A 53,588-nucleotide genomic window follows, 5' to 3' on the forward strand; every position below is an offset into this window, starting at 1 on the left:
CGGCCCTCGTGCATGATCTGGTTGCGGACCGCTTCGGCTTCTTCCTCGTCGAGTCCGGCCGTGGTGAGAACCTGCTTGATCGCGACGTCCCGGTCGAGCAGCCGGTCGTGCGCCAACCAGACCGCGCCCATGCCGCCGCCGCCCACCTTCGATTGGAGGCGGTAACGGCCCGCGACGAGGTATTGAGGGCCGACAGTGGGACGAGCGCGTTCGGTCACGGTGCGAGGGTAGCGGAAAATGGGGCTAGCTGGCCTCATTCGGCTTCGCGCATGGGAAAGACAGAGGGCACGGCCGTAAGCGGCGCCCGCCGGTCGGACCCTCGGTTCGAATGCCTCTCCCACACCATACCGATGAACCGAGGCCGGGCTGGGGTAGCCGGGATCACGCCGGGTTCGCCCCCCATCGGTCGCATCGAGAATCACGTCACCCGGCATCGTCGTCGGCTGGGGACGAGCTGCGGCACGGCGTCGGCTCCGCGTGCTGGTGCCCAGTCGAGCGGACCGGGGCCGTTTCCGTTCGATGCCGGTGTCGCGCGCCCGTTGCCACGACACGAACCTGCCGAGCCCTTGACGAAACCTGGGGGTCGGTTTCTACTGAGTCCGTATCGAACGTATATTCGATATCGATCGATAGCTGGATCGGTGCTGCCGCTCGAATCGCGAGGGCCGCTCCGCATGCTTCGCCTCGGGTCCATCGTGGGAAGTAGGTGGTTGTGATGGGTTCGGATGCGATATCGCAGGGAGGGGTGAATCGGGGCGCGCTGCCGCGCGGTGGTGGGCGGGAGGGCGCCCCCTCGTTAGCCGATCTGCGCAGACGCATGGCCGCGGTGCCGGGGCGCGGGGAAGCGGCGGCGCAGCGGGCTCCGCTCGGCGCCGGATCGAGCGGAGCGGCATTGCCGGTGCCCGCAGCGCTCGCTCCGCTGTTGCCCGATGGTGGCTTGGCCAAGGGTTCTGTCGTGGCGTACACGGGGGCGAGTTCGCTGCTGGCCGGTTTGCTCGCCGCCGTGACGGCGGATGGAGGGCATGCCGCTGTCGTGGGTATGCCCCGGCTCGGTCTGCTCGCCGCGGTGGAGATGGGGGCGCAGTTGCGGCGGCTGGCCGTGATCGCCGATCCCGGCCCGGACCCGGTGGAGGTTGCCGCGGTATTGCTCGACGGGCTCGATCTGGTCGTGCTCGGGCTCGGCGGCGGCGCCGTCGCGCCCGCCCGCAGCCGGGTGCTCGCCGCCCGCGCCCGCAGCAAAGGCGCCACCCTCGTGGTCGCCGACGGCCGCTGGCCCGGCGCGTCCCTCCGGCTCGACGCCCGCATCGCGGGTTATGCCGGTCTCGGCCGCGGGCGCGGACGCTTGCGCTCGCTCGGCTTGACGGTCGAGGTGCGGGGCAAGTCGGGACCGCCGCGGCGCGGACGGCTGGATCTGTGCCCGAAGGCGGGGCGCGTGGAATGGGTGCTGCGCGAGAAGGCGGCCCGGACCGTCGAAGCCATCGAGACAGCGGAAGCGGTCTCGTGAACGCGGCGGAGGATCTCGAACGCCGGCCCGATGCTTCGAGCGCCTTCGCCGAGCTCGTGCGTCATCGAGGACTCGCCGGTCGTCGTGGACCGCGAGCGGCAGGGGACGAATGCAGCGCGGCGCCGTGATCCGGCCTGGGTCGAAGCGGGTGCTCGCTGTGTGGTGCCCGGACTGGCCCGCGGTCGCCGCGGCGGCGACAGCGGGACTGTCCGCCACGCGGCCGGTGGCGGTGTTGTTCGCCAACCGGGTGGTGGCGTGTTCGGCGATCGCGCGAGCCGAAGGCGTGCGCCGCGGCTTGAAGCGCAGAGAGGCGCAAGCACGATGCCCCGACCTGTTCCTCACCCAGCAGGATCAGGATCGGGACGCGCGACTGTTCGAACCGGTGGTCGCGGCCGTGGCCGCGGCGATGCCCGGCGTGGAAGTGCTGCGCCCCGGGTTGCTCGTGCTCGGCGCGCGCGGTGCGGCGCGGTTCTTCGGATCCGAGGAGACGGCGGCCGAGCGCCTGGTCGACGCCGTGGCCGTGGCCGGGGCGGAAGCGCAGATCGGGATCGCCGACGAGCTGTCCACGGCGGTGATCGCCGCCCGGCGCGCCGAGATCGTGCCCACGGGGGCGGGAGCGCGTTTTCTCGCACCGCTGCCGGTGGGAGAACTCGCGGTCGAGCCGAGCCTGGCCGCCCCGGAACGCGCCGACCTCGTCGATCTGTTGCACCGCTTGGGTTTGCGCCGCATCGGTGACTTCGCCGCGCTTTCCGCCGCGGAGGTCGCCTCCCGGTTCGGGACCGACGCCGTGCTCGCGCATCGCTGCGCCAGGGCCGAGCCGGAGCGTCCGCCGTCCGCGCGGCAGCCACCGCCGGAGCTGGTGGTGGAGTACCGCTGTGATCCGCCGATCGAGCGGGTCGACGCGGCCGCATTCGCGGGTCGCCTGCTCGCCACCCGGCTGCACGCCGCGCTCGCGGCTGCCGGGCTGGCCTGCACCAGGCTTTCGGTGCACGCGGAAACCGCGGCGGGAGAGCATCTCTCCCGGATCTGGCGATGCGCCGAGCCGCTCACTCCGGAGGGCACGGCGGATCGGGTGCGCTGGCAGCTCGACGGCTGGCTCACCCGGCGGGACGGTGCGCGGCCCACCGCGCCGATCACGGTGCTGCGGCTGGAACCCGTCGAGGTGGTCACGGCGGGCGCGCTCCAACTCGGGTTGTGGGGCGGGGCCGGGGAGGAGGACGAGCGCGCCCGCCGCGCGCTGATCCGGGTGCAGGGGCTGCTGGGCGGGGAAGCGGTGCGGATCGGCGTGCTCAGCGGCGGACGCGGCCCCGCCGAACGAATCACCATGGTCGCGCTCGGCGACGAACTCGTCCCCGCGGCCGACCCCGCGCAGCCCTGGCCGGGCCGGCTGCCCGAGCCCGCCCCCGCCGTGATCCTGCTGAACCGTCCGCTGGTGCGGTTGGAAGCCGCCGACGGCACGCTCGTCGAAGTCACCGACCGCGCCATGTTCGACGCCGACCCCGTCCTGCTGCGCTGGGGAAGCAAACAGTGGCGGCTGACCGCCTGGGCGGGACCGTGGCCGGTGGACGAACGCTGGTGGGCGCCCGATTCGGACGACGCGGAATTCACCGCTCGCGCACAGGTCCAACTCGACGCCGCCCCCGACGCCGGTCGAGTGCTGCTGCTGGTCTACCACGACCGAACCTGGCGCGCCGAGGGGCTTTACGACTGACGGCGCAGTGGGTGGACGGCAGCGAGTTCACGCCGGACGCGACCACACCGTCGCCATGGTGAACGGATGTCCGCGCAGGGCGGCCCATTTCGGCTTCCGGGCCACGAACGCGTCATCCACCAGTGCCTCGGCGACCTCGGTGAGGACCCATCCGGCGGCCAAGCCTGCCGACAGGTGCTCGCTGATCAAGTGCAAGTGGGTGCTGATCGCCACCGGTTCGCCGGAAGGATCGGTGTAGTGCGTCGGCATGCCGGACACCATGATGAATTGGGGGTGGTAGCTGACCAGTACACACCGCGCGCCCGGTGCGGCCAGCCGCCACGCCTCCGCGTAGAACGGCGCCAACTCCGGTAGGTGTTCGTCGATCAGCGACGCGATCACCAGGTCGTAGGCGCCTTCCGGCAGACCGGTGGACCGCACGTCGGCGAGGGTCAGCGTGGTGTGGACGTCGCGTTCGGCGGCCAGCGTCAGCATCCCCTGGCTCACGTCCACCCCGTCGATGTGCGTTATCCCGTGGCCCCGCAACCACGTTCCGGTGCGCCCGGTGCCGCAGCCGAGGTCGGCCGCGCGCCGCACCCGGCCGAGGTCGAGGTGCAATCGTCCGAGCAAAGCGAGATCCATCTCGTCCAGAACCGTCTGCTCGTAGGTGGGCGCCCACCCGTCGTACCCGGTGGCGACGTCGACGGTGCGGTAGTCACGGCGGTCGAAATCGGCGAAGGAGGGCATGCGGCCGAGTATCGTTGCGGGCTCGCACCCACGCCAGGCATTTACCGAGCTGCGAAACACCGTTGTCACCTTGGGTGCCGTGACATCGGTGCTCGGAAGCACTTCCCCCACCATGTTTTTGCCGGGGAGTGATCCGCGCTACACCGTGCAGGCGAGCGCATGACGGCCAGTATCCTCGTTGGTCGTGGATTCGACGCTGGACCAGGTGGCATTCGGAGATGTGCGGATCGCCTTTCGGGATTCGGGAGTGGGCGCGGTCAGCGACATCCCCGTGATGCTGGTGCACGGCATGGGCGGCGACGGGCATACGTGGGACCGGTTCGCGCGTGTCCTGGTGCAATCCGGACGCCGAGTGCTCATCCCGGATCTCCGCGGACACGGCCGTAGCTCACACGCCGATTCCTATCGCTTCGACGACTTCGGTGAAGATCTGCTGCGCCTCTGCGACCATCTGGAGTTGCCCGCGGTGGATCTGGTCGGGCATTCGCTCGGCGGCTACGCGGTCTCGCGCGTCGCGCAGGACCGGCCGGAGCTGGTGCGCAGGCTGGTCATCGAGGAGTGTCCGCTCCCGCTGCAATCCGGCGCCGAGGAATTGCGCCTGACCCGTCGCTTCCCCAGAATGCCCGAACTGTGGCACGCCACCTCGAGTCTGGTCCGGCACCCGCGCGCGGTGATCGCGTTCGACCGCTCCATGACGAAGACCGCGTTGGAGCAGTTCCGCAAGCCGAACCCGGAGTGGTGGGACCGGCTCTCCGACATCACCGCGCCGACCCTGGTGTTGTGCGGCGGGCCGGGCGGCATGGTGGATCCGGATAAGCTCACCGCCCTGCGAGCCGCCCTGCGGAACTGCACGGTGACCACGTTCGCTTGCGGGCACAGCATCCATCGCGACCGCTACTGGGAGTTCGCCGCCGCCGTCCGGCCCTTCCTGGCGGGCTGAGCAGGGGCCGCGCGGTCGACGTTCAGCTGCCGGGCACCGCCACCCAGGACGGGAGCGTCCGGACAGCCGAGTTCACCAATGCGTCCCGGGCACCCACCGGGCAGCGCGCCGCAGTGCTGTCCCCGTGACGCGGCGGGCGGTCGACCGAGGCCGGGGCCGGGTGAGCGTGGCGGCGGGTTCGGCCGGCTCGTCGCCGGACGCGGTCTGCTCGCCCTTGGCCGCGGGGGAGTCGGGCAGGGCGCGGTAATAGCGGTGCAGAATGCGGTCGCGGATCTTCGGAGTGAGCAGCGCGCCGTATTCGGCGATGGTGCCCAGCGGCACATCGATACGTTTGGGCCGTTCGGTCAGCGCGCGCACGACGGTAGCGGCGGCCCACTCGGGAGACTCGGCGGGGCCCTGATCGCCGCTCGGGGCGATCATCGGCGTGCGCACCAGCGGCATGTGGATGGTGGTGAACGTGACGCCGTCGGCCATGGTCTCGACGGCCGCGACCTCGGTGAACTTGTCCAGCGCCGCCTTGCTGGCCAGATACGCGGAGAATCGCGGCGTGGCCACCTGCACGCCGGCGCTGCTGATGTTGACGATGTGCCCGAACTTGCGTTCCCGCATCTGCGGCAGCAGGGCCAGGGTCAGCCGCAGCGCGCCGAAGTAGTTGACGGCCATGGTGCGTTCGAAGTCGTGCAGCCGGTCGGTGGAGCGGTGGATGGCGCGGCGGATCGAGCGGCCCGCATTGTTCACCAGCATGTCCACGTGGCCGTGCTCGTCCAGGACGGTCTCGATCACGTGGTCCACCGAATCGGAATCGGTGACGTCGCAGGAATACCCGTAGGCCGAGCCGCCCGCTGACCTGATCTCCTCGACCACGGAGGCGAGTTCGTCACCGCGGCGGGCGAGCAGGAACACAATGGCGCCCTTGCTCGCGATCGCCATCGCCGCTGCCCGGCCGATGCCGGAGGACGCTCCGGTGATGAGGACGTGTCGCCCGGTGAGGTCGCGGTCGCGGCGCCGGGCGGGGTCGGCGGATGCGTCGGTCATCGCTGCTCCTTCGCAGGTCTGGTAGGCAAGAACTTACTCCGAGGTAAGTTGGGTGCCAAGTGCTCCTCGTCACAGTCGGGGCCTGCTCACCTGTTGTGCCAGTGCGATCACTGAGACCGGGCGGATCGCTTCGTCGTCCTCGGCTGGCCCCGCTGTCGAGGAACGTGATCGTCGGCCTGTGAAGTGCGAGCTGTGTTCCGCAAGCCGGGGTGATCCGGGGACGGTTATGCGGATGGTCGCTCGGGAAGCGCCAGGCCCAGGATGCTGGTCAGGTCGCGTAGGCATTCCTCGTAGACGGGTTCGAGATCGGAGTACGCGAAGTCCAGCTGGTGCAGGACCTCCATGCACAGCAGCCCGTACAACCGGATCCAGCAGGACAGGAACACGTGCGCGGCCTCAGGTGGCAGCTTTTCCTCGATAGCGGCCGAATAGGCGATGAGCTGCTCGTGTAAGGACGGGGGCAGTTCGGCCGGATCGGGCACCGGGAAAGGGTGCGTCTGCCACAGTTCGATCGTCAGATCCAGTAGCACCCGCTCGAACCGTTGCCCCGCTCGGTGGCGTTCGGAATCCGGTTGCCGGTTCGGCGGTGCGATCGGGGCGGCGAAGATCCAGCCGAACTCGGCCGGGTGAGTGATCGCCCAAGCGCGCATGGCGCGGCAGACCGCCAGAATGCGCTCGCCGATCGGTGCGTCGGCGTGAGCGTCCCGGACCTGTTCCATCGTGGCGGCCAGCTCATCGAAGAGGTCCGCGGTCACCGCCCCGACCAGCGCGTCATGGCTGGAGTAGTAGTGATAGAGAGACGGCCCGCTCATCCCGACCTGTCTGGCGACCGCGTTGATGGTCACGGCCGCCGACCCCTGCTCGACCAGGAGTTTGCGCACCGCGTCGTGGATTTCTTCCAAGGTGGCCTTGCGCATCCGCTCGCGCCTGCCGCCGGTTCGTGTCGACATCCTCGCCCTTCTTTCGATCCAGCACGCCTGTTGACAGCTTAGACACTCTTTGATTGTCTAATGGCTCTAAAAGATTTAGAATCTCTAGGAGTTGGCGTGGATCGTTGGTGGTGGGTGTTCCCGGCCGTGGTGCTGGTCACGACGGCGGTGTGGTGGCGGCAGTCCAGGTCCGCTCGTCTGTGCGATGGCGGTGGGGCGGCCCGCGATCGGAAGGGGCGGCGATGAAGGCGCTCGTGGTGGGCGGCGGTATCGGCGGGCTGGCCGCGGCCGTGGCGTTGCACCGGCGTGGCTGGCAGGTCGAGGTATTCGAGCGCGCGCAGGAGTTCACCGAAATCGGTGCGGGGCTGTCGATCCAGCCCAACGGGGTGCGTGCCCTCGACGCGCTCGGCCTCGGTGATCGGCTGCGCACCGGCCGACGGGCCGGCCCACCGCTGGGCATCCGCAGTGCGAACGGGGCTTGGCTGATCCGCAACGACGTCGATGACCTCGAACGGCGCTTCGGCTCGTGGGCGATCCTCCACCGCGCCGCACTGGTGGACATCCTGCGCGCGGCCGTGCCCGCGCACGTGCTGCGGCCGGGAACGACCGTGCGGCAGGTGCTGCCCGACGGCACGGTCCACCACGACCACGGCACCGCCACCGCGGATCTCGTGATCGGCGCCGACGGTGTGCACAGCGTGACCCGGCGGTCGGTCTGGCCGCAGGCGCCCGGACCGCGCTACGTCGGATACACCACCTGGCGCCTGCTCACCGCACCTCATCCGGTCGAGGGAAGTGTCGAAACATGGGGCAGAGGCGAACGATTCGGGTACGTGCCGATGCCGGACGGCCGCGTCTACTGCTATGTGATGGCCAACGCTCCGGCTGGATCGCGCGCGGGCCTGGATCGGCTCCGCGCACTGTTGGCGGGCTGGCACGACCCCATTCCGGCTCTGCTCGACGCCGCGCCCACGGATGCCGTTCTGCAGCACGACACCCATGAACTGCCGAAGCTGCGCACGTACGTCCGCGGGCGGGTCGCGATTCTCGGTGATGCCGCGCACGCCATGGCTCCCAACCTGGGGCAGGGTGCGTGCCAGGCACTCGAGGACGCGGTCACGCTCGCCGGGGCCGTGGACACCCTCGGCGTGGACGCGGGGCTGGCGGAATACGACCGCCTCCGCAGGCCGCGCACTCAGAGGATCACCCGGCTCTCCCGCCGGGTCGGCGCTCCGGCGCACTGGACATCACCAGCGCTGGCAACGCTGCGCGACACCGCTCTACCGCTGCTGCCCAGCGCGCTCTTGGGTCGCTCGATCACCCCCGCTTACACCTGGACGATCTGAGTCTGCGCGAGAAACGCGGCACCCCCGTTACCTGAGAGACGAAAGGCCCGCTCGATGCCCCTTCCCCGAATGGGTGATCGCCGCCGTCGCGGTGATCACGATGGTCAGCGCGGTACTCGCGGACCTGGTCATCCCCGATCTGGCCGCACAGCACGCCTTCAATCCCGGCTGGCCGCCGCACGCGAAGTTCCACGACGCCCAGTACATGGTGATGACGGTGCTCCTCGGCGTGATCGGCCTGACGCTCACCCTGCGGCCGGGCCTGGATCCGCGCGGCCGGCTGCTGTGCGCCGCCGCGGTTGTGGCTACACCGTGGCTCGGCATGATCGGCGCGCTCTTGTTCCCCGATACCGCGACCCACGATCCCGAGTTCGCCGACCGCACCCTTTTCGTCCTCGGCCTGCACGGACAGGTCTTCATGGCGCTCATCCTGCTCACAGCCCTGCTCGCCGCGAGCATGGCGCCGTCGCGGCGCCCGAGCACCACCTGAAATCGCCGCCCGCAACGACGCCGCTGGTTCCGGAGAACCCCACGCGCGCGGGAATTTTCCCGGGGCGAAACGTATCGAACAACGGTCGAAACGTTCGAACATATGTGCGATACTCAGCGGCATGTCGGACGATCGGATGGCGGAGGTGTTTGCCGCGGTGCGGCTCGGTGGCGTCGACCCCGCGGCGGGGCGACGGGCGTTGGAAAAGCTCTGGGACGAACTCGGCGAACGCGCGGATGCCCTGCACCGCTGCGTGATCGCCCATCATCTCGCCGACCTCCAGGAGGAGGCCGCCGAGGCGCTGCGCTGGGATCAGCGCGCGCTGGCCGCGGTGTTCGGGCCCGGCGTGCCGCTGGACGAAGGTCTGCGCGGCTTCCTGCCGGCGCTCTATCTGAACCTGGCCGACAGTCATCGCCGGGTCGGCGAGTTCGAAGTGGCCGGAATGCAGTTGGCCATCGCGCGCGGACATCTCGACGTCCTGGCCTCTGATGCCTACGGCGCGCTCATCCGAGCTCGCCTGCGCGGCGTCGAGGACGCCTTGGCCGCCGGTTCCGTCGAACCTCTCCCGGCGCGCTGACCTGCCTGTACATCGCCATTCTTCGAATGTATGTTCGAGGTGAGGAGGTGGGTTGTGGGCTGGGGCAACGGTCCGCCCAGCTGGGCGGAGATGGAGCGGGTGCTGTCCGGGCGGACGAGTCCCGACGCGATGTATCCGGGCGACGGCGGCGACAGCCCGGCGTGGTCGCGCAAGCGCGGGGAGTACCGTCCCGAGCCGGTGCGCCGCGCCGAGGAATCGCCGGTTCCGTACGCGGAGTTGCACGCGCATTCGGCCTACAGCTTCCTGGACGGGGCGAGCCATCCGGAGGAGCTGGTGGAGGAGGCGGTGCGGCTCGGCTTGGCGGCGATCGCGCTCACCGACCACGACGGCTTCTACGGCACCGTCCGTTTCGCGGAGGCGGCCAAGGAATGGGGGATGCCCACGGTCTTCGGAGCCGAACTGTCGCTCGGCACGGCAGACGAACCGCGCCTTTCCGGCACCGAACGCGGGCACGCCGCCGCCCGCGACTCCGCACCGCGCACCGGCGCGCCGGACCCGGCCGGGCCGCACCTACTGGTGCTGGCCCGCGGCCAAGAGGGTTATCGCAGGCTCTCCCGCGAGATCGCCGCCGCGCACATGGCCGCGGGAGAGAAAGGCATCCTGCGCTACGACCTCGATACGCTCACCGCGGCGGCCGAGGGGCACTGGCACATCCTGACCGGATGCCGGAAGGGACACCTACGCCGAGCGCTCGAACTCGACTTGCGCACCGGCAGCACCCGGCTCGAGCGCGCGGAAGCCGCGCTGCGCGAGCTGACCGACCGCTTCGGCGCCGACCGGGTGAGCGTGGAACTCACCCACCACGGCATCCCGGAGGACGACGAGCGCAACGCCCACCTCATCGCTTTGGCCGATCGCCTCGGGCTGCCCGTGCTCGCCACCACCGGAGCGCATTTCGCCGCACCGGGCCAGCGCCGCCGAGCCATGGCGCTCGCGGCGATCCGGGCCAGGCAGAGCCTGGACGAGACAGCGGGCTGGCTGGCCCCGGCGGGCGGCGCGCACCTGCGGTCCGGAGCGGAAATGGCGCGGTTGTTCGCGGACTGCCCGCAGGCGGTGGCGAACGCGGTGACCCTGGCCCGCGAATGCGCCTTCGACCTGAAGCTGATCGCTCCGCACCTGCCGCCCTTCGACGTGCCCGCCGGACACGACGAGCAGTCCTGGCTGCGTGAACTCACCATGGCGGGCGCCGCGGCGCGCTACGGCGCCCCCGAGCGGAACCCGGAGGCCTACCGGCAGATCGAGCACGAGCTCGCGGTGATCGGCAAGCTGGAATTCCCCGGCTACTTCCTGGTGGTGCACGACATCGTCAGCTTCTGCAAAGACAGCGACATCCTGTGCCAGGGCCGCGGTTCGGCGGCCAACTCCGCGGTCTGCTACGCGATCGGCATCACCAATGTCGACCCGGTGCGCAACCAGTTGCTGTTCGAGCGCTTTCTCTCCCCGGAGCGCGACGGTCCGCCGGATATCGATGTCGATATCGAATCCGACCGACGGGAAGAGGCGATCCAGCACGTCTACCGCAAGTACGGCCGCGAGTACGCCGCGCAGGTGGCCAACGTGATCACCTATCGCGGCAAGTCCGCGGTGCGCGACGCCGCACGGGCGCTGGGTTTTTCGCCCGGTCAGCAGGACGCGTGGAGCAAACAGGTGAGCCGCTGGACAGGTGTGGGCGCCGAGACGAACACCGACATCCCCGCCGAGGTGCTGGAACTGGCCGCCGACATCGAGGGGCTGCCCAGACATCTCGGCATCCACTCCGGCGGCATGGTGATCTGCGACCGGCCGATCGCCGACGTCTGCCCGGTGGAATGGGCGCGGATGCCCGGCCGCAGCGTCCTGCAGTGGGACAAGGACGATTGCGCGGCCATCGATCTGGTGAAGTTCGACATGCTCGGGCTCGGCATGCTCTCCGCGCTGCACTACATGATCGACCTGGTGCGCGAGCACAAAGGCGAGACCGTCGAGCTGCACGCGCTCGACCTGGCCGAACCCGAGGTCTACGAGATGCTCTCGCGCGCGGACTCGGTCGGCGTCTTCCAAGTCGAGTCGCGCGCGCAGATGGCCACCCTGCCCCGGCTGAAACCGCGCAGCTTCTACGACCTGGTGGTCGAGGTGGCGCTGATCCGGCCAGGCCCGATCCAGGGCGGGTCGGTGCATCCCTACATCCGCAGGCGCAACGGCGTGGAAGACATCGTCTACGACCATCCGGCGCTGAAGAATTCGCTGGAACGCACGCTCGGCGTGCCGCTGTTCCAGGAGCAGCTCATGCAGATGGCCGTCGATGTCGCCGGATTCACCGCCGTCGAGGCCGATCAACTGCGCCGCGCCATGGGGTCGAAGCGCTCTACCGAACGAATGGAGCGCCTGAAGTCGCGGCTCTATCAAGGCATGCGCGAGTGCCACGGCATCACCGGCGCGGTCGCCGACCGCATCTACGAGAAGCTCTACGCCTTCGCGAATTTCGGTTTCCCGGAGAGTCATTCGCAGAGTTTCGCCGCGCTCGTGTACTACTCGTCCTGGTTCAAACTGCATCATCCCGCCGCCTTCTGCGCGGGTCTGCTGCGCGCCCAGCCGATGGGTTTCTACTCACCGCAGTCACTTGTCGCCGACGCCCGCAGGCACGGGGTCGCGGTGCACGGTCCCGATGTCAACGCCAGCCGCGCCGAACCCACCCTCGAGGCGGACGGCGCCGAGGTGCGCCTCGGTCTCGCCGCGGTCCGCCAGATCGGCGACGACCTCGCCGAGCGCATCGTCACCGCCAGGGGCGAGCGACCCTACACATCGTTCCTCGACCTGACCGGTCGGGTGGAACTCACTGTCGCCCAAGCGGAATCGCTCGCCACGGCGGGCGCGCTCGGCAGCCTCGGCATCACCCGACGTGAAGCGCTCTGGGCGGCGGGCGCCGCCGCCGGCGAGCGTCCGGACCGGTTGCCCGGTACCGGCGCGGTCACCACCGCGCCCGCCCTGCCCGGCATGAGCGATCTGGAGATGGCCGCCGCCGACGTCTGGGCCACGGGCGTCTCGCCGGGCAGTTATCCGACGCAGTTTCTGCGCCCGAAGCTGGACGCTCTCGGCGTCGTACCAGCCGAGCGCCTGCTCGACGTGCCCGACGGTTCCCGGGTACTGGTGGGCGGCGCTGTGACGCACCGGCAGCGTCCGGCCACCGCGGAAGGCGTCACCTTCCTCAACTTGGAAGACGAGACCGGCATGGTGAACATCGTCTGCTCGCTGGGGCTGTGGCGCCGTTACCGCCGCCTCGCCCAAGGCGCTGCCGCCCTGCTCATCCGCGGCCGGGTGCAGAATGCCGAGGGCGTGGTCAGCGTGGTCGCCGAACATCTGCAGCGGATGGATCTGCGGATGACATCCAAGTCGCGCGACTTCCGTTGAGCCAGTGCTTTAGAGAAGTGTTAGAAGCGTTCTAGGAAATGCTCATGCGGGGCTGTCCGCGCAGCGAAAAGGGCTACTGTGCCAGGCATGAGGAAGCTTGCTGTGCTGTGCGTCGGCGTGCTGGGGTTGATTCTGCTCGCCGGCTGCGGTGACGAGGACGCGACGCCCGCCCCGGATCGGTCGTCGGCGATAGTCACCGGGCCCGCCCCCGCGATCGTGCCTCCCGGGGTCCACGAGCTGGCGCCGCCGAAGCGGGACAACTCCGGCGGTGAACCGATGTCCGCGCGCAAGGAGGTGATCACCGGCACCGTCGAGATCACCGCCGACGCTCCGGTCGCCGCGGCCGGCACGATCATCGACCGGGTGCGTGCGGCGGGCGGCCGGGTCGACAGCCGTACCGAGCAGCCCGGCACCGACGACACCGAGCCCAGCGCCACGCTCGTCGTCCGGATGCCCGCGGACAAGACCGACGCGTTCATCGCCGACCTCGGCGGCGTCGGGCAGGTCACCCGGGTCACCACCAACCGCGACGACGTCACCATGCAGTGGGAGGACCTGGACGCCAGGATCAAGGCGCTGCAAACCTCGGTCGAGCGGCTGCGAGCGCTCATCGCGGGCGCCACCACCACCTCCGACCTGATCGCCGCCGAGCAGGCGCTGTCCAGCCGCCAAGGCGAGCTGGACAGCCTCACCGCGCAGAAGCGGCGGCTCGACGACCAGGTCGCCCTGTCCACGCTGACCATCGAGATCACCAGCGAGCACAACAAGTCCGACGACGATCCCGACAGTTTCTGGGACGGCATCGTCTCCGGTTGGCACTCCTTGGTGAACTGGTTGCAGGACGCGGTCGTGTTCAGCGGCAAAGCGATTCCCTGGCTCGGCTTCCTCGCGGTGGCGGTCGCCGTGGTGTGGGGCATCGCGCGGCTGGTGCGGCGTCGTAAGCCCGCTTCGAGCAGGGAAGAATCCGCACCGGCTCTCGCGGAGCCCGCAAGCAGCGCCGCATCCCCCCAAGACGCGGAAACCAGCGCAGGAGGCAAGCGTGCCCACGGTGGTAAGGGCGACGATCAAGCCGAACAGCCGTAAAGGCCCGCTGGTGGAAACCCTCGACGACGGCAGCCTGCAACTGTACGTGCGGGCGCCCGCCGTCGAGGGTAAAGCCAACAAGGCGGCCATCGAGCTGCTCGCCGAGTATTACGGAGTCCCCAAGTCCGCCGTCCGCCTGACAGCGGGGGCGACCTCCCGCTTCAAGCGCTTCGAGATCGACGGTCCCTGACGACCCACCCGCTGCGAGCCTGCGAATGCCTGGGCACGGCAGATGATCAGACGCCGCCGGGGAAGCCGAGTTGGCGCCATGCTTCGTAGACGGTCACCGCGGCCGCGTTGGAGAGGTTCATGGAGCGGCGGCCGGGGAGCATCGGTATACGCAACCGCTCGGTGATGCGCGGGTCCGCCAGCACCTCCGCGGGCAGGCCGGTGGGCTCGGTGCCGAACAGCAGCACGTCGTTCTCGCGGTAGGACACGTCCGTGAACCGGGTGGTGGCTTGGGTGGTGAACGCGAAAACCCGCTCCGGGCGCAACGCCTCCCACGCCGCCGCCAGATTCGCGTGCACCGTCACCGCCGCCAGATCGTGGTAGTCCAACCCGGCCCTGCGCAACTTCGGCTCCGACAGCTCGAACCCCAACGGTTCGATCAGATGCAGATGACACCCGGTCCCCGCCACCAACCGGATCGCGTTGCCGGTATTCGGCGGGATGCACGGCTCGTGGAACATCAGATGGAACACGGGTGTCAGTCAATCAGGTCGTCGAAGCCACCGACCGCGTCGGTCGGTCAGGCAGCAGTCGGAGCGGAACCGGGTGATTGGTTCGGACCGCGCTGAAGTGTCGGCGATCCGATGTTGCTACTTCGTTCACGTCAAGTCGTTCGGCGACTGCCAGGACGGCGGCATCGATCGCACCGAGCGGAAAGTCGGCGTACTTTCGAACCAACTCGGCCATCCGCAGCAAATCGGCACGGGTGAGATCAACGAGTTCGATTTCCTCGTCGGCTATAGATTCCAGGAATCTGGCCTCAGCCGCAGGTCCGACCCGGGTCTCCAGAAAATAGCAAACTTCTGCGAGAACTGGACCTGGGACCAGTAGGGGCCCGGGGTGCGTCTCGAGGAGATCAAGGCAGCGTCGATGATCCGCGTCGTTCTTGTTGAGCACAGCGACGAGCGGGCCTGTGTCGCAGACGATCATTCGGTTTGCCTACCACGTTCCTCGCGGAGCAACTCTTCCGATCTCACCGCTAGATCTGGCTCAGCATGCATCATGCCGGCAAACGAGAGGCGTCGACGCCGCTCGCCTGGAGGCTCGGTGACGGAGCCCCCCTCAGCGGTGTCGGCAACGACCAATTGCAACGCGACAGCCCGCAACGCATGCGCCTGGTCCGGTGTGAGTCGATCGACCAGGCGATGCAGGTCTTCGTAGTCGTACGCTGCGGTCATGGGACTGATTGTAGTGAGAACTGCACGCTATAGCGTCGGCTACGCGCTACCCTGCCGGAGCACCGGACACTACGGGCTGTCATGCAGTCGCTGACCTTTCTGCGAACGGTGACCCGCGGATTGTGGAGGTGCCGCCACAGCGGTGGCGCCGGAGCGGAGCGGTACCGCATTCCGGGCGCGGATGTCAGCTTTCGCGGATGTCGATCCGTTCGCGGTCGGGCGTCAGCAGCTGGATCAGCGCTGTGATGCTCTGCTCGCCCCGGCCCTCGGCTACCGCTCGGCGCAGCAGGTCGTGCATCGGAGCATGCCAGGACATGTCGACGCCCGATTCCGCGCCGAGCCGCTCGTCATCGCCGATCGCGGTGTGGAACAGCGCGATCGATGAGCCGAGCCGGGTGTAGTCCTGGCTGTCGATCTCGTCGGCCATGATCGGTAGCAGTGACTCGATCATCTGTAGCCATTTGATCGAATACGGCACCATGGTGCCTGCTGCCAGACCGCGCGCGGACAATACCGCCGCGCCTTCGAAGAATCCGAGCAGTGCGGGGAGAAGTGTGGCGCCGACGGCGGATTCGTAGAGAGCGGCCAGGTCCGGTTCGGCGCCCAGATGGACGAGGTCGCCGCCGAGTGCCCGCAGTGTCTGTTTGTGCTCGTCGAAGACGGCTTCGTCGCCGCCGAAGTACAGCAGCGTGTCCGGCTTTCCGACGGCCGCAGGTACGTTCTTGATCGCGCCCCCGAGGAAACGCGCCCCTCGGCCGGTCGCCCAGCGCGCGAAGTCCCGCGCGTCGGCAGGGGCGCCGCTGTTGAGAGTGATGAGGGTTCGCCCGCTCAGCTCGGTCTCTGCGGCGGTCAGGCTGTCGCGGGTCGCCTGAAACGTAGTCAGACAGGTGATGATCAGCGGGCTGGCGGTGATGGCGTCGGCGATGTCGAACTGCTGGTGCGCGCCCGCGTCCACCAGCGGTGCCGCCCGCTGCGGGCTGCGATTCCACACGGTGGTCGAATGTCCCGTCGCGAGGAAGGCTTTTGCGAGGGCGTAGCCCATCGAACCCGTGCCGAGCACGGTCACCGCGGTCTCTTGATCGATCATGCGACTCCAATCGTGCCGTGTCCGTGCGACTCACGGCCTGGCGACAAGGACCGAGTGTTTGCTCATCCAGCGACGACGACAAGTACGCACTTTTCGGAGGAGTTGCGTACGTCCAGGTAAGTGCCCAGACAGCGGCGGGCTCGGCCGTAACTCGTATGACCGGAGTCACAATCGGCCGCCGTGGTCGAGGTGGCCGCCTCCGTCGTTGTGGCGAGCTTTCGGCGTAGCGGAATCAGGCGGTTGCCGGGGTCCGCATCGGCGCGGTGGTGTTCCATACGGCCGGGACATCACGCATGAGCAGCGTGCAGTCGGGAGTCGCGCTGCCGGGTGGGAACCGGGTCGGGTCGTCGAAGAAAGTCGACTGGACAGCGTGCGTATGCGCCGGGTGCACCCGCCATTCGTGCGTCCTCAGTTCGAGGCCGTCGAGGCGCGTGCCGTCACGGCCGGCGGAGAAACCGGTGCAGCCCTGGCGGAAGAACTGCGAAGCGGCGGTGAGATCGGGAAACACCGCGCTGCCCTCGAACTCGTCGGCCGTGCGTACATCCACACTGACCTGGGTCGACCTGTCCCTGGTCGTGTAGGCGACGTGCAGATCGTGTGCAGTTTCCCGGACATCGAACCGGGCGAAGCTGTGCACACCGGGGAACAGGCGTCCTCCGAGCAGCACATTCAGGGGTGAGCCGCTGTCCCTGCGCGGAATGTAGACGCCGGTTTCGACCCCATCCTGGCCGTCCCATTCGACGGCTACTCGATGCGCGGCGTTCTCGCTGCGCACCCCGACCGAGCTGGGCAGCCCGACCGGACGAACCTGAGCGAGCCGGATGAGACAGATCCCCGCGATCGCCCAGTCGCCGACCAGATGCGGTCGCAGTGGCGCCGGTAGCAGGTTTGCCGCAACGTCGGGTTCGACGCGGTAATTGACCAGAAGACGTCTCTCGATGACGCTCGAGATCTGAGGCAACACGCAATGGGTCCTCTCCTCAGGAGCCGGCTCCACCGCTGATGCGGTACCAACCCCTCCGCATTCGACGGTACACGGAAGGCGCAGGTGCCAGCACCGACCCGCGTATCGGTCGCCCTCGATCGAGGTAGCAGGACGCACGCGCTCGACCGGCGTCGGTCGAGTGACCGTATGACGCGGCTCCTCGTATTTCGTACGCGGGCAGCGCGCCGGGTACGACGCGCATCGTCCGCGTACGCCCGATGCCGGTCAATGGCGAGGGGGTCTGCAAGAATCGGGGCGTGACCGATGCCGACACGCCTATCACGGAGCACCGGGGCCGGCGACGAAGTCTCGGGGCGCAGTTCTTGCGCTGCCATCTGCCTATGGTCGTCGTGACGCTTGTCATCGTGGTGGCGGTGGTGTTCGTCGCGTCCGATCGGTGGCGGCGGGGGGCGTTCTTCTTCGGCGGTGCGACGCTGCTGGCAGCGGCATTCCGGTTGTGCCTGCCGACCGCGCGGGTCGGGTTGCTCGCGGTGCGCAGCAAGCCCTTCGACGTCGGCGCGCTGACTTTGCTCGGGTCGAGCATCCTGTTCCTCGCGGCCACGATCAACACGCTCGGCGTCGGCTGACAGGTCGGTGATCGGAGGGCGACCCGGCCGAGCCGAGTCGCCCCTCCGTGATCAGCGGGCAGCGGCGTATCGCTCGGCGAAGACCGTTCGCTCGCGCGGACGGCGTCCGGGATGGGGTGGGTGGGCGTCGCTGTAGCCGATGGTGACCAGCACCGCGATGGCGAGATCATCGCGGTCGCCGATACCGATGGCCTGCTTGACCAGGTCGGCGTCCCAGCCGTTCATCGGCGCGGAGGCCAAACCGAGCCCGGTGGCGGCGAGCATCGCGTAGGTGGCCGCGATCATCGCGTTCTTGACCGCGTTCTCCCGCAGCAGTCCGCGCTGCTCCAATGCCAGGTACTCGGCGCGCGCGTCGAACAACGCGGTGAACTCGGCGTTCCACGCGCCGTTTCGGCCGGCCAGTTCGGCGATATCGGCGTTGTGGTCGCGCCAGGCGGCGGGATCGGCGACGAAGACGAGCACTACCGGCGCCTCTCTCGGCTGCGGCTGGCCGAACGCCGCCTCCGACAGCGCCGCGCGGCCGGACTCGCTGGTCACCACCACGATCGACCGGTCCTGCATGTTCCACGCACTCGGTGCTTGCATCGCCAACTCGACCACCTCGTCGACAAGTGCGGATGGCACGGGGTCGGCGCGGTAGTGCCGCACTGTACGACGTCCCCGGATCGCTTCGGACACCGAGATCTGCTGTATCTCCATGATTCTTACTATCGGAGAGTGACACTCCAATGGAAAGACGGCACTTTATAGTGCGCTACACTCCATCAGGTGCCCACCTACGTGGAAAGTTCCGGCCTGCCCGCCGATGTGTACTCCGCGAAGTGCCCCACGCGGGAGGTCCTCGACCACATCGCGGGCAAGTGGACGGTGCTGATCATCGACGCGCTCGCCGACGGCACCCTGCGATACACCGACCTGCGCCACCGGATCGGCGGCATCTCCCAGAAGATGCTGACGCAGACGTTGCGCCAACTCGAGGCCGATGGATTCGTCACGCGCACAGTGCATCCCACCGTCCCGCCCCGGGTGGACTACACGCTCACCGAACTCGGCCACAGCCTGCGCACGCCCATCGCGGCGCTGCGGGACTGGATCGAAACCAACATCAACCGGATCGAGGCGGCCCGACGAGCAGCGGCGGGGTGACGGCCCGGCACCGAATGCTCGGGGCCGGTCAGCGCTTGGTCCGGATGCCGTCCCGAGCGAGTCGCATGGTCTCGGTCAGCAGTTTCGACACCGCGGCCGCCTCGGTGAGGAACCCGTCGTGCCCGTCACGCGAGTGCACCACCTCGAGTCCGTCGCAGCCGGGTAGGAGATCCGCGAGTTCCTGTTGGGTCCGCAGCGGGTACAGCCGGTCGGAGTCGACGCCGCCGACCACGCAGGGCACCGGCGTCGCGGCGAGCGCCGCCTCGATGCCGCCCCGGTCGCGGCCGACGTCGTGGCGGTTCATCGCCTCGGTCAGCAGCACATACGTGGCGGGATCGAAACGCTTGCACAGCTTTTCGGCTTGGTGATCCAGGTAGCTCTGCACCGCGTAGCGGCCGCCGGTCCACGGGTCCTCGTCGTCCTGAGGTCTGTTCTCGAACCGGTGATCGAGCTCGAACTCGGTGCGGTAGGTCAGGTGCGCGATCCGCCGGGCCAGGGCCATGCCCGTCAGCGGAGCGCGGCCGGTGCCGTGATAGTCGCCGCCCTGCCAGTCCGGATCGGCCTTGATCGCCGCGATCTGGGTGGTCTGGGTGCCGATCTGGTCGGCGGTAGCGCGGGCGCCCACGGCGAGGACCAGCGCGGCGGCGACCCGCTCGGGTGCGCCGACCATCCATTCCAGCACCCGCATGCCGCCCATCGACCCGCCGACCACGGCGGCGAGCCGCTCGACGCCGAGCAGGTCGAACAGAGCGGCCTCCGCGGTCACCTGATCGCGGATGGAGATCTCGGGAAACCTTGCGCCCCAGACCTTCCCATCCGGAGCGAGCGATGACGGCCCGGTGCTGCCCTTACAGCCGCCGAGCACGTTGGTCGCGATCACGCACCATTCGTCGGTGTCCAGCGGCGCGCCTGGCCCGACCATGCCGTCCCACCAGCCGGGCATCGGGTGCACGTCGTCGGGTCTACCGACGACGTGCGAGTCGCCGGTGAGGGCGTGCTCGACCAGCACGACGTTGTCCAGCGCGGGGGAGAGCTCACCCCAGCGCTGCACCGCGAGGTGCACGTCCGGGATGACCGCTCCGTTCTCGAGTCGCACATCGCCGATGGCCACGGTGCCGAGCTGTCCATCCGGGGGCGGCAGGACGATGGCGGAGGCCCGCACGCTCTGTTCGGTACCCACGGTCACGTCGTCGCCGCCGCGAAACCGGCGCGCAGATCGGTCGGCATGGTCTCGACGCCGACGCCGACGCCGACGCCGACGCCGACGGCGGAGCGGACCGGTCCGGAAGCGACTCCGAGGACGAGCTGTGCCTCGAGGGTGAGCTGAGAATGCGTCATCGACGCACGGTGAATCACGAGGGGACGCACATCCCCGATGGTAGCCACGCGGCTGTGCAGGGCTGATCCGTCCCGCGCGGCGTCGCCGAAGGTGTGCGAACCGGTCCGCTGGACCGGCAGCGCGGGGGCGTGCGTGCCGTCGGTGGTCCGGCCCGCACGGCTGCGCTCGGTCTCGAAGGACCACTGCACCGGGTCCTGCACGGCCCCGGGCGCGATGGATTCACTCATGGTTTGCTCCCAAGAAGGTGTTCGCCGGTATTCGGGGGGTTAGCGGTGTGTACGACAACACATGCCGGCGACCTCCTACTACGCGCTTGCTCCCGGCTTTCGGGAGCCAGGTCATCACCCGGAGCACCCCACCGCGGTTGGAGGGTTGCCGATCAGCGAGCCGGGGCTTGGCGCTGGTACTCATGACCTGCCCGGCATCATAACCGGCGGTCGGTCAGCCTCCGAAATCCTCCACCGACTTCACTCGCCGCCGGGCTGCGGCGCGACGCGGCAGACGCGCACGAATTCGTCGAAGGTCTCGGTGAACGCGGTGCGTCCCGCTTCGGCCGCGGTGGCCAGATCCTCGTCCAGGAACAAGTCGTCCGAGCACTCCATGCCGACATGGCCGATCAGTTGCCAGGTGCCGACGATGAGCCGCACCGCACGGGCGTCCGGTTCGGCACCGAGGCGCTCGGCGACCACCGCCGCGATCGCGGTCCGCTTGTCGTCGGCGTGTTCGAGACTGCGCGCGCTGACCGACGGACTGCTGCGCAGAATCCGCTGTACCTTCTGGAACTGCCGGAACGACAGCGGGTCGGCCGGACCGGCCTCGGAGGCTCGATCGACCACCTGCAGGAAGGCCTCGCGCAACGCCTCGAGCTCGTTGCCCGTGCGGGGCATTCCGCGCAGAGTCTCGGCGATGGTGCGCCCGAAGTCGTGGACGGGCCCCAGGACGATGTCCTCTTTGCTGTCGAAATAGCGGTTGATCGTGCGCGGTGAGACATCCGCCGCGTTGGCGATCTGCTCGATGGTGGTCGCGTCGAAGCCCTGCGTATCACACAGATCGAGGGCGGCCGCCATGATGCGCAGCCTGGTCTGCTGCTTCTTGCGTTCGCGCAGTCCTGCCGTCGCCGGGGCCTGGTCGGCCGCTGCGCCCGCGCCCATCGGCGCCGATGACTCGAGCATGTCCTCATGGTAACGCAACCCGCCGTTTTCCTGTCCGTAACCGACAAATGTCGTACTACGACATTTTGCGCTTGACGCCAAATGTCGCTCAATGACAGGATGGTTCCCGACATCGAGGAACGAGGAGACAACGTGACCGAAACCGCGACAGCGGTGCACGCATCGCGAAAGCCGGGCAGTTCAGCGCGCTGGCTCGCGCTGGCAGTGATCGCATCGGCCCAGCTCATGGTGGTCCTGGACGCCACCATCGTGACCATCTCGCTGCCGTTCGCGCAGCGCGATCTCGGCATCAGCGACGGCAACCGGCAATGGATGCTCACCGCCTACACGCTGATCTTCGGCGGTCTCCTGCTGCTGGGCGGCCGGCTGGCCGACTACCTCGGGCGCCGCCGAATTTTCATCATCGGCCTGATCGGTTTCGCCGGCGCTTCGGCTTTGGCCGGTCTCGCGCAGAACGGAGCGGAGCTCTTCGCAGGACGCGCGTTGCAGGGCGCGTTCGCCGCGCTGCTCGCCCCGGCCGCGCTCTCGCTGCTGTCGGTGACGTTCACCGAGCCGGGTGAGCGGGCCACCGCCTTCGGCGTGTTCGCGGGCATCTCCGCGGGCGGCGCCGCGCTCGGCCTGATCGCGGGCGGCGCGCTCACCGAGTACGCGTCGTGGCGCTGGTGCCTGCTGGTCAACACGCCGATCGCGTTGCTGGCGTTGCTCGGGGCGCTGGCCTGGGTGGCGAAGGACCTCCCGGCTCCGCGCAGCGGCGGATACGACGTGCCCGGTGCCGTCACCGTGACGTTCGGGTTGATCGCCATTGTGTACGGATTCAGCCGCGCCGCCGACGACGGCTGGCTGGCCGGAAGCACCCTCGCGCTGCTCGTCGCCGGGCTCGCCCTGCTCATCGCCTTCGTCGTGATCGAACGGCGCTCGTCGAACCCGCTGCTGCCGCTGCACATCCCGGGGGAGATCAACCGGGGCGGCGCGTTCCTCGCCGCGCTGCTCATCCCGATCGCCATGTTCGCGATGTTCCTGTTCCTGAGCTACTACTTCCAGATCACCCTGGGCTACTCGGCGCTGAAGGCGGGCTTCGCGTTCCTGCCTTTCCCGGCGGGCATCGCGATCTCGGCGGGACTCACCAGCGCCCTGCTGCCCAAGCTCGGCCCGCGCCCGCTGATGCTGGCAGGCGCCGTACTGGGCGTCATCGGGCTGGTGCTGCTGGCCCAGCTGAGTTACGGCGACACCTTCCTCTCCGGGGTGCTGCCCGCTCAGGTGCTCATCGCGCTCGGCATGGGTCCGCTGTTCGTGGGGATGCAGACGGTCGCGCTGCATCAGGTGGAGGAGGAGGACTCCGGCGTCGCCTCCGCGCTGCTGAACGCCGCGCAGCAGGTGGGCGGTGCGGTCGGGACGGCGCTGCTGACCACCATCTCGGTGCAGGTCGCCGAGGGCTTCGCGCGGGACAACCCTGGCCTCGACAACCTGGCCGCGCGAGCCGCGATCCACAGCTACGACGTGGCCTTCTACGTCGGCGCCGGGTTCTTCCTCGCCGCCATTCCGATCATCGCGCTGATGATCCGCGACCGGCCCGAGAACCTGATCGAAGGTTCGGAGGAGCAGGGACGGATCCCGGCCACCGTCTGATCCGCTGAGACCGAGGTCCGCGCAACGTCACGGGTTGCGCGGACCTCGTCGTCTGCGGGGAGTGGTTGCCGCGCCGTAACGGAAGGCGGATCATGGCGACGGCGCCTGTTCGCGCTGCTGGGAGCCGCCGCCGACCTACCAATCGGTAACAAAGGTGGCGCATCTCACTGTGGGGGCTGCCCGTGCGGTGAGGACTCGGGCAGCAGTACGCTTGTCTTGTTTGCACCACACGTCTCGCCGACAACGCGGGACATATACGTTGTCTGTTGGAACAGCTGGGGTCCGCTCACAAGCGTGTTCGCCTGGCCGTGCAATGAGGGCACCATCCTAGGAGGACACGAAGATCCATGTCCAAGATCAAGGTTGAAGGCACCGTCGTAGAACTCGACGGCGACGAGATGACCCGGATCATCTGGCAGTTCATCAAGGACAAGCTGATCCACCCCTATCTCGACGTGAACCTGGAGTACTACGACCTCGGTATCGAGTACCGCGACAAGACAGACGACCAGGTCACCGTCGATGCCGCCGAAGCCATCAAGAGGCACGGCGTCGGTGTGAAGTGCGCCACCATCACCCCGGACGAGGCGCGCGTCAAGGAATTCGGTCTGAAGAAGATGTGGCGTTCGCCCAACGGCACCATTCGCAACATCCTGGGCGGCACCATCTTCCGTGCCCCGATCATCATCTCCAACGTTCCCCGGCTGGTACCCGGCTGGACCAAGCCGATCATCATCGGCCGCCACGCCTTCGGTGACCAGTACCGTGCCACCGATTTCAAGGTGTTCCAGGGCGGCACCGTCACCTTGACCTTCACCCCGGACGACGGCAGCGAGCCGATCGTGCACGAGGTCGTGAAGATGCCCGAGGACGGCGGCGTGGTCATGGGCATGTACAACTTCCGCAAGTCCATCGAGGATTTCGCGCGGGCGTCGTTCAACTACGGCTTGCAGCAGAACTACCCGGTGTACATGTCCACGAAGAACACCATCCTCAAGGCCTATGACGGCATGTTCAAGGACACGTTCCAGGACATCTTCGACGCCGAGTTCAAAAGCCAGTTCGACGCCGCGGGCCTGACCTACGAGCACCGCCTCATCGACGACATGGTCGCCTCCTCCATGAAGTGGGAGGGTGGCTACGTCTGGGCTTGTAAGAACTACGACGGCGACGTGCAGTCCGACACCGTGGCACAGGGCTTCGGCTCGCTGGGTCTGATGACCTCGGTGCTGCTCACTCCCGACGGCCAGACCTGTGAGGCCGAGGCCGCGCACGGCACCGTCACCCGGCACTACCGCCAGCATCAGCAGGGCAAGCCGACCTCGACCAACCCGATCGCGTCGATCTTCGCCTGGACCCGCGGCCTCGAGCACCGCGGCAAGCTGGACAACACCCCCGAGGTCATCGGCTTCGCCCAGACCCTCGAGGACGTCGTCATCAAGACCGTCGAAGGCGGCCAGATGACCAAGGACCTCGCGCTGCTCGTCGGCGGGGACCAGGGCTACCTGAGCACCGAGGAGTTCCTCGGCGCGCTGGACGCCAACCTGGCTCGCGCACTGCGCTGAGCGTTTCCGGCGCCGCGGCCGTCTCGGCGCCGAACCGCGGGGCCGAGCCGCTCGGCCGACTCCGGCGCTGGGTATTCACTCACCCAGCGCCGGGCGAACACCATCGGGCACCCGCCCCACCTGCAGTGGAACGGGTGCCCGGACTGTTCTTGTCAGAACGGATCACTCGGAGTGCCGCCCGGTTGCCGGAATGCGATGCCCGGGCGGGGTGATTCGTCCGTATTGCGCGGATCGCCATGTCGAACTGCACGATTCCTCGCCGCCCCGTGGTCGAACTCACGTGTGCTGGGGAAGCGAATACCAGCCGCGAACGGTTACATGAACACGTGACCAGCCCCGGGACCACCCGCACCACCGCGCCGCCCCAGCGAACCGATTGGCACGTACCGGCCATGCTGGCGCTGGCTCTCGGCGGGTTCGGCATCGGGACGACCGAATTCGTCACCATGGGTTTGCTGCCGGACATCGCCTCGGCCATGCACGTCTCCGAGCCGACCGCAGGGCACGCGGTGTCGGCGTACGCGCTCGGCGTGGTGATCGGCGCACCCCTGATCGCGGCGCTGTGCGCGCGGGTGGCGCGCAAGCGGCTGCTCGTCGCGCTGATGGTCGCGTTCACGCTGGGCAACGCGGCGACCGTGCTGGCCCCCTCATTCGAGACGCTGGTCCTGGCACGGTTCGTCTCGGGATTGCCGCACGGCGCCTACTTCGGTGTCGCCTCGCTGGCCGCCGCCACACTCGCCCCGGTCGGGCAGCGGGCGAAGGCAGTTGCCGCGGTTATGCTGGGTTTGAGCGCCGCCAACGTTGTCGGCGTTCCCGCGGCTACCTGGCTCGGCCAGCATCTCGGCTGGCGCGACGCGTTCGTGGTGGTCGCGCTGATCGGAGTGGCCACCGTCGCGGCGTTGCTGCGCTTCGTCCCCGAACTCGACGGCATCACGGTGACCGACCCGAGGACCGAACTCGGCGCGCTGCGCCGCCCGCAGGTGCTGTTGACACTGCTGGTCGGCGCCGTCGGATTCGGCGGAATGTTCGCCGTCTACACCTACATCGCCACCACGCTCACCGACGTCGCGGGTCTGCGGGCCGCACTGGTGCCGCTGGTGCTGATGCTCTTCGGCGTCGGCATGGTGATCGGCAACATCGTCGGCGGCGTGCTCGCCGACCGCGGCGTCGACCGCGCCATCTTCGGCGCGATGATCGCGATGACCGTCATCCTCGGCGGCTTCGTCGTCGCCGCGCACAACCCCTACGCCGCGGCCCTCGGCGCGTTGCTGGTCGGCGGCTCCGGAGCCGCGCTCGCTCCCGGTCTGCAAACCCGCCTGATGGACGTCGCCGCCGACGCCCAGACGCTCGCGGCCGCCCTCAACCACGCCGCCCTGAACATCGCCAACGCCGCGGGGGCCTGGCTCGGCGGACTGGTCATCGCCGCGGGCCTCGGTTACACGGCCCCGGCCCTGGTCGGGGCCGCCCTGGCCGCATCAGGCGTGTTGCTGTTCACAGTGACGGTGTGGGCAGCGCGCGGATCGCGGCCGGGTAGCAAGGTCATCGAGCCGGCGAACGCGGTAGCGCCCATCGCGCGGGCGCGTCGGTCCGGACAGGACTAGTCGACGCGGCGTGCTGCGAGTACGCGGCCCGCGATCTCCTGTAGGTGCGCGGAGGCGCGGCGCCAGCGGCGGTGGGCGCGTTCGGTGTCCGGGTCGATGAAATTGGAGATCAGGATGCCGCGCAGGGCGTCCATGGCCGTGTAGACGAAGTCGCGCGCCTCCTTGCGGCGCACGTCGTCCGGCACGACACGGGCGACCGCCAGCAAGACGGCGTTGTTGACGAACGGCTCGACCTTCTCCATCGCCGCGGCCAGCACCGGATCGGTCCGCCCCGCCACCCACAGTTCGACGGTCGCGATGAACAGCGGGCCCTGGTGGAGGTCCCATAGGAACTCCAGCACCGCTGCCACCGGATCGTCACCGGCTTCGACCCGGGACATCTCCCGCATGGCGGTCTCGGCGCGCAGCTGCGCCAGATGGCTGATCGCGGCCACGACCAGATCGGTTTTCGAGCCGAAGTGATGCACTTGGGCCCCGCGGGTCACCCCGGCGCGTTCGGCCACCCGCGGTGTAGTCGTCCCCGAGTACCCGTACTCGACCAGGCAGTCCACCGTCGCGTCGAGCAGCCGGGTGCGCATCTCGGAGCTGCGCTGCTCCTGCGTCCGGCGCTGCTGCTTGACGACTACGCTCCTGGCCATCGCTCGATCCTACACTTACATACAACACTGTATGTTCCGGCTGCCGGGCTGAAGGTGCCGATATGTCGGGGGCGAGAGATCGGCGTGACCTCGGTCGTGCGCCGCGTTCCCTCGGGCGAATTCCGAAGAAGCTGTTGGAGCTGAGTGCTAGCGCCGGTCCCGGGAACAAGCATGTCTCACTGTATGTAGCAGGAGGGCTGTAAACACCTGGTTGTTCGGTCAGTTGTCGGGGCTTCCGAACGGGCTCTTGCTCACTTACATACAAATATGTATGTTTGTTTTCAGCTCGTTCCGGGTGCGCACTGCGGCGCCCACACAATCTGAGGAGTTCGATGGCGAACAAGGTCTACGTCGTCGGTGTCGGGATGACGAAGTTCGAGAAGCCGGGCCGACGGCAAGTCGAGGAAGCCGACGGCACCACCCGAGCCTGGGACTATCCGGACATGGCGAGGGAATCGGGGAGCAAGGCGCTCGCGGACGCGGGCATCGCCTACGACCTGGTGGAGCAGGCCTACGTCGGCTATGTCTACGGCGAATCCACCTCCGGCCAGCGTGCCGTCTACGAACTCGGGATGACCGGCATCCCGGTGGTCAACGTGAACAACAACTGCTCCACCGGCTCCACGGCGCTGTACCTCGCGGCGCAGGCGATCCGGGGCGGACTGGCGGAATGCACGCTGGCGCTGGGCTTCGAGAAGATGCAGCCCGGCTCGCTCGGATCCACCTGGGACGACCGCGAGCAGCCCATGGCCAAGCACGTCATGGCGCTGGCCGAGATCTCCGAGGTGCTGTTTCCGGTGGCGCCGTGGATGTTCGGCGCCGCGGGACGCGAGCACATGAAGCAGTACGGCACCACGGCCGAGCACTTCGCCAAGATCGGCTACAAGAACCACAAGCACTCGGTGAACAACCCGTACTCGCAGTTCCAGGATGAGTACACCCTCGACGACATCCTCGCCTCGCGGATGATCTACGACCCGCTCACCAAACTGCAGTGCTCGCCGACCTCCGACGGGTCGGGCGCGGTCATCCTGGCGAGCGAGGATTTCGTCGACGCCCACGACCTCGCCGGGCAAGCGGTGCAGATCGTCGGCCAGGCGATGACCACCGATTTCGCCTCGACCTTCGATGCGACCGCGAAGAACCTCATCGGCTACGACATGAACGTCCAAGCCGCGCGGAAGGTCTACCAGCAGGCGGGACTCGGCCCGGAGGACTTCCAGGTGATCGAGCTGCACGACTGTTTCTCGGCCAACGAACTGCTGCTCTACGAAGCCCTCGGCCTGTGCGGCGAGGGCGAGGCGGGGCAGCTGGTCGACGACGACCAGACCACCTACGGCGGCAAGTGGGTGGTGAACCCCTCCGGCGGCCTGATCTCCAAGGGACATCCGCTCGGCGCGACGGGTCTCGCGCAGTGCTCGGAGTTGACCTGGCAGCTGCGCGGCACCGCGGACAAGCGTCAGGTGGACGGCGTCACCGCCGCCCTGCAACACAACATCGGCCTCGGCGGCGCGGCCGTCGTCACCGCCTACCAGCGCGCCGACCGCTGAACCGCGGCCCGGTCCGCGGACGAACTCGACGAGGAGTGCAACCCATGGGACACATCGAAGCCACCAAGGACGTCAACGCCACGCCCGAGGCGCTGTGGGCGGTCGTCGCCGACCCACAGACCTGGGACAAGTGGTTCACCATTCACGAGCGCTTCATGGAGGAGCCGCCCGCAGTACTGAGCGAGGGCGCCCAACTGGTCGCCAAGATCGTGATGCTCGGCATGGCGAACAAACTGGAGTGGACCATCGTCTCGGTGGACGCGCCGCACAAGCTGACCCTCGGCGGCACCGGCATGGCCGGGGTGAAGACCGAGTTCACCTTCGACATCCGGCCCAACGGCGCGGGAAGCACCATCCTGGTCTCCGGTGACTTCGAGGGTGCCTTGATCAAGGGCGCGCTCGGCAAAGCCGTGGAAAAGGACGGCATCAAGCAGCTGGACCGATCGCTCGAACAGCTCGACGCCCTGGCCGCAGTGGCATGAGCGGTCAGGCCCGGAGGCGGCAGCGGAGCGTGACCACGCAGGGCCCCGCTCATGCCGGAGACGGACACGGCATGAGCGGTCAGGCCCGGAGGCGGCAGCGGAGCGTGACCACGCAGGGCCCCGCTCATGCCGGAGACGGACACGGCATGAGCGGTCAGGCCCGTTCCGATACGGCCGCGGCCCGTGTGGTCGAGTTCGATGACAGCGGTCTGGAATCCTGGTGCGACGAGGAACGTTTCGAGGTCACCGCCGAGCGCGTCGCGCAGTACGCCGCCGCGACCAACGATCCGATCGCCGCGCATCTGGCCGGAACGGTGGCGGGGCCGGTCTTCGCCATCGTCCCGGTTTTCGAGGCCATGATGATGCCGGTCATCGATGTCGCCCCGATGGACATCTTCGGCCGGGTGGTGCACGGGGAGCAAGACTTCCACTTCCACCGCGCGATCCGGCCCGGCGACCTGCTGGTGTCGCGCGCCAAGGCGATCGGCTACACCAGCCGCCCCAACGGGACCACGATCACCATCCGCATCGAATGCCGCACCGAGGCGGGCGAACCGGTCAACGAGCAGTACCTGACCGCGTTCTTCCGCAATATCGACGCGGGTAGGACGGTGGGCGAGGCCGCTCCTGCGCACAAGTTCGACGAACGCCTACGTGAGCAGGCGCCGGTCGTGGTGGTGGCGCAGCACGTCGATGACGACCAGACCTTCCGCTACGCACCGGCTTCCGGCGATCCGGTGCCGCTGCACCTGGACGAGCAAGTCGCCGAGGACGCCGGACTGCCCGGCATCATCGCGCACGGGTTGTGCACCATGGCGTTCGCGTCCTGGGCGGTGCTCACCGAGGTCGCGGACTCGGATGTGCACCGGCTCAGGCGATTCGCGGTGCGCTTCGCCAAGCTGGTCTTCCCCGGCGACGACCTGGAGACCCGCATCTGGAAGGCCGGTTCGGCCGACGGCGTCACCCGCTACGCCTTCGAGACCGTGCGCGGCGACGACGTCGTGCTCAGCGACGGACTGGCGGAGATCGCCGACTGATCCCGGTGCGGCGGCGCGGTTGCGCCGCACCTTTCCACAAGACGCCGGATTCGGCGGAACTTCAGGAGACAACATGGGCGCACTGGCTGGACGGGTCGCCGTCATCACCGGCGCGGGCCGCGGCATCGGCCGCGAGCACGCATTGCTGTTCGCGAGGGAGGGGGCCGCGGTGGTCGTCAACGATCTCGGCGGTAGCAATGCGGGAGAGGGGACCGACTCAGGTCCCGCCCAGGAGGTGGTGCGCGAGATCGTCGCCGCGGGCGGCAAGGCGGTGGCCAACTCCGACGACGTCGCGACCTGGGACGGCGCGCGGAAGCTCGTCGAACAGGCGGTCACCGAGTTCGGCGGCCTCGACGTCGTGGTCAACAACGCGGGCATTCTGCGCGACGCCTTCATCGCGGGCATGGACGAGGCGCAGTGGGACGCCGTGATCGCCGTGCACCTCAAGGGACACGCGGCGGTGCTGCACCACGCCGCGGCGTACTGGAAGCAGCGGTCCAAGGCGGGCAACCAGCCCAAGGCCGCGGTGATCAACACCGCTTCGGCGTCGGGCACCACCCTGCCGAACGCGGGCCAGGCCAACTACGGCGCGGCGAAGGCGGGGATCGCGGCGCTGACCCTGGTGGCCGCCGAGGAACTGGGGCGTTACGGCGTACGGGTGAACGCGATCGCTCCGATCGCGCGCACCCGGCTCACCCTTGCCACTCCCGGCATGGGCGAGATGCTCGCGGCGGAGGCGGAAGCGTCCGAGGGCGAGTTCGATGCCTTCGCCCCGGCCAATATCGCCCCGCTGGTCGCCTATCTGGCCGCCGAGACCTGCCCGATCACCGGCAAGGTATTCGCGGTGCAGGGCGGCGCGATCTCCGAGCTGGCCGGTTGGCACGATGTGAAGACCATCGAGACCGAGGGTCCCTGGCTGATCGACGACATCGCCACCCGGCTGCCCTGATCTCGGGGAACGTGAGGAGAACGACGATGTTCGAATGGTCCGAAACCGATGTGATGATCCGCGACGCCGTCCGGGCATTCATCGACAAGGAGATCCGCCCCAACCTCGACGCGCTCGACAGCGGTGAACTGCCGCCGTACCCGATCATCCGGAAGCTGTTTCGCGAGTTCGGTATCGACGCGCTGGGCGGCGAGGCGGTGCAGAAGATGCTCGCCAAGCAGGCGGCGCGGGAGGCCGCCGCGGCCGCAGGGGAGCCGAAGCCGGAGAAGAAGGAGAAGGCATCCGGCGGCAGCCCGTTCGCCGGACAGGAATCGCTGATGGCGGTGCTGATCGGGGAACTGTCCGGGGTGTGCATGGGCTTGGTCACTGCGCTGGGTGTGAGTATCGGTCTCGGCGCGACCACGATCATGTCCCGGGGCACGCTCGCGCAGAAGCAGCGCTGGCTGGAGGACATCGTCACGATGCGCAAGGTCGCGTCGTGGGCGATCACCGAACCGGATTCCGGGTCCGACGCTTTCGGTGGCATGAAGACCTACGTCAAGCGCGACGGCGAGGACTACCTGCTCAACGGTCAGAAGACCTTCATCACCAACGGCCCCTACGCCGACGTGATGATCGTCTACGCGAAGCTCGACGACGGAGCGAGCGGCGACAAGCGCGACCGCAAGGTGCTCACCTTCGTGCTGGACAAGGGCATGCCGGGGCTCACCCAGGGCAAGCCGTTCAAGAAGATGGGCCTGCACGCCTCCCCGACCGGTGAGCTCTTCTTCGACAACGTGCGTGTCGGCCGGGACCGGCTGCTCGGCGAGACCGAGGAGCACAAGGGCGGCGACGGACGCGAAAGCGCCCGCTCCAGCTTCACCGCCGAGCGCATCGGCGTCGCCTTCATGGCGTTGGGCATCATCAACGAGTGCCATCGGCTGTGCGTGGACTACGCCAAGAACCGCAAGCTCTGGGGGCAGGAGATCGGACGATTCCAGCTGGTCCAGCTGAAGCTGGCGAAGATGGAGATCGCGCGGATCAACGTGCAGAACATGGTGTTCAACACCCTGGAGCGAGGCCGGGCCGGCAAACCGCCGACGCTGGCCGAGGCGTCGGCGATGAAGCTGTACGCCTCCGAGGCGGCCACGGAGGTCGCGATGGAAGCGGTTCAGCTCTTCGGCGGCAACGGCTATATGACCGAGTACCGCGTGGAGCAGCTCGCGCGCGACGCGAAGTCCCTGATGATCTACGCGGGCAGCAACGAGATCCAGGTGACGCACATCGCGAAAGGTCTTCTCTCGCAGTAGTTTCCTGAGACGCAGCGAACCCGACGTCCCAGTTCCGGCTACGAGCGAAGCGCGCCCGGGCGATGCCCTCCCGGGACCGGCACGGGTCCGAGCGGCCGTGTCCGCGACGAAGTCGGTGTCGGCATTCCTCGGCGTGCTACGACACCGGCGAACCGCGGCGTGGTCGCCCCATCCGGCCACCATGTGGCGCGGAACCTCGGGTCGTGCGACCACCGCCCCACGCCCCCACTCCAGCTCGACTCCCGGTTTCGAGCGAAGCGAGACCGAGCATCGTCCGTTCGCGGCCCGGCTCGCGTCCGAGTGGCCGCCGCGTCCGCGACGAAGTCGCCAGCGGCGGTCGCTCGGACGCGAGCCACAAGGGGGCCGCGAACACCCAGCGCCGCAGGCGCTGGCGAATTACACAGCGCGCAGGCGGGTGCGGCTGGCGTACACGTGCTCGGCGATCAGGGTGGCGATGCGGTCGGGCGCTTCCAGCATCGGTACGTGACCGACGCCGTTGACCAGGATGCGGTCGGCGGATTCGGGGAGTTCCTTCAGGTAGCGGCGCGCGTAGACGCGGTTGGGGATGACCCGGTCGTACTCCGACAGCAACAGCCGGACCGGCGTCCGCAGGGTGGACAGGTCCTCTTGTTCCGGCGCTCGCAACGCGCCGAGAATCATCGGGATCATCGCCGGGCAGTGCAGTGCGGCGGCGAGGGCGGCGGCAGCGTCGCGCCGGGACACCGCTGCGGCGTGCTTGGTCAGCGCGAGCAGTGCGATGCGCCGGGCGAGTGGATTGCCGATCGCGAATCCGCCCAGGCGTTTGCCGATTTCGACCAGCGGCACCAGGGAGAGGAATTTCAGCTTGATCCGCCATTGGGTCAGCGACGGCGCGTGCCAGCCGCCTGTCGGTGCGATGAGCGTCAATGTGCGGGCACGTCCGCGGCGGGCGAGTTCCACGCCGACCCGGCCGCCGAGCGAGTTGCCCGCGATATGGCAGGTGCGCCAGCCCAATTCGTCGAGCTGATCGCAGATCTGGTCGGCGAGCGCGTACACGTCGATGGACCGGCCGTCGGCGGGTGCGCCGCCCCAGTGGCCGGCGAACGCGGGCGCGAACACCTCGCAGTGCGTCGACAGCCGCGCCGCGGTCTGTTCCCAGGAGTGCGGCGACATCATGAATCCGTGCAGCAACAGCAGGGGGTCGCCGGAACCGAGATGTAATGCCTTGATCGGCTGGGGCTGGTCTGCCCGAGTGGAGCCGCGAGCGGCGGCGGAGGACTGGGAGGCGTCAGACGACATCGTCATCACCCCTTCCTGGACGGCGGTGTCCGGGGGACTTCATCAGACCAGCATTGTACGGTCGTGGAGTGCCGTATATCTCGACAGTGAACGTGAACGGTGTCCGCGCGGCCGCGGGCAAGGGCCTGCTGGCCTGGCTCGCGGCCACCGAGGCCGACATCGTTTGCGTGCAGGAGACCCGCGCCACCGACGAACAGGTCAGGGCCGCATTGGCGCCCGCGCTCGACGCGGGATGGCAGCTATGGCACGCCGAGCCGGAGTCCAAAGGACGGGCCGGAGTCGGCATCCTGTCCCGGAAGGCGCCGAAGGCTGTGCGAATAGGTTTCGGCAGCACTGAATTCGCGGCCGCGGGGCGCTATCTCGAGGCCGACTTCGACGATCTCACCGTGGCGAGCGTCTATGTGCACTCCGGTGACGCGGGCACCGTGCGCCAGGACGAGAAGTATCGCTTCATGGCCGAACTCGGCGCCTACCTCACCGCGCGAACCGGGGATTTCGTGGTCGCGGGCGACTGGAACATCGCGCATACCGAGCGTGATCTGAAGAACTGGAAGGGCAACCTGAAATCGGCCGGGTTCCTCCCGCAGGAGCGAGCGTGGATCGATGAACTCCTGGCGGCGGGATACGTCGACGTGGTGCGCGGCCTGCATCCCGGGGTCGACGGCCCGTACAGCTGGTGGTCCTACCGAGGTCGAGCGTTCGACAACGACAGCGGCTGGCGCATCGACGCGGTTTACGCAAGAGGGGGTATCGCATCCCGCGCTGTGTCGGCACGGGTGGAGCGTGCAGCGACATACGCCGAGCGTTGGTCTGACCATGCTCCGGTCACGGTGAAGTTTGCGGAGAAGGTTCCCGAACTCCTGACCAGCGAATACCCGCTGCGCGGTCACGGTCACGGTCGGGGCTTACGGGCGTCCAGCGCCTTGCGGATCAGCTCCCGTGCTGCTTCACCGGTCACGGACTGACCGGCCAGAACATCGAACGTCCGGTGATACACCGCTATCTCTCGCGGCTGAGTGATCGACAGCTCTGCTGTGATGTTCTCGACCAGGACACGGCTCGAATCGAACATCAGAAACGACGTGGTAGCCGTCTCGAACGCTGCCAGTATCGGCACGATTCCGAGCGTCACACGTGGCATACCTTGGACAGCTAAGAGCCGGTCGAGCTGGCCGACCATCGTCTGACCGTCGCCAACGGTGGTGTACAACGCTTGTTCACCAATGACGAAGTGGAACAAGTGATCCCGCTGATACAAGACTTGTTGCCGCTGCATCCGCTTGGATACCCCCGCGTCCAGATCGTTCGGAATCTGCTGGAACTCGATCACCTTCCGCAGGATGCCCGCCGCGTAGTCGGCGGTCTGTAGAAGACCGGGAACCAAGACCGGTTCAAACGATCGGATGATCCGAGCTTCGGATTCCCACTTGATCGACGCTTGCTGTCTGCGCTTGGTTCCGGTACCGAGAATCTTCCGCCATTCGAGGTACGCGGTATCTATGCTCTGCCGCGCCGCGTGTAGGTCTGCTAGTTGGCCACCCGCGTTGCAGTGTCGGCAGTACGCCGAAATGTCCTCTAAAGACGGCCGTATCCGTCCGTACTCGATCTTTGAGACCTTGCTAGGGTCCCATCCGCTACGGCGTGCCAACTCAGCACCGGACAACCCAGCAGCAACACGAATACCCCGGAGTTGTGCCCCGAGATATTCGCGCTGCTGGTCAACTGAACCGGTCACTGTGTGACGTACTCCGGAAACGGAGTGGCGAGAGACCAGAACCGGGCTCGGAGCCCGCGACAGTACGCGGCAATGTGCGGGTCGGTGGTTACCGCACCGGACCAGCCTCCGGACTCCCCGAACGCTGAGAAGACCACTGTTTCGTCATCAAGTAGCCAATAGTCATCCGAAGGGACTTCCCCGGCATGATGCCGGGGCAGATACCGAATGTCTTCGCCTGCCCGTACGTTGAGCGCTGCCACGGCAAGTGCGAACCGGGTGTAGTCGGTGTGCGGTTCGGTGACGATTCGTACCCGTGTGACCGCTACGCCCCGGCTGGTCGTCTCCTGTATCAGCTCGGTCCACGGCTGGAACCATGCGTAGTCATCCGGCTCGTCTGCCAGGAATCGCCGGAACGGCTCATGCTCGTTCGGTTCGGCGTACGAGTCGAGCACTTCGAGGTGAAACGCTTCCCGCTTGCAGGTCCGGAGTAGGTCCGGGAACCCTTCATCGGGCACTAGCTGCACCGTAGAACGTCCTTTCTAGCTTCGGAACCTCGATAGCGGTTTCGTCGTCGGCAATGTCGAGCTGTGCGAGTAGTTCCGGTTCGGTGACCGGCCGACCGGTGAGCCGGAATGTTCCCCGGCCGGTGTCGGTCAACGTCGCACCGATGAACGTATCCGGTTCCAGGAAACCGAGTAGCAGGTGTGGCAACTCGACGGTGTCGGCCCGGTCTGTCTTCCATGCTTGGACGACATACCCGCCGGGGTCGTTCGCCAGCAAGGTAGGGCACCCGTTGTTGGTGCTTCCGCCTTTGCCTAGGAAACGTAACGGCATCGGTGTACCTCCAGATCGCGTCTTGCACGAGATTGCACGTACGAAACCGATTGTGGCTCAAGGATGCTGGGTACGCACTGGATATATTCGATTCGTGCACGATTGAGCACGATCGTGGACCGGCTCGGTAGGTGCTTCGTAGCGTCGGAGCTGGCCCCGTGACATGTGCTGCGAGCCGGTCACGGGGTGCCTACCACTGGCCTACTACAGGGGTTGAAATGACCGCAGACGGAGACCAACAACGCAGGGGTACAAAGCTTTACCCGTTCCCTGGTGGTGTGTTCGAACGGTGGAATGACACCGACGACGCAGAGGCGGGCGTGTATGTCGAGTTCCACCACCCCCGGCAGTCGTGTAACGACGCTCGGGCGTTCGGCCCTGGTGAAGCGGAACGACTCGGTTTGGTGGACGACGAGACGGAGCCCGCCTGATGGGGTTGTTCGTAGCGTTCGCTGTTCCGCTGGTCGCGTTCTTCGCGGTGGTGTTCTGGCCTCAGCGGATACCGGAAGAGAGGCGGGAACGGATCGAACGTGAAGATACGCGTCAGCAGGGCGGTATGTAGATGACTGGCGAGGATCTTCCGGATCGCGATTCCGGTACGAGATTGGGTCTGTTTCTTCTCTCCAACTTTGACGAGTGGGAGCCTCCAACGCCCGATCTTCTAGAGCGAGTTATGTCCGGACTGACATCGAAATCGGGGGAAAACCGTTGAAAACCATCATTGGGCTTATCGCTGTGGCCGTGCTGATCGGCATGAGTCCAGCGGCTACCGGCATGGCCCGCGCTGCCCGCAGTTGCGGTTTCGAGTTCACGCACTCGGTGCCGACAGTGCTACCGCCCCAGATCACGGGGGACGGTATTGCCGCGTGTGATGTCCCGCCGGACGAACACGTAGTCGTCTTGGCATTGCAGCACGAGGAGGGCGGCCGGTGGGAGATTGCCTCTACCCGAACCGATTCCACGATTCCACCGCCGTTCCGGGGCGGTGGACACTCCTACACGGTGTCGGCCGCGTGCTACGCCGGGAAGTGGCGCGTCAGCGTCGGTATACGCGGCAAGATTCAGGGGAACCAGTTCACCTATAACACCGCATCCGGCACGGTGGAGGTACCGCCCTCCAAGTGCCCCAACCGGTTCTGACCAGAGGAGCGGCATGTCCAGCACGGAACCCCCCGGCGCACTCGACAAGGAAACCTCGGTGCGGCTGCGCGACCAGCTCCAACAGATCACAGAGGAAGCGGGCCGGTACCTCGGTCCGGAGCACCGGGCCATTGCCGCACTGGTTCAAGCTGCACGGGAGCTGGCCGCAGCCACCTTGCCCAAGTCGGGGCAGTACGCCGAGTACACACCGGACGAGTGAGCCCGGAGGGAATGAGACGCCGGAACCCCCAGAGTCCGATCTGGGGGCACCGGTACGTAGCCCGACCAAGAACGCGTCTTAGACGACCGCACCAACCGGTCGAGTCTCCGCACCACAATCACGTCGAATTCGTGGTGCCGGTTCTTCAGCCAGTTGCCTAGCTCCGGCCGATCGAACGGTGAGTACTTGGTAGCGGACACATCGAGGTCGGTTGCTACCCCGGCTTCAGTCCACCCCCGAGCTTGCACGGCGCTGCGTCCGTGCTCTAACTGCCGGACAGGTGACGTAGATTCGTCAGTCATGACGGATAGCCGCGCCGCCAGCAAGGCGCGTAACGGGGTCTGCATTCCGGTTCCTTCCCTGTTCCAGGGTGGTTCTAGGGTTCGTAGAACCGAGTCGATCCGATGGCGCGTCGACTATCAACTCGCGCGGGGCGATCTGTCCACCCGGGCCAAGGAGGCGGTGGTCGAACGCGCCGCTGCCTATGACCAGCGGTGGTCCGACCACGCGCCCGTCACGGTGCAGTACCGATGAACGGGTGGTCGATCAAGCGCGGCCTGGGCGTGCTCGGCGCGGTCGCGGCGGTGCTGATCGTCGCGGTGTTCGCGCTGTACGACAGCGGTGACTCATCCACGCAGACGAGTCGGTCGACCACCGTCGCGGCGAGCACCGTCACGCCGACCGCCGCACCGCGCGCTGGGGAGACCGCGTCGCCGGTCACCCAGGCCGTCGGCGTCCCGGAGCGGGCGTACGCCACACTGCGGGAGATCGACGCGGGCCGGTGGCCCGGCTCGGCGAACGCCCCGGGCACCAAAGGCGGTGAGCGGTGGATGAATCGCGGCGGCGATCTGCCCGCCACCGACGGCTCGGGTAAGCCGATCACCTATCAGGAATGGGACGTCAATCCCAAACAGCCCGGTCGGTCCCGCGACGCCGAACGCATCGTTACCGGCAGCGACGGCTCGGCCTGGTACACCGGCGACCATTACAAGACCTTCACGAGGATGCGCTGATGACAAAGACGGTCACGTTGTCGCAGTTCCTTGCCCGGCCCGACGCCGAGGACGCGCCGCCGGGCGCCGAGCTGGCCCCGCCGCGCGTCACCTTCGGCACCCTCGCGGTCGATGCCGCCGAGTTCAGCGGGGTGCGAGACAAGGCGCCATCGGGCTACCTGGTGCGCGAGGTCCGCGGCGCCAAGATGCCCACCACCGCCCGCCTGTTCGACGAGTTCGCGGCCGCGTTCCAGTTCCCCTACTACTTCGGCGAGAACAAGGACGCGTTCGACGAATGTCTGCGTGACCTGGACGATTTCCTCGGTGAAGGGGCTGGATACGTCGCCGTGGTACGCGAGTCGGCCGGACTGCTCGCCGACGAGCCGATCGAGCGCGACTGGTTCGCCGAGGTCATGCGCGACTGCGCGGCCTACTGGTCGCGACGGGACGTGCTCTTCCGGGTGGTCCTGCAGGGCGACGCCCCCGACCTCGAAGACGTTTCCCTGCGCATGTGACCAGGACGGTCAGCGCAGTTTGGCCGCCAAGTCCTCGCCGAGCAGGACGAACACGTCAACCGTGTGCTCGATCAGTTCGTCGCGCGTGAGGTCGAGGTCGCCTTGTAGCCAGGCGGTCAGCGTCTGCACAAGCCCTCCGACCAGATACAGGGCGCGGAAGTCGATCGCCGGGGCCGGAGCCGAGTCGGGCATCCGGTAGAAGTCGGTGCCTTCGGCGGCCACCATCCGCGCGAATGCTCGCACCGTCTCGGTGGTGCGGGCGCGCAGTTCCGGCGTCGCCATGCCCGCGATCAGGGCGGCTTGGGCCTTGCGCGGGTCGTCGGTGAGCAGGTGCACGCCAGCGGTGATCGCGGCGTGTGCGGTCGCGCGGGTGTCCGGCGCGGCGGTGCGCACGGCCGTGAGGATGGCCGCGGCGAGTTCCTCGGCGATCCCGTCGATCAGGGCGGTGAGCACGGCGTCGCGGCTGTCGAAGTTCTCGTAGTAGTAGCGCTCGTTGAGGCCGGCCCGCGCGCACAGTCCCGACACGGTCAGTTTCGACAACCCCTCCGTGCCGATGATTTCCAGCGCCGCCTCCAGCAACGCCGCGCGCCGCTGTGCCCGGCGCTCCGCAGCGGAGATGCCTCCGTATGTTCGTTGCGCCGTCACACTTCGATTCTTACAGGTCGCCGGACCGCAGCGCCTCGGTCGGCGGCCATTCCGCCTCTTACGGCATCCGTCGTACCTGCCCGCACGCCTCTACGGGCCTCCGCCGCGGTGGTCGTCTTCCCGAGCGAAGCCCGACCGAGTGTGCCGACACCGCAACATTCTGGCAGAGGGTATTGCCAGAAAAGTCGATTCTGGTGGATGCTATTGCCAGATGCTCTCGATGAGGAGGCGGCGATGTCCGAGCCCGGCTATTTCAGTGACCACTCGATGGTTCGACGGGTGATGAGCAAGCGTGCGGTGGGTCTGACCTATGGCTTGCGCGCGCTGGTGATCGGCGCGGTGCACCCGCTGCTCTACGTCGGCACCGCGGAGAACACCGAGCATCGGACGACGCCGTACACCCGGCTCGCGCTGACCGGGCACCTGTTCGAGGCCGTGTTCCTCGGCAGCAAGGCCGAAGCCGACCGCGCACTGTCGTTCACCAGGAAAAGGCACGTCAAGGTACGTGGCGCGCTGCCGGAGGACGCCGGAGCCCGCCATCCGGCGGGTAGCGGGTACGCCGCGCTCGACCCGCACCTGATGTTCATGACGATGGCGTTCACCTTCGACTCGGCCGAGGTGATGTACGACCTGCTGGTGCGCACGATGACCGATGGCGAGCGCGAGGGGCTCTACCAGGACTACGTGCGCTGGGGCGAGCTGTTCGGCATGCCCGCGGACGCGGCGCCGGGCAGCTATCGTGAGTTCCGCGCGTTCTTCGACGGCTACCTCGCCTCCGACGAGCCCTTCCTCACCGACGAGGCGCGGCTGGTCGGCTCCTATCTGGCCGGGCAGCGCGTCCCGTACTCGCGGGGCGTGCCTTTGCAGCAGGTCACCTCCGCGTTCTATCTCCTGGTGCAGGGCAGCTTGCCGCCGCGCATCCGCCGGATGTACGGGATGCGCTGGGGCATGCCGGACGAAGTCGCCTATCAGGCGCTGGGGCGTGCGGTCCGCACCGCGCACGTGTCGTTTCCGCTGGTGCCCGCGGTGCTGCGCGGCACCCTCGCCGGACCCAGCGCGCCGGTCTACAAGCTGTTGTCCAAGCGCGAACACGAACTGGTCAGCGGGGGACGGCCGAGCATGCCGGGCGTGGATCCGCGCAACTGGGTGCAGCGGAATTCGGCTTGATGAGCATGCGAAGATCGGAGTATGTCCAGTCCTGCGCCCACCCCGGCCGCCGAACGCAAACAGCGGGTCCTGTCCGGGATCCAGCCGACCAGCTCCTCGTTTCATCTCGGGAACTATCTTGGTGCGCTGCAGTACTGGGTGACCATGCAGGACGATTACGACGCGCTGTATTTCATCCCGGACATGCACGCGATCACGGTGCCGCAGGACCCCAAGGAGCTGAAGGCGCGCACCAGAGGCGCCGCCGCTCAGCTGCTCGCGCTGGGCATCGACCCGAAGAGGTCCACCCTGTTCGTGCAGAGCCAGGTGCCCGAGCACGCCGAGCTGGCCTGGGTGCTCAGCTGCATCACCGGCTTCGGCGAAGCCAGCCGGATGACGCAGTTCAAGGACAAGTCGGTGAAGCAGGGCGCGGAGAACGCGACCGTCGGCCTGTTCACCTACCCGGTGCTGATGGCCGCGGACATCCTGCTCTATCGCGCTCATCAGGTGCCCGTCGGCGAGGATCAGCGCCAGCATCTGGAGCTGACCCGAAACCTGGCTCAGCGCTTCAATACTCGGTTCAAGAAGACGTTCGTCGTGCCGGAAGCGCACATCGTCAAGGGCACCGCGAAGATCTATGACCTGCAGGATCCGACCGCCAAGATGAGCAAGTCGGCGTCCACCGACGCGGGCCTGATCAATCTGCTCGACGATCCGAACGTCACCGCGAAGAAGGTGAAATCCGCGGTCACCGACACCGAACGCGAGATCCGTTACGACCCGGAACACAAGCCCGGTGTCAGCAATCTGTTGGTGATCCTGAGTTCGCTGACCGGCACGCCGATCGTCACCTTGGAGAAGGACTTCGAGGGTAAGGGTTACGGCGAACTCAAAGCCGACGTGGCCGACGCGCTGGTCGAATTCGTCACGCCGTTGCGCGCGAAGGTGCAAGAGTACATGTCGGATCAAGGCGAACTCGACCGTGTCCTCGCGGCTGGAGCCGAGCGCGCGCGAGAGATCGCAGGCAACACCCTCGCACAGGTCTACGACCGGATCGGTTTGCTGCGTCGCTGAAACGGCTACCTCGCCTTCGCGCGGCCCAACAGGCGTCGTGTGAGGTCTCTCGTTCGAAGGGGCGAATGGTGCGGGTGATCGACAACATCAAGGCCGGGATCGAGCGCCGGATCCAGGCGCAGCCGTGGCTGGAACACCTGGTTCGCACGGTGGGGCGCTACCAGCGGCAGCGAGGCGACTACTACGCGGCAGGCATCACGTATTTCACTGTGCTGTCACTGTTCCCGCTGCTGATGATCGCTTTCGCGGTCGCGGGCGTAGTCCTGACCAACAACCCGGAGCTGCTCGAGGAATTGCAGGCCAAGATCATCGAGAACATTCCCGGCTCGTTCGGCACCCAGTTGAACGAGCTGGTGGATCAGGCGGTCCGATCGCGGGGCACGGTCGGCGTCTTGGGCCTGCTCACCGGCCTCTACAGCGGGCTGGGCTGGATGGCCAACCTGCGCGCCGCGCTCACCGAGCAGTGGGAGCAGAAGTCTCCGGACGGCAATTGGCTGATGACCAAGGTCTCCGATCTGGGAGCGCTGGTCGGTCTCGGTCTCGCCTTCGCGGTGTCGCTGGGGTTGTCGGCGTTGGCGTCGAGCACCCTCGGTACGCGGCTGCTCGAAGGCGTCGGCCTCGGTGACGCGCCCGGGGCGGGCGTGCTGCTGTGGCTGTTGTCGACCTCGCTCGGGTTCCTCGCCTCCTGGGCGGTGTTCGCATGGGTCATCGCCAGGCTGCCCCGGGAACCGGTGACACTGGCCAGCGCGGTCAAGGCCGCCGCCCTGGCCGCGCTGGTGTTCGAAGTGTTCAAGATCGTCGCGTCGTTCTACCTGCGGTTGGTGCTGAACAGCCCGGCCGGCGCCACCTTCGGCTCGATCATCGGCCTGATGGTGTTCAGCTACGTCACCTACCGCATCGTCCTGTTCGCCACCGCCTGGGCCGCCACCACCGCGGAGAACGAGCCGGAAGCGGAGATTCCCGCACCCGCGCCCGCCGTGATCGCGCCGAGGGTCGGCGCACGCGATATATCGATGGGTGTCGGCGCCGCGTTCTTCGGCGCGGGTGCGCTTGCCGCGCTCGCTCTTTCGGGATTGCGACGGTTGCCCGGGCGTCGATGATCAGCCGGTCGGCGGTGCCAGGCGCCTCGTGCCCCGCCGGGATCAGCGTCGCCGGTTGGCCCGCCGTGCTCCCAGCAGTAGAGCGATGACCAGGACGAGACCGCCGACGATCAGCACGGTTCTGGCACCGCTGCGGCGATCCTCGGCAATGGGCATGGCGGACGGGTCGCTGCCCGGCGAGGGGGCCGCCAGGTCGGTTCCCGGCGCCGGAGGCGCGGCCAGGACGACCGAGCTCTGCTTGCGCTGGGGTACCACCGCACCGGGCAGGTTGCCGATCGAGGCGCTGCGGGGCAACGCGAATCCGTAGTCGAGCAGCCGGACGGCCTGTTCCCATGGCCGGATCGGGCGAACCTCGGCCTGCAGCAGGGTGACGGCGAGCCTGCGGCCGTCGCGCTGGGCGGCGGCCACGAACGTCTGGCGCGCGTCGTCGGTGAAGCCGGTCTTGCCGCCGAGGGCGCCGTCGTAGTTGTAGAGCAGCTGGTTGTCGTTGCCGATGGGATATCCGGGGCGATCGGTGTCGCCGGGGATGTCCGGGTCGGCGGGGTAGCCCGGGAAATCGGCCTGCTGCGTGTGGATCAGCTCGGCGAACAGCGGGATCGTCATGGCTTCACGGAACAGCACAGCCAAGTCATAGGCCGAGGTGCTCATCCCGGGGCCGTCCAGACCGGAGGGGGTCGCGGCGCGAGTGTCCATGGCGCGCAACGATTTCGCCAGTTCGTTCATCTTCGCGACGGTCGCCGCGTCGCCGCCTAGTTGCGCGGCGATGGCATGCGCCGCGTCGTTGCCCGAGGCCATGATCAGCGCCTGCATGAGCTGCCGGTTCGTATAACGGCCGCCGGGGCCGATGCCCACCCGGGTGCCGTCGACATCGGCGTCGGCCTGCGTGCCGATGACGACCTTGTCGAGATTCAGGGTGCGCAGCGCCAGCGTGGCCAGCAGCACTTTGATCGTGCTGGCGGGCCGGTAGCGGCCGTGCGGGTCTTTCGCCGCCAGCACCTCCCCGGTGTCCAGATCCGCCACCAGCCAGGCCGTCGCCGAAATGTCCTGCGGCGCGGGCGGCACGGCTTTGGGGAGCACGACGCCGCATTCACCGAGGCGGGGCCCGCCGATCGGAGGGGAGGGAATCGGCAGCGGCGTGGGAGTCGGCTGTCCGGGCGCGGGCACCTCGGAGGCGTCGATCGGTGGGGGCGGCGATGTCTTCTGCGGGCAGCCGTCGGTGTTCGGGGTCGTGAACGGCGTGGTGGTGCTGGGCGCCGCCAGGGACGGCACGGCCGTCGCTGCGATCGCGGCGACGGCGAGCAGGCCGCCCGCGCACACCAAGGCGCGGCGCCGGAAGTCCGTGATCTTCATCGGGAGTGAGCCTAGCGAGGGATCCACGCGACGACCGCATATGTGCACCTTCCGAGCCGGAAGGTATTGACACCAACACTCAAATGATAGTTACTATCAAAAAGTGGTAGCTATCATTTGGAGGAGATCATGAGAACCGGTTCGACCCGCCGCTGGCTCGCGCTCGGCGCGCTCGCGGTCGCGATGCTGACCATCGGGCTCGACGTCACCGTCCTGACCGTGGCCTTGCCCACCCTCGCCGTCGACCTGAACGCGAATACGGCTGCGCTGCAGTGGTTCAGCAGCGCATACACGCTGGCGCTCGCGGCCGTGATGTTGCCCGCGGGTGCGCTCGGTGATCGCTATGGCCGCAAGAAGTTCCTGCTCGCCGCGCTGATGCTGTTCGGGGTCGCCTCCGTCGCCTGCGCCCTGGCCGGCTCGCCCGGCCAGCTCATCGCGGCCCGGGTCGCGCTCGGGGTCGGCGCGGCGGCGATGATCCCGCTGTCGATGTCGGTCTTGCCCGACATGTTCCCCGACCAGGTGGAACGGCAGCATGCGCTCACCATCTGGATCACCTCGACCGCGATCGGTCTTCCGCTGGGACCCGTCGTCGGTGGATGGTTGCTGCGCAACTTCTGGTGGGGGTCGGTGTTCCTGATCAACGTGCCGATGGTGGTGATCGGCGCGCTGGCCGTCGCCGCGCTGGTGCCGGAATCGCGGAGCCCGCACCGTTTTCGCATGGATCTGCCCGGTGTCGTGCTATCGGTCGCGGGCATGCTCGGGCTCACCTACGGCTTCATCCGGGTCGGCGAGAAGGGCTGGGGTGACGGCCCGGCCTGGGCGATCATCGCGGCCGGTGTGCTGCTGATCGGCGTTTTCCTGGCCTGGCAGCGCAGAACGGCGCACCCGCTGATCGATCTCGGGTTGTTCGCCGCACCCGGATTCCGTTCGGGGGTGGCCTTTTCCATCGTGGTGAACTTCGCCATGTTCGGCATGTTCTTCACCGTTCCGCAGTACTTCCAGGCGGTGCTGGGCGTGGACGCGCTCGGTAGCGGGCTGCGACTGCTTCCGCTGATCGGCGGGATCGTGGTGGGCAGCAGGCTGGTGGACAAGGCGCTGGTGAAGCTGGGCATCCGCGTGGTGATCACCACCGGGTTCGCCCTGCTGGCGGGCTCACTGATGCTGGGTGCGCTGACCAAGGTGGACAGCGGGTACGGTTTCGCGGCGCTGTGGCTGACGCTGCTCGGCGCCGGAATGGGCCTGGTGATGCCCGCGGCCATGGGCGTGGCGATGGACGACCTGAGCGCGGAGCGTTCCGGCTCCGGCTCCGCGCTGCTGCAGGCGTTGCGCCAGGCGGCGGGCACTATCGGCGTCGCGGTGCTGGGCACCGTGCTGTCCACCCGCTACCGGTCGGAACTCGGCGCGTTGAATCGTGAGCCGATCGCCGACGGCGTCAACGCGGGCGTCGCCACGGCACAGCAGTTGGATGATCCAGCGATGCTGCACCAGGTGCAAGAGGCATTCCTGGGCGGCATGAGCGCGATGCTGTGGGCCTGCGCCGCGCCGTGCTTGCTGGCGGCAGTGCTCACAGTCGTGTTCGTCCGCACGCGACCCGGCCGGGTGCCGGAGCCCGGTGGGGCAGAATCGATGCATGTCGGTTGAGCTACCCGCGAAGGGGACGGTGCAGGGTCTGCGCGAGCGGAAGAAGGAACGGACCCGCCGCAGCATTCGTGTCGAAGCCTTCCGGCTGTTCCGAGAACAGGGCTACAACGAGACCACGATCGAGCAGATCGCGGCGGCCGCCGAGGTCTCGCCCAGCACCTTCTTCCGCTATTTCCCGACAAAGGAACAGCTCGTTCTCGCCGACGATCTCGATCCGATGATGCTCGAGGCGCTACGACGGCAGCCGCGCGACGTGTCACCGCTGACGGCCTTCCGTGGCGCGGTCGTCGAAGTCTTCTCGAGCCTCCCCGCCGCCGAACTCGCCTTCGAGCAGGAGCGCCAAGCGCTGCTGTATCACGTACCGGAGCTGCGATCGGCGATCGGATTGGAGATCGTGCGCAGCATCGATCTGCTTGCGAACCTGCTGGCAGATCATGTGGGCCGCTCCGCCGATGACTTCGAGATCCGGGTGGCGGCGGGTGCGGTGGCGGGCGCTGCCTTGGCCATCTCGACGATGACGCCGATGAACGTGGAGAACATCACTCGCGCACTGGACTTACTGGAGGCGGGCCTGCCACTGCGGCTGGATCACAAGTCCTGAGTCTCCGTCGGCGGATCTACGACGCCCCGGCGGCGCTGGTCTGCCGTAACCGATCGGGTGTGTCGTCGTCCATGGTCGCGAAGAAGCCGCCGATCACGTCTTCGATCTCGGCGATCGAGTCCGCGCAGTAGAGAATCGGCTGGTAGTGCGTGATGTCGTAGGTCGCGGTCCCCATCTGGGCGATGTCGAGCGGGCGCAGCTGCGCATGCCGGAACTCCTCGATCTCCCCGTAGGACGACAGCAGCCCCGCGCCATAGCAGCGGACCTCGCCGTGTTCGCGGACGACGCCGAACTCCATCGAGAACCAGAACACGTCGGCGAGGAACTTCAGCGCGCGGTGGGTGCTCAGCCGCGCGACCGCCGCGCCGACCGTCGCGTAGATCGCCGCGAAGCGTGGACTGGCGATCTGGTTGGCGTGCCCGATGATCTCGTGGATGGCGTCCGGCTCCGGCGTGTACAACGGCGCCGAATGATGCCGGATGTATTGGGTGGAGTGGAAGATCCGATCGGCGAAGGAACCGAAGAACTCCCGCAGCGGCACCAGGCCCGCGGCCGGGGCATAGCGGAACCCGGTCAGCGGTTGCAGCGCCGCGGACACCTCGTCCAATTGGGGAATGTGATCGGTGGGCAGGGACAGCGCCTCGGCGGCCGCCAGCACCTCCGCGCTGGCATAGGTGCGGTGCTTGCGGCCGAGTTCGGCCGACACGATCCGCCACACCTGCTGCTCCTCGTCGGTGTAGGCGATGTGTGGGAGCGGCTTTCCCGGTGCGTAGTCGAGCGCCAACGCGGCGATGGCATTGCGCCGGGCCCGGTAGACCGCATCGTGCACGCCGGGATGCTCCTCGCTCAGGTGCACGGTCACGTCACCATCGCCGGTGCGGGTCACCGGTGAGTACAGCTGGGCCTCGGTGAACATATCTCGATGCAAGCACCGCCGGACCCCGCCGACAACAAAAGCTCGCCCAGCTGAGCAATCTGCCTAGCTGAACGAGCTTTCTCCGTGGCATCACAGCAGTGGAAGCCGCAGGACGGGTGGCCTGCTGATCAGTGGCCGCCGTGTAACGAATGCACCACGGCATGGCCTTTGCCGCGTCCGATCATCCACTTGTTCACCGGTGTGGTCACCACGAACGCCACCGCGAAGGCGAAGGCCAGGGTGGCCCAGAACAGAGCACTGTCGAGGTGGGCGTCCATCGCGCCGGGTACGGCGAGGATCACGGCGTTGTCCACGATCTCCATGACCGTGATCGACACGGTGTCGGCGGCGAACGCGGTGCCGACCGCGGCGGCCAGCGGCAGGCCCGCGCGCAGCACGCCACGCATGGTGAACGCGTAACCGAACAGGAATGCCAGCACGATGGCCAGCGCCATCGTCGAGGTGTTGTTCCAGCCCAGCGCGGTGCCGATCACCATGCCCATGACCTCGCCGATGGCGCAGCCGGTGAGGCAGTGCAGCGTCGCCATCGCCGCCATCCGCCAGGTAGCCGGGGCGCGGTGGGCGGTGTGACGGCTGATGTCGTGCGTCGCATCCGCGTGATGCGAGACGTGCTCGCTGGAAGTGTCGTGCCTGTGCTCCATGCCTGGAACTATACCCCCGTAGGGTATAGATGCAAGCCTGGAGTTCGTGATTTGCCGGACATGAGCGGGCGCTATGGCGCAAGATGGCGAAAGTATGAAGGAGGGCGCATGAAATCCGTGCGGATCGATCTCGACCAGAACTTGCTCGCCGCGGCCGCCGCCATCATGGGCACGTCGACCAGCGATGCCACCATCAACGAGGCCCTGCGCCGGATCGTTGTGCACGAGCGCCAGCTGCACAATCTGGAAAGGCTCGCCGCCAAAGTATTCGTCGGACTACACGACGTCGCCGGGGCGGACCGCTAGGCGGCTCCGCTCGACGCCCTTCGGAACGGTCGGCTAGTTGGAAGACGCGGGCCGCTGCTCGTCGTGAGCCCGCAGCCAGACGGTCTCGAACTCGTGAGCGTCGATCTGAAGTGCGGTGAACTCGGTCTCGGCATTGATCTCGTCCAACGTCGGAACGGGGATCTGCCCGAGTTCGGTCGTGCCGGTGGCGCGATCCGCGTCGGCCCAGTCGCTGTGGCCGTCGCGGAACACCTCGACCTTGCGCACCTCGAAGCCGTCGTCACCGATCTCACTGAACAACTCGACCGGCTCGTCGTCGAAGTCGTGGTGCCATTGCGCCTTCAGGTACCACATCGCCCATCAACTCCCCAGTTCGCGACCGACTCGGTGACCGAACCGCACATCTGCCAGCATATGGCGCGCTGGGCAGCGGGGTGGTGGCGCTGCGGACGGGCGGGCATACGAAGTGTCGGTGGCCGCTGGCAGAATCCCGGACACTGTTGGCGTGAGGCGAGGGGTGGGAGTCATGGCGGTCTCTCTAGTCGACGTGCCGGTAGCGCAGCGGCCGCGTGAACGGTTGCTGGCGCTGGGGCCGCATGCGCTGAGCGACGCGGAGTTGCTCGCGCTGCTGCTGCGGCAGGGCAGACGCGGTGCGAGCGCGTTGGACCTGGCGGTGGAGTTGCTGGTCGAGCACGGCGGGCTCGCCGGGCTGGCGTCGGCGCGTCCGGAGGAGCTGTCGCGCCGGGCCGGCATCGGCGTGGCCAAGGCCGCCGCGATCATCGCCGCGTTCCACCTCGGCGCGCGAGCGCGCGGCGGGACGGACACCTCGCTTCGGTTGACCAGTTCCGCCGACGTGGCCGCCGCTGCCCGTCCCCAGTTCGCGGGCGCGCGCGTCGAGCGCCTGCTCGTCCTGGTCTGCGATGCGCAGAACCGCCTGCGCCAAAAGGTTTTCGTCGCCGAAGGCGCGATCGACCAGGTCGCCGTCCCGGTCCGCGAAATCCTGAACACCGTCCTGCGCCACGACGGCCGAGCCTTCGCCATCGTGCACAACCACCCCTCCGGCGACCCCACTCCCAGCCCCGACGACCGCCGCACCACCACCCTCCTCACCGAGGCCGCCCACACCGTAGGCCTTCGCTTCCTCGACCACGTGGTGATCGCAGGGGAGAAGTGGGCCAGCGCCCCGGGGTTTCCGAGCCCTTGAATGTGGCCCTTGAACGCAACATTCACTTGATGGCACCGAAACGGGGGTCCACCACTCGCTGAGCTGGACGGCGAAGGCCGCCTTCATCGGGTGATGAGGGCGGCCCTCGGTTTTCGGCTGTGCCGGGAGGTCAGCGAGTGAAGAGCAGGGCTCGCTTCACTCCTTGGATGGCCTTGGTGACCTCGATGCCGCGGGGGCACGCGTCGGTGCAGCGTCTCCAGGGGCAAGGCGTGGGGTGCTCCCGTTCGTGGGCGTCTGCGTATACGGTCGAACCGTGGCCCGAACGCAGTGGACAATTCACGGTGAGCACGTCGTGGACGAGAATCGCCATATCAAGCTGTCGACGGTTGATGTGGAGCTACCCGATGGAGTGAAGTTCACCCAGTACGTCGCGCGGATGCCGCGGTGTGCGATGACGTTGGTGCTCAACGAACGACGCGAAGCCTTGCTTATGTACCGCCACCGCTTCATCATCGACCGCTGGGTGTGGGAATTGCCGGGCGGCTATGTGGATCACGCCGAGGATGTTGCCGCCGCTGCGGCGCGGGAAGTCGAAGAGGAAACGGGTTGGCGTCCACGGTCGATGGAACGCCTGGTCACCTACCAGCCGGCCATCGGCACCTTGGATCAGCCGCAGGAAATCTACCTCGCGCGCGGCGCCGATCTGACCGAGACCGAACCGGACATCAACGAGGCCGAAGACATTCGTTGGATCTCGCTCGAGGGAGCGGGCGCGATGATAGATCGCGGGGAGATCGTAGGCGCGGCGACGGTGGTGGCGGTGTACCGGGCGCTCAGTCTGCCCGTCTAGCGATCGCAAGCACCTGCTGGCGGAATCTGCCGACATCAGGAAGTGTGGCGTACCGTGCGAGACGGTGCCGTAGGTCCCGCAAGTACGCGAGCGTCCGCTGCGATTCCAGACCGCTGACGATCTCGAGGGCTTCGGTGCTGATCCGAACCGCTTCGTGCGGGTCGTCGTCGGCGCGGGCGGATGCCAAGAGGCACAGATTGAACGCGCGCCCACGGACGTAGCCGTCCGACATGTTTAACGACCGTTCGGCAAATGGGCTGTGCGGGCGGTGTCGCCGAGGTCGCGGAAGCAGTGCGCGGTTTTAGCGGACAGATAAGCTTCGTCGAAGTACTCCAGCCAGGGAGGACGTGCACCTTCAGCGCGGGCGAAGGCTCGTTCAGCCGCATTGAGGGAACCGGCGCACGACGAACTGTCGGCGCGCGCCGCGTGGCCATGTGCTTCGATCACGTGGCATTCGGACTCCAGAGCAGCCAGTCCAGCGCTTCGTGCCGAGATGCGCGCAGCCCGAGCGAGATCGATCGCGTCGCCCGGTCGGCCTACATAGATGGCTTGATGACTCATCGCGGCGAGAATCTCCGCGCCGAGTCCGGCATAGCCTGCGGCGCGGGACATCCGTAAGGCTTGGATCAGATAGCGCTGCGCCAGGCCGTGCTCCTCCAAGTCATACGCTGCCCACCCCGCGAGCTTGGTAAGTTCGGCGGTGGTAGCGAACAACTGTCGTCCGATCGGCTCGGTGTAACTGCCGCGCAGTAGTGGCGCCACCGAACTGTGGAGATATTGAACGAGAGTCGAGCGAACCTTGCCGCCACCGACACGATTGTCCAAGTCGCGGAAAGCGGAGTTCATCTTTCGCACCGCGTCGATATCGGATTGACCGATGCGGCGAAGACCTGCGCAAGAAGTCGGATGTTCCGGCGCGGGCATGGTCAGCCATCGCATTGACGCCGCCGGATAGACCGCCGCAGCGTAGGACGCTCCTATCAAGAAACGTCGGCGCTCCACATCGCTCCTCCATAGCGCAGTCGCGGCAGCTGTTGCCTCCGCCAGGCTCAACGAGAATTCCAACCCGAGATCGGCGGTGCTGGGGCCGCTGGACATTCCGCAGTCGGACGGGACCACACGGCGGCCGACTACTTCGGTAAGGACTTCGGCGACCAGGTCCGGTCCCGGCGGCTTCGGCTGCTCACCGGCCAACCACCGAGTCACTGCGGTGTGGTCGTAGCGAAGTGCGACCCCGACTGCGCTCCCGTGCTCGACTACGCGGCGGGCGAGGTCTTTTCGGCTCAGACCGGTTTCCTCCAACAGCTCCGCGAGGTGCCTGTTCGGCTGCTTCGGCTGACGTCCCATGTCCGGGAGTGTGGCACGGACAACAGCGCGGACGCCATGATCACGCCCGCGTTCACACACCCTGTGCACACACCTGCCCAAGCTGCGCGTCTTACCGATGACGGCATGTGCACGGTCTCCTGGAACTGTCCGGCGCCGTTCGGCTTTGTCCACGTCGCACCACAGTGCCCACAACACTGGAGGTCAGTCATGCACCCATTTGCTGCTATTTTGGTCGTCACGATCCTCGTGACTGCCGCTGCCTTTTGTCTGGCTTTGCGCTACCTCGAACGCGAGGATGGAGCCTCTGCTGCAACGGAACGAATCACGGACGTCTTTCCTCGTGTCTCCGTTGTGGAAGCGCACCGGATCATGCAGCAGTACCGCGATTGCCCGGCCGAAACCTGCGACATCAAGCGGCTCGCCTACTGGACTCTGGTGGACGCCGGACACATCACGCCGTCGGTGCGAGCGGAACGGATCACCCGATGACCATTACCTCGGCCGACGTCGAGCAGTGGCGCCATTTCCATCGCAACTGTTTCGTGGTGGGTGCTTTTCGTTCCCTCGACCAGGCTGGATTCGTCCTCAACGCTCATTCCGGGCACGGGCCGAACTGCCTGCAATACCTCGCCGCATCGGCGTACAGCAGCGGCTTGGCGGACGAGGCACTGGCATGACCCGCATCGGTTGGCTGCGTTGGGATGACGGGACCTGGGCTGCGGTCGATGAGTACGGAATCCCACATCCGATCGGTGTCGACGGCTCGGAAGCTGTCGACGATGGGGACGCGACAGCGGATTACTTGCCCCCTCGAGTGCTAGCACAAGATGAATATCGACAGTTTCCGGCGAACTAGCAGCCGTGATGAACGCAGTCCGCTTCAGGAACGGCGAAGGCCGCCTTACTCGGATGAGTAGGCGGCCTTCGGTTTTCGGCTGTGCCGGGAGGTCAGCGAGTGAAGAGCAGGGCTCGCTTGACTTCTTGGATGGCCTTGGTGACCTCGATGCCGCGGGGGCAGGCGTCGGTGCAGTTGAAGGTGGTGCGGCAGCGCCAGACGCCTTCGACGTCGTTGAGGATGTCGAGGCGCTCGCGGGCGGCTTCGTCGCGGCTGTCGAAGATGAAGCGGTGGGCGTTCACGATCGCGGCCGGGCCGAAGTAGCTGCCGTCGCTCCAGTACACGGGGCAGGAGGTGGTGCAGCAGGCGCACAGGATGCACTTGGTGGTGTCGTCGAACCGGGCGCGGTCGGCCTGGCTCTGGATGCGCTCGCGGGTGGGCTCGTTACCCGTGGTGATCAGGTACGGCTTCACCGCGCGGAACGCGTCGAAGAACGGCTCCATGTTCACCACGAGGTCCTTCTCCACGGGCAGGCCGCGGATCGGCTCGACGGTGACGGTGATCGACTTGCCGCCCTTGGGCAGCATGTCCTTCATCAGCACCTTGCAGGCCAGCCGGTTGACGCCGTTGATCCGCATGGCGTCGGAACCGCAGACGCCGTGCGCGCAGGAACGGCGGAAGGTGAGCGTGCCGTCCAGGTAGGACTTGATGTAGATCAGCACGTTCAGGAAGCGGTCGGTCGACAGGACCGGCACCTGGAAGGACTCCCAGTGCGCGCCCTTGTCGTCCTCCGGGTTGAACCGGGCCACTTTGACGGTGATCATCACCGAGCCCTCGGGGACCGGAGCGGGCTTCTGCGAAGAGGGTGCTTCGGCAACAGCAGTCATCAGTACTTACGCTCCATCGGCTCGTAACGGGTCTGCACCACCGGCTTGAAGTCCAGGCGGATGTCCGAAAGGAGATCCGAGCCCTCCTTGTAGGCCATCGTGTGCCGCATGAAGTTCACGTCGTCGCGGTCCGGGTAGTCCTCGCGAGCGTGGCCGCCGCGCGATTCCTTGCGGTTGAGCGCACCCACCACGGTGACC

59 protein-coding genes, 4 pseudogenes and 1 riboswitch (2 of these 64 running past the window's edge) are annotated in these 53,588 nt (G+C 67.5%); of the genes and pseudogenes, 35 read left to right on the plus strand and 28 right to left on the minus strand.

What is annotated here, in order from left to right; all coding sequences use genetic code 11:
- Nucleotides 1-218, minus strand: the start of a protein-coding gene (locus GVY39_RS10410) for a serine/threonine-protein kinase (RefSeq protein WP_159923031.1). The gene continues 904 nt to the left of window position 1, outside the view; the window shows 218 of its 1,122 coding nt (coding positions 1-218); its start codon is at nt 216-218; its stop codon lies off the left edge, out of view.
- A gap of 497 nt (nt 219-715) precedes the next feature.
- On the opposite strand from GVY39_RS10410, the gene GVY39_RS10415 reads away from it, so the two are divergent.
- Nucleotides 716-1,504, plus strand: coding sequence for a hypothetical protein (locus tag GVY39_RS10415; RefSeq protein WP_159923033.1), 789 nt, complete (start codon nt 716-718; stop codon nt 1,502-1,504).
- Between the two features lie 109 nt (nt 1,505-1,613).
- The gene (locus GVY39_RS10420) at nt 1,614-3,215 is read left to right on the plus strand and encodes a DNA polymerase Y family protein (protein ID WP_159923035.1); all 1,602 of its coding nucleotides are present in this window, start codon (nt 1,614-1,616) and stop codon (nt 3,213-3,215) included.
- 27 nt (nt 3,216-3,242) lie between these two features.
- Here GVY39_RS10420 and GVY39_RS10425 read toward each other — a convergent pair whose 3' ends face one another.
- Nucleotides 3,243-3,941 (minus strand): class I SAM-dependent methyltransferase, encoded by a 699-nt coding sequence (locus GVY39_RS10425; protein WP_159923037.1) that lies wholly within the window; start codon nt 3,939-3,941, stop codon nt 3,243-3,245.
- A 184-nt stretch (nt 3,942-4,125) separates the two neighbouring features.
- Between GVY39_RS10425 and GVY39_RS10430 the strand changes: the two genes are divergently transcribed.
- Nucleotides 4,126-4,881 (plus strand): alpha/beta fold hydrolase, encoded by a 756-nt coding sequence (locus GVY39_RS10430; RefSeq protein ID WP_195071235.1) that lies wholly within the window; start codon nt 4,126-4,128, stop codon nt 4,879-4,881.
- Nucleotides 4,882-4,953: 72 nt separating this feature from the next.
- Here the strand turns inward: GVY39_RS10430 and GVY39_RS10435 are convergent, their stop codons facing one another.
- Together GVY39_RS10435 and GVY39_RS10440 are read right to left on the minus strand one after the other, a co-directional pair.
- The gene (locus GVY39_RS10435; RefSeq protein WP_159923039.1) at nt 4,954-5,916 is read right to left on the minus strand and encodes an SDR family NAD(P)-dependent oxidoreductase; all 963 of its coding nucleotides are present in this window, start codon (nt 5,914-5,916) and stop codon (nt 4,954-4,956) included.
- A gap of 224 nt (nt 5,917-6,140) precedes the next feature.
- Nucleotides 6,141-6,866 carry a TetR/AcrR family transcriptional regulator gene (locus tag GVY39_RS10440; protein ID WP_159923041.1) on the minus strand — a complete coding sequence of 242 codons (726 nt, stop codon included), beginning with the start codon at nt 6,864-6,866 and terminating at the stop codon, nt 6,141-6,143.
- A 221-nt stretch (nt 6,867-7,087) separates the two neighbouring features.
- Between GVY39_RS10440 and GVY39_RS10445 the strand changes: the two genes are divergently transcribed.
- From GVY39_RS10445 to GVY39_RS10470, 6 genes are all read left to right on the plus strand, one after another.
- Complete coding sequence (locus tag GVY39_RS10445) at nt 7,088-8,191, plus strand: FAD-dependent monooxygenase (protein ID WP_159923043.1); 1,104 nt, start codon at nt 7,088-7,090, stop codon at nt 8,189-8,191.
- 73 nt (nt 8,192-8,264) lie between these two features.
- Nucleotides 8,265-8,681: a DUF6640 family protein gene (locus tag GVY39_RS10450; RefSeq protein ID WP_236565389.1), complete on the plus strand. Its 417-nt coding sequence runs from the start codon at nt 8,265-8,267 to the stop codon at nt 8,679-8,681.
- Nucleotides 8,682-8,802: 121 nt separating this feature from the next.
- Nucleotides 8,803-9,258, plus strand: coding sequence for a hypothetical protein (locus GVY39_RS10455; protein WP_159923045.1), 456 nt, complete (start codon nt 8,803-8,805; stop codon nt 9,256-9,258).
- 54 nt (nt 9,259-9,312) lie between these two features.
- Complete coding sequence (locus GVY39_RS10460) at nt 9,313-12,666, plus strand: error-prone DNA polymerase (protein WP_201295197.1); 3,354 nt, start codon at nt 9,313-9,315, stop codon at nt 12,664-12,666.
- Between the two features lie 87 nt (nt 12,667-12,753).
- Nucleotides 12,754-13,749: a DUF4349 domain-containing protein gene (locus GVY39_RS10465; RefSeq protein ID WP_159923049.1), complete on the plus strand. Its 996-nt coding sequence runs from the start codon at nt 12,754-12,756 to the stop codon at nt 13,747-13,749.
- Entirely contained in the window at nt 13,706-13,939 is a 234-nt protein-coding gene (locus GVY39_RS10470) for a DUF167 domain-containing protein (RefSeq protein ID WP_159923051.1), read from the plus strand. The genes GVY39_RS10465 and GVY39_RS10470 overlap by 44 nt, the downstream gene beginning before the upstream one ends.
- Before the next feature lie 46 nt (nt 13,940-13,985).
- Here GVY39_RS10470 and GVY39_RS10475 read toward each other — a convergent pair whose 3' ends face one another.
- From GVY39_RS10475 to GVY39_RS10495, 5 genes are all read right to left on the minus strand, one after another.
- The gene (locus GVY39_RS10475; protein WP_159923053.1) at nt 13,986-14,450 is read right to left on the minus strand and encodes a tRNA (cytidine(34)-2'-O)-methyltransferase; all 465 of its coding nucleotides are present in this window, start codon (nt 14,448-14,450) and stop codon (nt 13,986-13,988) included.
- 13 nt (nt 14,451-14,463) lie between these two features.
- The gene (locus GVY39_RS10480; RefSeq protein ID WP_159923055.1) at nt 14,464-14,907 is read right to left on the minus strand and encodes a type II toxin-antitoxin system VapC family toxin; all 444 of its coding nucleotides are present in this window, start codon (nt 14,905-14,907) and stop codon (nt 14,464-14,466) included.
- Nucleotides 14,904-15,155, minus strand: coding sequence for a hypothetical protein (locus GVY39_RS10485; protein ID WP_159923057.1), 252 nt, complete (start codon nt 15,153-15,155; stop codon nt 14,904-14,906). Before GVY39_RS10485 ends, GVY39_RS10480 begins: the two co-directional genes overlap by 4 nt.
- Nucleotides 15,156-15,339: 184 nt before the next feature.
- Nucleotides 15,340-16,242, minus strand: a complete 903-nt coding sequence (locus GVY39_RS10490; RefSeq protein ID WP_159923059.1) for an NAD(P)-dependent oxidoreductase — start codon at nt 16,240-16,242, stop codon at nt 15,340-15,342.
- Between the two features lie 232 nt (nt 16,243-16,474).
- A complete protein-coding gene (locus tag GVY39_RS10495) occupies nt 16,475-17,206 on the minus strand; it encodes a DUF2071 domain-containing protein (protein WP_159923061.1) in 732 nt (243 codons plus the stop codon).
- 362 nt (nt 17,207-17,568) lie between these two features.
- On the opposite strand from GVY39_RS10495, the gene GVY39_RS10500 reads away from it, so the two are divergent.
- Nucleotides 17,569-17,814: a DUF3017 domain-containing protein gene (locus tag GVY39_RS10500; RefSeq protein ID WP_051174893.1), complete on the plus strand. Its 246-nt coding sequence runs from the start codon at nt 17,569-17,571 to the stop codon at nt 17,812-17,814.
- A gap of 51 nt (nt 17,815-17,865) precedes the next feature.
- Here GVY39_RS10500 and GVY39_RS10505 read toward each other — a convergent pair whose 3' ends face one another.
- Nucleotides 17,866-18,513 carry a nitroreductase family protein gene (locus GVY39_RS10505; RefSeq protein WP_159923063.1) on the minus strand — a complete coding sequence of 216 codons (648 nt, stop codon included), beginning with the start codon at nt 18,511-18,513 and terminating at the stop codon, nt 17,866-17,868.
- Nucleotides 18,514-18,582: 69 nt separating this feature from the next.
- On the opposite strand from GVY39_RS10505, the gene GVY39_RS10510 reads away from it, so the two are divergent.
- Entirely contained in the window at nt 18,583-18,960 is a 378-nt protein-coding gene (locus tag GVY39_RS10510) for a helix-turn-helix domain-containing protein (RefSeq protein ID WP_159923065.1), read from the plus strand.
- A 28-nt stretch (nt 18,961-18,988) separates the two neighbouring features.
- Here the strand turns inward: GVY39_RS10510 and GVY39_RS10515 are convergent, their stop codons facing one another.
- The 3 genes and pseudogenes from GVY39_RS10515 to GVY39_RS10525 all read right to left on the minus strand — a co-directional run bounded on the left by GVY39_RS10515 (nt 18,989) and on the right by GVY39_RS10525 (nt 21,471).
- Complete coding sequence (locus GVY39_RS10515) at nt 18,989-20,107, minus strand: homoserine O-acetyltransferase (protein WP_159923202.1); 1,119 nt, start codon at nt 20,105-20,107, stop codon at nt 18,989-18,991.
- Between the two features lie 35 nt (nt 20,108-20,142).
- Nucleotides 20,143-20,370, minus strand: a pseudogene (locus GVY39_RS34335) (O-acetyl-L-homoserine sulfhydrolase); the annotation flags it as partial.
- A gap of 233 nt (nt 20,371-20,603) precedes the next feature.
- Nucleotides 20,604-20,714: riboswitch (SAM riboswitch) on the minus strand.
- Nucleotides 20,715-20,766: 52 nt separating this feature from the next.
- Nucleotides 20,767-21,471 carry a TetR family transcriptional regulator gene (locus GVY39_RS10525; RefSeq protein WP_159923069.1) on the minus strand — a complete coding sequence of 235 codons (705 nt, stop codon included), beginning with the start codon at nt 21,469-21,471 and terminating at the stop codon, nt 20,767-20,769.
- 99 nt (nt 21,472-21,570) lie between these two features.
- Here GVY39_RS10525 and GVY39_RS10530 point away from each other — a divergent pair, with 99 nt between their 5' ends.
- From GVY39_RS10530 to GVY39_RS10540, 3 genes are all read left to right on the plus strand, one after another.
- On the plus strand, nt 21,571-23,097 hold the full coding sequence (locus GVY39_RS10530; protein ID WP_159923071.1) for an MFS transporter: 1,527 nt from the start codon (nt 21,571-21,573) through the stop codon (nt 23,095-23,097).
- A gap of 347 nt (nt 23,098-23,444) precedes the next feature.
- Nucleotides 23,445-24,662 (plus strand): NADP-dependent isocitrate dehydrogenase, encoded by a 1,218-nt coding sequence (locus tag GVY39_RS10535; RefSeq protein WP_040864988.1) that lies wholly within the window; start codon nt 23,445-23,447, stop codon nt 24,660-24,662.
- 326 nt (nt 24,663-24,988) lie between these two features.
- Entirely contained in the window at nt 24,989-26,263 is a 1,275-nt protein-coding gene (locus tag GVY39_RS10540) for an MFS transporter (protein ID WP_236565391.1), read from the plus strand.
- Here GVY39_RS10540 and GVY39_RS10545 read toward each other — a convergent pair.
- Entirely contained in the window at nt 26,260-26,901 is a 642-nt protein-coding gene (locus tag GVY39_RS10545) for a TetR/AcrR family transcriptional regulator (protein WP_159923073.1), read from the minus strand. The two genes, GVY39_RS10540 and GVY39_RS10545, sit on opposite strands and share 4 nt — an antisense overlap.
- A 332-nt stretch (nt 26,902-27,233) precedes the next feature.
- Here GVY39_RS10545 and GVY39_RS10550 point away from each other — a divergent pair, with 332 nt between their 5' ends.
- From GVY39_RS10550 to GVY39_RS10570, 5 genes are all read left to right on the plus strand, one after another.
- Nucleotides 27,234-28,451, plus strand: a complete 1,218-nt coding sequence (locus GVY39_RS10550; protein ID WP_159923075.1) for a lipid-transfer protein — start codon at nt 27,234-27,236, stop codon at nt 28,449-28,451.
- 44 nt (nt 28,452-28,495) lie between these two features.
- Nucleotides 28,496-28,933 carry an SRPBCC family protein gene (locus GVY39_RS10555; protein ID WP_159923077.1) on the plus strand — a complete coding sequence of 146 codons (438 nt, stop codon included), beginning with the start codon at nt 28,496-28,498 and terminating at the stop codon, nt 28,931-28,933.
- A 146-nt stretch (nt 28,934-29,079) separates the two neighbouring features.
- Nucleotides 29,080-29,970: a MaoC/PaaZ C-terminal domain-containing protein gene (locus GVY39_RS10560; RefSeq protein ID WP_159923206.1), complete on the plus strand. Its 891-nt coding sequence runs from the start codon at nt 29,080-29,082 to the stop codon at nt 29,968-29,970.
- Between the two features lie 73 nt (nt 29,971-30,043).
- Nucleotides 30,044-30,919 carry an SDR family oxidoreductase gene (locus GVY39_RS10565; RefSeq protein ID WP_159923079.1) on the plus strand — a complete coding sequence of 292 codons (876 nt, stop codon included), beginning with the start codon at nt 30,044-30,046 and terminating at the stop codon, nt 30,917-30,919.
- 26 nt (nt 30,920-30,945) lie between these two features.
- Nucleotides 30,946-32,208 carry an acyl-CoA dehydrogenase family protein gene (locus tag GVY39_RS10570; RefSeq protein WP_159923081.1) on the plus strand — a complete coding sequence of 421 codons (1,263 nt, stop codon included), beginning with the start codon at nt 30,946-30,948 and terminating at the stop codon, nt 32,206-32,208.
- A 396-nt stretch (nt 32,209-32,604) separates the two neighbouring features.
- Here the strand turns inward: GVY39_RS10570 and GVY39_RS10575 are convergent, their stop codons facing one another.
- Entirely contained in the window at nt 32,605-33,492 is an 888-nt protein-coding gene (locus GVY39_RS10575; protein ID WP_159923083.1) for an alpha/beta fold hydrolase, read from the minus strand.
- Between the two features lie 47 nt (nt 33,493-33,539).
- Here GVY39_RS10575 and GVY39_RS10580 point away from each other — a divergent pair.
- Nucleotides 33,540-34,325: pseudogene (locus GVY39_RS10580) on the plus strand (exodeoxyribonuclease III); the annotation flags it as partial.
- Between the two features lie 53 nt (nt 34,326-34,378).
- Here the strand turns inward: GVY39_RS10580 and GVY39_RS10585 are convergent.
- Genes GVY39_RS10585 through GVY39_RS10595 form a run of 3 tightly spaced genes read right to left on the minus strand, consistent with a single transcriptional unit; the run spans nt 34,379 to nt 35,983 of the window.
- On the minus strand, nt 34,379-35,221 hold the full coding sequence (locus GVY39_RS10585; RefSeq protein ID WP_159923087.1) for a helix-turn-helix transcriptional regulator: 843 nt from the start codon (nt 35,219-35,221) through the stop codon (nt 34,379-34,381).
- Nucleotides 35,218-35,718, minus strand: coding sequence for a DUF6879 family protein (locus GVY39_RS10590; protein WP_223518644.1), 501 nt, complete (start codon nt 35,716-35,718; stop codon nt 35,218-35,220). The genes GVY39_RS10585 and GVY39_RS10590 overlap by 4 nt, the downstream gene beginning before the upstream one ends.
- Nucleotides 35,708-35,983, minus strand: coding sequence for a hypothetical protein (locus GVY39_RS10595; protein WP_240679458.1), 276 nt, complete (start codon nt 35,981-35,983; stop codon nt 35,708-35,710). The genes GVY39_RS10590 and GVY39_RS10595 overlap by 11 nt, the downstream gene beginning before the upstream one ends.
- Nucleotides 35,984-36,745: 762 nt before the next feature.
- Between GVY39_RS10595 and GVY39_RS10600 the strand changes: the two genes are divergently transcribed.
- Nucleotides 36,746-37,177, plus strand: a complete 432-nt coding sequence (locus tag GVY39_RS10600; protein ID WP_159923091.1) for a hypothetical protein — start codon at nt 36,746-36,748, stop codon at nt 37,175-37,177.
- A gap of 13 nt (nt 37,178-37,190) precedes the next feature.
- Nucleotides 37,191-37,397 carry a hypothetical protein gene (locus GVY39_RS33875; RefSeq protein WP_201295202.1) on the plus strand — a complete coding sequence of 69 codons (207 nt, stop codon included), beginning with the start codon at nt 37,191-37,193 and terminating at the stop codon, nt 37,395-37,397.
- On the opposite strand, the gene GVY39_RS10605 is transcribed toward GVY39_RS33875, so the two are convergent.
- Nucleotides 37,322-37,744: a recombinase family protein gene (locus tag GVY39_RS10605; protein WP_159923093.1), complete on the minus strand. Its 423-nt coding sequence runs from the start codon at nt 37,742-37,744 to the stop codon at nt 37,322-37,324. The genes GVY39_RS33875 and GVY39_RS10605 overlap by 76 nt on opposite strands.
- 58 nt (nt 37,745-37,802) lie before the next feature.
- On the opposite strand from GVY39_RS10605, the pseudogene GVY39_RS10610 reads away from it, so the two are divergent.
- The 3 genes and pseudogenes from GVY39_RS10610 to GVY39_RS10620 form a co-directional block, all read left to right on the plus strand.
- A pseudogene (locus GVY39_RS10610) lies at nt 37,803-37,931 on the plus strand (exodeoxyribonuclease III); the annotation flags it as partial.
- Nucleotides 37,928-38,410: a ribonuclease domain-containing protein gene (locus tag GVY39_RS10615; protein ID WP_159923095.1), complete on the plus strand. Its 483-nt coding sequence runs from the start codon at nt 37,928-37,930 to the stop codon at nt 38,408-38,410. The pseudogene GVY39_RS10610 and the gene GVY39_RS10615, both read left to right, overlap by 4 nt.
- On the plus strand, nt 38,410-38,904 hold the full coding sequence (locus GVY39_RS10620; RefSeq protein ID WP_159923096.1) for a barstar family protein: 495 nt from the start codon (nt 38,410-38,412) through the stop codon (nt 38,902-38,904). The genes GVY39_RS10615 and GVY39_RS10620 overlap by 1 nt, the downstream gene beginning before the upstream one ends.
- A gap of 9 nt (nt 38,905-38,913) precedes the next feature.
- On the opposite strand, the gene GVY39_RS10625 is transcribed toward GVY39_RS10620, so the two are convergent.
- Nucleotides 38,914-39,549, minus strand: coding sequence for a TetR/AcrR family transcriptional regulator (locus GVY39_RS10625; protein ID WP_159923098.1), 636 nt, complete (start codon nt 39,547-39,549; stop codon nt 38,914-38,916).
- Between the two features lie 234 nt (nt 39,550-39,783).
- Here GVY39_RS10625 and GVY39_RS10630 point away from each other — a divergent pair, with 234 nt between their 5' ends.
- From GVY39_RS10630 to yhjD, 3 genes are all read left to right on the plus strand, one after another.
- A complete protein-coding gene (locus GVY39_RS10630) occupies nt 39,784-40,716 on the plus strand; it encodes an oxygenase MpaB family protein (protein WP_159923100.1) in 933 nt (310 codons plus the stop codon).
- Nucleotides 40,717-40,737: 21 nt separating this feature from the next.
- Nucleotides 40,738-41,769, plus strand: coding sequence for a tryptophan--tRNA ligase (trpS, locus tag GVY39_RS10635; protein ID WP_159923102.1), 1,032 nt, complete (start codon nt 40,738-40,740; stop codon nt 41,767-41,769).
- Nucleotides 41,770-41,837: 68 nt separating this feature from the next.
- Complete coding sequence (gene yhjD / locus GVY39_RS10640; RefSeq protein WP_159923208.1) at nt 41,838-42,869, plus strand: inner membrane protein YhjD; 1,032 nt, start codon at nt 41,838-41,840, stop codon at nt 42,867-42,869.
- 42 nt (nt 42,870-42,911) lie between these two features.
- Here yhjD and GVY39_RS10645 read toward each other — a convergent pair whose 3' ends face one another.
- Nucleotides 42,912-44,219 (minus strand): D-alanyl-D-alanine carboxypeptidase family protein, encoded by a 1,308-nt coding sequence (locus GVY39_RS10645; RefSeq protein WP_159923104.1) that lies wholly within the window; start codon nt 44,217-44,219, stop codon nt 42,912-42,914.
- 129 nt (nt 44,220-44,348) lie between these two features.
- On the opposite strand from GVY39_RS10645, the gene GVY39_RS10650 reads away from it, so the two are divergent.
- Both GVY39_RS10650 and GVY39_RS10655 read left to right on the plus strand, forming a co-directional pair.
- The gene (locus GVY39_RS10650) at nt 44,349-45,860 is read left to right on the plus strand and encodes an MFS transporter (protein ID WP_159923106.1); all 1,512 of its coding nucleotides are present in this window, start codon (nt 44,349-44,351) and stop codon (nt 45,858-45,860) included.
- Nucleotides 45,850-46,461: a TetR family transcriptional regulator gene (locus GVY39_RS10655; RefSeq protein WP_159923108.1), complete on the plus strand. Its 612-nt coding sequence runs from the start codon at nt 45,850-45,852 to the stop codon at nt 46,459-46,461. Before GVY39_RS10650 ends, GVY39_RS10655 begins: the two co-directional genes overlap by 11 nt.
- Before the next feature lie 16 nt (nt 46,462-46,477).
- On the opposite strand, the gene GVY39_RS10660 is transcribed toward GVY39_RS10655, so the two are convergent.
- Together GVY39_RS10660 and GVY39_RS10665 are read right to left on the minus strand one after the other, a co-directional pair.
- Nucleotides 46,478-47,377 carry a phenylalanine 4-monooxygenase gene (locus GVY39_RS10660; RefSeq protein WP_159923110.1) on the minus strand — a complete coding sequence of 300 codons (900 nt, stop codon included), beginning with the start codon at nt 47,375-47,377 and terminating at the stop codon, nt 46,478-46,480.
- Between the two features lie 128 nt (nt 47,378-47,505).
- Nucleotides 47,506-48,039, minus strand: a complete 534-nt coding sequence (locus tag GVY39_RS10665) for a DUF4396 domain-containing protein (RefSeq protein WP_159923112.1) — start codon at nt 48,037-48,039, stop codon at nt 47,506-47,508.
- 108 nt (nt 48,040-48,147) lie between these two features.
- On the opposite strand from GVY39_RS10665, the gene GVY39_RS10670 reads away from it, so the two are divergent.
- Nucleotides 48,148-48,345, plus strand: a complete 198-nt coding sequence (locus GVY39_RS10670; RefSeq protein ID WP_159923114.1) for a type II toxin-antitoxin system VapB family antitoxin — start codon at nt 48,148-48,150, stop codon at nt 48,343-48,345.
- A gap of 33 nt (nt 48,346-48,378) precedes the next feature.
- On the opposite strand, the gene GVY39_RS10675 is transcribed toward GVY39_RS10670, so the two are convergent.
- The gene (locus GVY39_RS10675; RefSeq protein WP_159923116.1) at nt 48,379-48,678 is read right to left on the minus strand and encodes a hypothetical protein; all 300 of its coding nucleotides are present in this window, start codon (nt 48,676-48,678) and stop codon (nt 48,379-48,381) included.
- A 172-nt stretch (nt 48,679-48,850) separates the two neighbouring features.
- On the opposite strand from GVY39_RS10675, the gene radC reads away from it, so the two are divergent.
- Nucleotides 48,851-49,528 (plus strand): DNA repair protein RadC, encoded by a 678-nt coding sequence (gene radC, locus GVY39_RS10680; RefSeq protein ID WP_159923118.1) that lies wholly within the window; start codon nt 48,851-48,853, stop codon nt 49,526-49,528.
- A gap of 130 nt (nt 49,529-49,658) precedes the next feature.
- Here radC and GVY39_RS10685 read toward each other — a convergent pair.
- A pseudogene (locus GVY39_RS10685) lies at nt 49,659-49,739 on the minus strand (succinate dehydrogenase iron-sulfur subunit); the annotation flags it as partial.
- Nucleotides 49,740-49,802: 63 nt separating this feature from the next.
- On the opposite strand from GVY39_RS10685, the gene GVY39_RS10690 reads away from it, so the two are divergent.
- Nucleotides 49,803-50,339: an NUDIX domain-containing protein gene (locus GVY39_RS10690; protein WP_159923120.1), complete on the plus strand. Its 537-nt coding sequence runs from the start codon at nt 49,803-49,805 to the stop codon at nt 50,337-50,339.
- 234 nt (nt 50,340-50,573) lie between these two features.
- Here the strand turns inward: GVY39_RS10690 and GVY39_RS10695 are convergent, their stop codons facing one another.
- Nucleotides 50,574-51,533, minus strand: coding sequence for a hypothetical protein (locus GVY39_RS10695; protein ID WP_201295199.1), 960 nt, complete (start codon nt 51,531-51,533; stop codon nt 50,574-50,576).
- A 54-nt stretch (nt 51,534-51,587) separates the two neighbouring features.
- Between GVY39_RS10695 and GVY39_RS10700 the strand changes: the two genes are divergently transcribed.
- Together GVY39_RS10700 and GVY39_RS10705 are read left to right on the plus strand one after the other, a co-directional pair.
- Complete coding sequence (locus GVY39_RS10700; RefSeq protein WP_159923122.1) at nt 51,588-52,157, plus strand: hypothetical protein; 570 nt, start codon at nt 51,588-51,590, stop codon at nt 52,155-52,157.
- Nucleotides 52,154-52,345, plus strand: coding sequence for a hypothetical protein (locus GVY39_RS10705; RefSeq protein WP_159923124.1), 192 nt, complete (start codon nt 52,154-52,156; stop codon nt 52,343-52,345). The genes GVY39_RS10700 and GVY39_RS10705 overlap by 4 nt, the downstream gene beginning before the upstream one ends.
- A gap of 271 nt (nt 52,346-52,616) precedes the next feature.
- On the opposite strand, the gene GVY39_RS10710 is transcribed toward GVY39_RS10705, so the two are convergent.
- Complete coding sequence (locus tag GVY39_RS10710; RefSeq protein WP_043687867.1) at nt 52,617-53,390, minus strand: succinate dehydrogenase iron-sulfur subunit; 774 nt, start codon at nt 53,388-53,390, stop codon at nt 52,617-52,619.
- On the minus strand, nt 53,390-53,588 hold the end of the coding sequence (gene sdhA / locus GVY39_RS10715) for a succinate dehydrogenase flavoprotein subunit (RefSeq protein ID WP_159923126.1). 1,601 nt of this gene lie beyond the right edge of the window; the window shows 199 of its 1,800 coding nt (coding positions 1,602-1,800); the start codon falls outside the window, past its right edge — the gene reads right to left on this strand; its stop codon occupies nt 53,390-53,392. Before sdhA ends, GVY39_RS10710 begins: the two co-directional genes overlap by 1 nt.

This window comes from Nocardia sp. CY15 (genome assembly GCF_009829295.1).
GTDB lineage: Bacteria > Actinomycetota > Actinomycetes > Mycobacteriales > Mycobacteriaceae > Nocardia > Nocardia sputi.

Bases quoted from the DNA above. Each gene is read 5' to 3' on its own strand.
- GVY39_RS10490 (WP_159923059.1), bottom strand. From the start codon at position 16,242: ATGATCGATCAAGAGACCGCGGTGACCGTGCTCGGCACGGGTTCGATG.
- GVY39_RS10445 (WP_159923043.1), top strand. From the start codon at position 7,088: ATGAAGGCGCTCGTGGTGGGCGGCGGTATCGGCGGGCTGGCCGCGGCC.
- GVY39_RS10425 (WP_159923037.1), bottom strand. From the start codon at position 3,941: ATGCCCTCCTTCGCCGATTTCGACCGCCGTGACTACCGCACCGTCGAC.
- GVY39_RS10505 (WP_159923063.1), bottom strand. From the start codon at position 18,513: ATGGAGATACAGCAGATCTCGGTGTCCGAAGCGATCCGGGGACGTCGT.
- GVY39_RS10705 (WP_159923124.1), top strand. From the start codon at position 52,154: ATGACCATTACCTCGGCCGACGTCGAGCAGTGGCGCCATTTCCATCGC.
- GVY39_RS10605 (WP_159923093.1), bottom strand. From the start codon at position 37,744: ATGCAGACCCCGTTACGCGCCTTGCTGGCGGCGCGGCTATCCGTCATG.
- GVY39_RS10615 (WP_159923095.1), top strand. From the start codon at position 37,928: ATGAACGGGTGGTCGATCAAGCGCGGCCTGGGCGTGCTCGGCGCGGTC.
- GVY39_RS10435 (WP_159923039.1), bottom strand. From the start codon at position 5,916: ATGACCGACGCATCCGCCGACCCCGCCCGGCGCCGCGACCGCGACCTC.
- GVY39_RS33875 (WP_201295202.1), top strand. From the start codon at position 37,191: ATGTCCAGCACGGAACCCCCCGGCGCACTCGACAAGGAAACCTCGGTG.
- GVY39_RS10660 (WP_159923110.1), bottom strand. From the start codon at position 47,377: ATGTTCACCGAGGCCCAGCTGTACTCACCGGTGACCCGCACCGGCGAT.
- GVY39_RS10620 (WP_159923096.1), top strand. From the start codon at position 38,410: ATGACAAAGACGGTCACGTTGTCGCAGTTCCTTGCCCGGCCCGACGCC.
- GVY39_RS10575 (WP_159923083.1), bottom strand. From the start codon at position 33,492: ATGACGATGTCGTCTGACGCCTCCCAGTCCTCCGCCGCCGCTCGCGGC.
- GVY39_RS10630 (WP_159923100.1), top strand. From the start codon at position 39,784: ATGTCCGAGCCCGGCTATTTCAGTGACCACTCGATGGTTCGACGGGTG.
- GVY39_RS10710 (WP_043687867.1), bottom strand. From the start codon at position 53,390: ATGACTGCTGTTGCCGAAGCACCCTCTTCGCAGAAGCCCGCTCCGGTC.
- GVY39_RS10535 (WP_040864988.1), top strand. From the start codon at position 23,445: ATGTCCAAGATCAAGGTTGAAGGCACCGTCGTAGAACTCGACGGCGAC.
- GVY39_RS10500 (WP_051174893.1), top strand. From the start codon at position 17,569: ATGGTCGTCGTGACGCTTGTCATCGTGGTGGCGGTGGTGTTCGTCGCG.
- GVY39_RS10465 (WP_159923049.1), top strand. From the start codon at position 12,754: ATGAGGAAGCTTGCTGTGCTGTGCGTCGGCGTGCTGGGGTTGATTCTG.
- GVY39_RS10555 (WP_159923077.1), top strand. From the start codon at position 28,496: ATGGGACACATCGAAGCCACCAAGGACGTCAACGCCACGCCCGAGGCG.
- GVY39_RS10530 (WP_159923071.1), top strand. From the start codon at position 21,571: ATGGTTCCCGACATCGAGGAACGAGGAGACAACGTGACCGAAACCGCG.
- GVY39_RS10480 (WP_159923055.1), bottom strand. From the start codon at position 14,907: ATGATCGTCTGCGACACAGGCCCGCTCGTCGCTGTGCTCAACAAGAAC.
- GVY39_RS10545 (WP_159923073.1), bottom strand. From the start codon at position 26,901: ATGGCCAGGAGCGTAGTCGTCAAGCAGCAGCGCCGGACGCAGGAGCAG.
- GVY39_RS10415 (WP_159923033.1), top strand. From the start codon at position 716: ATGGGTTCGGATGCGATATCGCAGGGAGGGGTGAATCGGGGCGCGCTG.
- GVY39_RS10655 (WP_159923108.1), top strand. From the start codon at position 45,850: ATGTCGGTTGAGCTACCCGCGAAGGGGACGGTGCAGGGTCTGCGCGAG.
- GVY39_RS10670 (WP_159923114.1), top strand. From the start codon at position 48,148: ATGAAATCCGTGCGGATCGATCTCGACCAGAACTTGCTCGCCGCGGCC.
- GVY39_RS10550 (WP_159923075.1), top strand. From the start codon at position 27,234: ATGGCGAACAAGGTCTACGTCGTCGGTGTCGGGATGACGAAGTTCGAG.
- GVY39_RS10675 (WP_159923116.1), bottom strand. From the start codon at position 48,678: ATGTGGTACCTGAAGGCGCAATGGCACCACGACTTCGACGACGAGCCG.
- GVY39_RS10420 (WP_159923035.1), top strand. From the start codon at position 1,614: ATGCAGCGCGGCGCCGTGATCCGGCCTGGGTCGAAGCGGGTGCTCGCT.
- GVY39_RS10565 (WP_159923079.1), top strand. From the start codon at position 30,044: ATGGGCGCACTGGCTGGACGGGTCGCCGTCATCACCGGCGCGGGCCGC.
- GVY39_RS10645 (WP_159923104.1), bottom strand. From the start codon at position 44,219: ATGAAGATCACGGACTTCCGGCGCCGCGCCTTGGTGTGCGCGGGCGGC.
- radC (WP_159923118.1), top strand. From the start codon at position 48,851: ATGGCGGTCTCTCTAGTCGACGTGCCGGTAGCGCAGCGGCCGCGTGAA.
- GVY39_RS10485 (WP_159923057.1), bottom strand. From the start codon at position 15,155: ATGACCGCAGCGTACGACTACGAAGACCTGCATCGCCTGGTCGATCGA.
- trpS (WP_159923102.1), top strand. From the start codon at position 40,738: ATGTCCAGTCCTGCGCCCACCCCGGCCGCCGAACGCAAACAGCGGGTC.
- GVY39_RS10560 (WP_159923206.1), top strand. From the start codon at position 29,080: ATGAGCGGTCAGGCCCGTTCCGATACGGCCGCGGCCCGTGTGGTCGAG.
- GVY39_RS10525 (WP_159923069.1), bottom strand. From the start codon at position 21,471: ATGCTCGAGTCATCGGCGCCGATGGGCGCGGGCGCAGCGGCCGACCAG.
- GVY39_RS10650 (WP_159923106.1), top strand. From the start codon at position 44,349: ATGAGAACCGGTTCGACCCGCCGCTGGCTCGCGCTCGGCGCGCTCGCG.
- GVY39_RS10570 (WP_159923081.1), top strand. From the start codon at position 30,946: ATGTTCGAATGGTCCGAAACCGATGTGATGATCCGCGACGCCGTCCGG.
- GVY39_RS10455 (WP_159923045.1), top strand. From the start codon at position 8,803: ATGTCGGACGATCGGATGGCGGAGGTGTTTGCCGCGGTGCGGCTCGGT.
- GVY39_RS10440 (WP_159923041.1), bottom strand. From the start codon at position 6,866: ATGTCGACACGAACCGGCGGCAGGCGCGAGCGGATGCGCAAGGCCACC.
- GVY39_RS10665 (WP_159923112.1), bottom strand. From the start codon at position 48,039: ATGGAGCACAGGCACGACACTTCCAGCGAGCACGTCTCGCATCACGCG.